The organism is Kiritimatiellales bacterium, assembly GCA_041656295.1.
Lineage (GTDB): Bacteria > Verrucomicrobiota > Kiritimatiellia > Kiritimatiellales > Tichowtungiaceae > Tichowtungia.
Genome location: JBBADV010000017.1, coordinates 1 through 54694, shown reverse-complemented (window position 1 = coordinate 54694; position 54694 = coordinate 1). Strand labels below are relative to the sequence as shown.

The 54694-nt window shown below is 50.1% G+C and carries 51 protein-coding genes, 1 tRNA gene and 1 riboswitch; of the genes, 36 read left to right on the top strand and 16 right to left on the bottom strand.

Features of this window, described 5'->3' with window-relative positions:
- Positions 1–122: 122 nt before the first annotated feature.
- Entirely contained in the window at positions 123–2246 is a 2124-nt protein-coding gene (locus WC959_10285) for a carboxy terminal-processing peptidase (protein MFA5689517.1), read from the bottom strand.
- Positions 2247–2440: 194 nt separating this feature from the next.
- On the opposite strand from WC959_10285, the gene WC959_10280 reads away from it, so the two are divergent.
- Positions 2441–3016 (top strand): ankyrin repeat domain-containing protein, encoded by a 576-nt coding sequence (locus WC959_10280; protein ID MFA5689516.1) that lies wholly within the window; start codon positions 2441–2443, stop codon positions 3014–3016.
- A 167-nt stretch (positions 3017–3183) separates the two neighbouring features.
- Positions 3184–3867, top strand: a complete 684-nt coding sequence (locus WC959_10275) for a hypothetical protein (protein MFA5689515.1) — start codon at positions 3184–3186, stop codon at positions 3865–3867.
- A gap of 84 nt (positions 3868–3951) precedes the next feature.
- Here the strand turns inward: WC959_10275 and WC959_10270 are convergent, their stop codons facing one another.
- The 3 genes from WC959_10270 to WC959_10260 form a co-directional block, all read right to left on the bottom strand.
- Positions 3952–4740 carry an HD domain-containing protein gene (locus WC959_10270; protein MFA5689514.1) on the bottom strand — a complete coding sequence of 263 codons (789 nt, stop codon included), beginning with the start codon at positions 4738–4740 and terminating at the stop codon, positions 3952–3954.
- A 47-nt stretch (positions 4741–4787) separates the two neighbouring features.
- Positions 4788–5333, bottom strand: a complete 546-nt coding sequence (locus WC959_10265) for a hypothetical protein (protein MFA5689513.1) — start codon at positions 5331–5333, stop codon at positions 4788–4790.
- 222 nt (positions 5334–5555) lie between these two features.
- On the bottom strand, positions 5556–7289 hold the full coding sequence (locus WC959_10260; protein MFA5689512.1) for a YgiQ family radical SAM protein: 1734 nt from the start codon (positions 7287–7289) through the stop codon (positions 5556–5558).
- Between the two features lie 128 nt (positions 7290–7417).
- Here WC959_10260 and WC959_10255 point away from each other — a divergent pair, with 128 nt between their 5' ends.
- Entirely contained in the window at positions 7418–10750 is a 3333-nt protein-coding gene (locus tag WC959_10255; protein MFA5689511.1) for a beta-ketoacyl-ACP synthase 3, read from the top strand.
- A gap of 91 nt (positions 10751–10841) precedes the next feature.
- Positions 10842–11474, top strand: a complete 633-nt coding sequence (locus WC959_10250; protein ID MFA5689510.1) for a hypothetical protein — start codon at positions 10842–10844, stop codon at positions 11472–11474.
- An 859-nt stretch (positions 11475–12333) separates the two neighbouring features.
- Here the strand turns inward: WC959_10250 and WC959_10245 are convergent.
- On the bottom strand, positions 12334–12483 hold the full coding sequence (locus tag WC959_10245) for a hypothetical protein (protein MFA5689509.1): 150 nt from the start codon (positions 12481–12483) through the stop codon (positions 12334–12336).
- 321 nt (positions 12484–12804) lie between these two features.
- Here WC959_10245 and WC959_10240 point away from each other — a divergent pair, with 321 nt between their 5' ends.
- The 11 genes from WC959_10240 (at position 12805) to trpA (ending at position 22558) form a co-directional block, all read left to right on the top strand.
- A complete protein-coding gene (locus WC959_10240) occupies positions 12805–13431 on the top strand; it encodes a cobalamin-dependent protein (GenBank protein MFA5689508.1) in 627 nt (208 codons plus the stop codon).
- Positions 13432–13480: 49 nt separating this feature from the next.
- A complete protein-coding gene (locus WC959_10235) occupies positions 13481–14863 on the top strand; it encodes a methyltransferase MtaB domain-containing protein (GenBank protein ID MFA5689507.1) in 1383 nt (460 codons plus the stop codon).
- Entirely contained in the window at positions 14856–15761 is a 906-nt protein-coding gene (locus WC959_10230; GenBank protein MFA5689506.1) for a GTP-binding protein, read from the top strand. The genes WC959_10235 and WC959_10230 overlap by 8 nt, the downstream gene beginning before the upstream one ends.
- Before the next feature lie 253 nt (positions 15762–16014).
- A complete protein-coding gene (locus WC959_10225) occupies positions 16015–16650 on the top strand; it encodes a corrinoid protein (GenBank protein ID MFA5689505.1) in 636 nt (211 codons plus the stop codon).
- A gap of 185 nt (positions 16651–16835) precedes the next feature.
- Positions 16836–17360 carry an Rrf2 family transcriptional regulator gene (locus WC959_10220; GenBank protein ID MFA5689504.1) on the top strand — a complete coding sequence of 175 codons (525 nt, stop codon included), beginning with the start codon at positions 16836–16838 and terminating at the stop codon, positions 17358–17360.
- 10 nt (positions 17361–17370) lie between these two features.
- Complete coding sequence (locus WC959_10215; GenBank protein ID MFA5689503.1) at positions 17371–18138, top strand: 4Fe-4S binding protein; 768 nt, start codon at positions 17371–17373, stop codon at positions 18136–18138.
- Positions 18139–18608: 470 nt separating this feature from the next.
- The gene (locus WC959_10210) at positions 18609–19319 is read left to right on the top strand and encodes an ABC transporter ATP-binding protein (GenBank protein ID MFA5689502.1); all 711 of its coding nucleotides are present in this window, start codon (positions 18609–18611) and stop codon (positions 19317–19319) included.
- Positions 19320–19321: 2 nt separating this feature from the next.
- Positions 19322–20191 carry a branched-chain-amino-acid transaminase gene (ilvE, locus tag WC959_10205; GenBank protein ID MFA5689501.1) on the top strand — a complete coding sequence of 290 codons (870 nt, stop codon included), beginning with the start codon at positions 19322–19324 and terminating at the stop codon, positions 20189–20191.
- Positions 20192–20199: 8 nt separating this feature from the next.
- The gene (locus WC959_10200; protein MFA5689500.1) at positions 20200–20703 is read left to right on the top strand and encodes a UvrB/UvrC motif-containing protein; all 504 of its coding nucleotides are present in this window, start codon (positions 20200–20202) and stop codon (positions 20701–20703) included.
- Entirely contained in the window at positions 20700–21755 is a 1056-nt protein-coding gene (locus WC959_10195; protein ID MFA5689499.1) for a protein arginine kinase, read from the top strand. The genes WC959_10200 and WC959_10195 overlap by 4 nt, the downstream gene beginning before the upstream one ends.
- Positions 21752–22558: a tryptophan synthase subunit alpha gene (gene trpA / locus WC959_10190; protein MFA5689498.1), complete on the top strand. Its 807-nt coding sequence runs from the start codon at positions 21752–21754 to the stop codon at positions 22556–22558. Before WC959_10195 ends, trpA begins: the two co-directional genes overlap by 4 nt.
- 15 nt (positions 22559–22573) lie before the next feature.
- Here trpA and WC959_10185 read toward each other — a convergent pair whose 3' ends face one another.
- Positions 22574–22984, bottom strand: a complete 411-nt coding sequence (locus WC959_10185; protein ID MFA5689497.1) for a hypothetical protein — start codon at positions 22982–22984, stop codon at positions 22574–22576.
- Positions 22981–24108 (bottom strand): sulfite exporter TauE/SafE family protein, encoded by a 1128-nt coding sequence (locus tag WC959_10180; protein MFA5689496.1) that lies wholly within the window; start codon positions 24106–24108, stop codon positions 22981–22983. The genes WC959_10185 and WC959_10180 overlap by 4 nt, the downstream gene beginning before the upstream one ends.
- A 167-nt stretch (positions 24109–24275) precedes the next feature.
- Here WC959_10180 and WC959_10175 point away from each other — a divergent pair, with 167 nt between their 5' ends.
- Positions 24276–25079 (top strand): phosphoribosylformylglycinamidine synthase subunit PurQ, encoded by an 804-nt coding sequence (locus tag WC959_10175; protein ID MFA5689495.1) that lies wholly within the window; start codon positions 24276–24278, stop codon positions 25077–25079.
- 243 nt (positions 25080–25322) lie between these two features.
- The gene (locus WC959_10170) at positions 25323–26477 is read left to right on the top strand and encodes a glycerate kinase (protein ID MFA5689494.1); all 1155 of its coding nucleotides are present in this window, start codon (positions 25323–25325) and stop codon (positions 26475–26477) included.
- Between the two features lie 115 nt (positions 26478–26592).
- Here the strand turns inward: WC959_10170 and WC959_10165 are convergent, their stop codons facing one another.
- Positions 26593–27123 carry an NUDIX hydrolase gene (locus tag WC959_10165; protein ID MFA5689493.1) on the bottom strand — a complete coding sequence of 177 codons (531 nt, stop codon included), beginning with the start codon at positions 27121–27123 and terminating at the stop codon, positions 26593–26595.
- Positions 27124–27222: 99 nt separating this feature from the next.
- Here WC959_10165 and WC959_10160 point away from each other — a divergent pair, with 99 nt between their 5' ends.
- The gene (locus WC959_10160) at positions 27223–28365 is read left to right on the top strand and encodes a deoxyguanosinetriphosphate triphosphohydrolase (GenBank protein ID MFA5689492.1); all 1143 of its coding nucleotides are present in this window, start codon (positions 27223–27225) and stop codon (positions 28363–28365) included.
- A gap of 57 nt (positions 28366–28422) precedes the next feature.
- On the opposite strand, the gene WC959_10155 is transcribed toward WC959_10160, so the two are convergent.
- The 5 genes from WC959_10155 to rnhC form a co-directional block, all read right to left on the bottom strand.
- Entirely contained in the window at positions 28423–28674 is a 252-nt protein-coding gene (locus WC959_10155) for a DUF4282 domain-containing protein (protein ID MFA5689491.1), read from the bottom strand.
- 317 nt (positions 28675–28991) lie between these two features.
- Positions 28992–30626 (bottom strand): chaperonin GroEL, encoded by a 1635-nt coding sequence (groL, locus tag WC959_10150; protein ID MFA5689490.1) that lies wholly within the window; start codon positions 30624–30626, stop codon positions 28992–28994.
- 27 nt (positions 30627–30653) lie between these two features.
- Positions 30654–30941 carry a co-chaperone GroES gene (gene groES, locus WC959_10145; protein ID MFA5689489.1) on the bottom strand — a complete coding sequence of 96 codons (288 nt, stop codon included), beginning with the start codon at positions 30939–30941 and terminating at the stop codon, positions 30654–30656.
- 128 nt (positions 30942–31069) lie between these two features.
- Complete coding sequence (dnaK, locus tag WC959_10140; protein MFA5689488.1) at positions 31070–32989, bottom strand: molecular chaperone DnaK; 1920 nt, start codon at positions 32987–32989, stop codon at positions 31070–31072.
- 194 nt (positions 32990–33183) lie between these two features.
- The gene (rnhC, locus tag WC959_10135) at positions 33184–34134 is read right to left on the bottom strand and encodes a ribonuclease HIII (protein MFA5689487.1); all 951 of its coding nucleotides are present in this window, start codon (positions 34132–34134) and stop codon (positions 33184–33186) included.
- Positions 34135–34240: 106 nt separating this feature from the next.
- Here rnhC and WC959_10130 point away from each other — a divergent pair, with 106 nt between their 5' ends.
- From WC959_10130 to WC959_10110, 5 genes are all read left to right on the top strand, one after another.
- On the top strand, positions 34241–34660 hold the full coding sequence (locus WC959_10130) for a hypothetical protein (protein MFA5689486.1): 420 nt from the start codon (positions 34241–34243) through the stop codon (positions 34658–34660).
- Between the two features lie 44 nt (positions 34661–34704).
- On the top strand, positions 34705–35205 hold the full coding sequence (locus tag WC959_10125) for a hypothetical protein (protein MFA5689485.1): 501 nt from the start codon (positions 34705–34707) through the stop codon (positions 35203–35205).
- A gap of 77 nt (positions 35206–35282) precedes the next feature.
- Complete coding sequence (locus tag WC959_10120; GenBank protein ID MFA5689484.1) at positions 35283–36440, top strand: outer membrane beta-barrel protein; 1158 nt, start codon at positions 35283–35285, stop codon at positions 36438–36440.
- A 79-nt stretch (positions 36441–36519) separates the two neighbouring features.
- Positions 36520–38613 (top strand): polysaccharide biosynthesis tyrosine autokinase, encoded by a 2094-nt coding sequence (locus tag WC959_10115; GenBank protein ID MFA5689483.1) that lies wholly within the window; start codon positions 36520–36522, stop codon positions 38611–38613.
- A 23-nt stretch (positions 38614–38636) separates the two neighbouring features.
- On the top strand, positions 38637–39224 hold the full coding sequence (locus WC959_10110; protein ID MFA5689482.1) for a polysaccharide biosynthesis/export family protein: 588 nt from the start codon (positions 38637–38639) through the stop codon (positions 39222–39224).
- Between the two features lie 49 nt (positions 39225–39273).
- Here the strand turns inward: WC959_10110 and WC959_10105 are convergent, their stop codons facing one another.
- Positions 39274–39672, bottom strand: coding sequence for a DUF721 domain-containing protein (locus WC959_10105; protein ID MFA5689481.1), 399 nt, complete (start codon positions 39670–39672; stop codon positions 39274–39276).
- Between the two features lie 68 nt (positions 39673–39740).
- Here WC959_10105 and WC959_10100 point away from each other — a divergent pair, with 68 nt between their 5' ends.
- From WC959_10100 to WC959_10070, 7 genes are all read left to right on the top strand, one after another.
- Positions 39741–41015 (top strand): hemolysin family protein, encoded by a 1275-nt coding sequence (locus WC959_10100; GenBank protein MFA5689480.1) that lies wholly within the window; start codon positions 39741–39743, stop codon positions 41013–41015.
- Complete coding sequence (locus WC959_10095) at positions 41012–42001, top strand: CNNM domain-containing protein (GenBank protein MFA5689479.1); 990 nt, start codon at positions 41012–41014, stop codon at positions 41999–42001. Before WC959_10100 ends, WC959_10095 begins: the two co-directional genes overlap by 4 nt.
- 134 nt (positions 42002–42135) lie before the next feature.
- A complete protein-coding gene (locus WC959_10090) occupies positions 42136–44985 on the top strand; it encodes a tetratricopeptide repeat protein (GenBank protein ID MFA5689478.1) in 2850 nt (949 codons plus the stop codon).
- The gene (locus tag WC959_10085; GenBank protein MFA5689477.1) at positions 44982–45794 is read left to right on the top strand and encodes a hypothetical protein; all 813 of its coding nucleotides are present in this window, start codon (positions 44982–44984) and stop codon (positions 45792–45794) included. Before WC959_10090 ends, WC959_10085 begins: the two co-directional genes overlap by 4 nt.
- Before the next feature lie 21 nt (positions 45795–45815).
- Positions 45816–46574, top strand: coding sequence for a MotA/TolQ/ExbB proton channel family protein (locus WC959_10080; protein ID MFA5689476.1), 759 nt, complete (start codon positions 45816–45818; stop codon positions 46572–46574).
- Positions 46575–46599: 25 nt separating this feature from the next.
- The gene (locus WC959_10075) at positions 46600–47007 is read left to right on the top strand and encodes a biopolymer transporter ExbD (protein MFA5689475.1); all 408 of its coding nucleotides are present in this window, start codon (positions 46600–46602) and stop codon (positions 47005–47007) included.
- Between the two features lie 2 nt (positions 47008–47009).
- A complete protein-coding gene (locus WC959_10070) occupies positions 47010–47444 on the top strand; it encodes a biopolymer transporter ExbD (protein MFA5689474.1) in 435 nt (144 codons plus the stop codon).
- 69 nt (positions 47445–47513) lie between these two features.
- Here the strand turns inward: WC959_10070 and WC959_10065 are convergent, their stop codons facing one another.
- A complete protein-coding gene (locus tag WC959_10065; protein ID MFA5689473.1) occupies positions 47514–48641 on the bottom strand; it encodes a homoserine O-acetyltransferase in 1128 nt (375 codons plus the stop codon).
- A 68-nt stretch (positions 48642–48709) separates the two neighbouring features.
- A complete protein-coding gene (locus tag WC959_10060; protein MFA5689472.1) occupies positions 48710–49993 on the bottom strand; it encodes an aminotransferase class I/II-fold pyridoxal phosphate-dependent enzyme in 1284 nt (427 codons plus the stop codon).
- A 43-nt stretch (positions 49994–50036) separates the two neighbouring features.
- A riboswitch (SAM-I-IV-variant riboswitch) is annotated at positions 50037–50145 on the bottom strand.
- Between the two features lie 150 nt (positions 50146–50295).
- Here WC959_10060 and proC point away from each other — a divergent pair.
- The 6 genes from proC to WC959_10030 form a co-directional block, all read left to right on the top strand.
- Positions 50296–51102, top strand: a complete 807-nt coding sequence (gene proC, locus WC959_10055; protein ID MFA5689471.1) for a pyrroline-5-carboxylate reductase — start codon at positions 50296–50298, stop codon at positions 51100–51102.
- Between the two features lie 46 nt (positions 51103–51148).
- Positions 51149–51224 (top strand) — tRNA-Thr (locus tag WC959_10050).
- A 470-nt stretch (positions 51225–51694) separates the two neighbouring features.
- A complete protein-coding gene (locus tag WC959_10045; GenBank protein ID MFA5689470.1) occupies positions 51695–52357 on the top strand; it encodes a hypothetical protein in 663 nt (220 codons plus the stop codon).
- A 25-nt stretch (positions 52358–52382) separates the two neighbouring features.
- Positions 52383–53195: an SHOCT domain-containing protein gene (locus WC959_10040; protein MFA5689469.1), complete on the top strand. Its 813-nt coding sequence runs from the start codon at positions 52383–52385 to the stop codon at positions 53193–53195.
- A 152-nt stretch (positions 53196–53347) separates the two neighbouring features.
- The gene (locus tag WC959_10035; protein MFA5689468.1) at positions 53348–53953 is read left to right on the top strand and encodes an outer membrane protein; all 606 of its coding nucleotides are present in this window, start codon (positions 53348–53350) and stop codon (positions 53951–53953) included.
- Between the two features lie 526 nt (positions 53954–54479).
- A partial coding sequence (locus WC959_10030; protein MFA5689467.1) for an IS1595 family transposase occupies positions 54480–54694 on the top strand: 215 nt, incomplete at its 3' end.

Sequence of the window (54694 nt, the reverse complement as noted above, 5' to 3'; positions counted from 1 at the left end):
ACGGCTTTAGCCGTGGATGAATGAGCCTCCTGAATGCCGCGAACGCAAAGTTTCGCGGCGTTCAGGTCAGCTCCGGGAGGAGCTGTGATGAAAAAAAGAACCCCGAGTTTACTCGGGGGTATCTATTGTGCCAGCAGCATGCCGGTGCCGGCAGAAATCTCGATAAAGTCGGTAAGGATGCGGATCGTTTCGTCAAGCACCGGATCGGGCAGTTTTTCGTTTTCATCCTCATCGGTGCGCACAAGCAGTTCTTCCATTTTATCCTGCACATCCTCGATCTCTTTTTCATTGACGATTTCGGCGATGCGATCAGTGAGCTTCAGTGAAACCTCCGGCGTGTTCATGCGTTTTTGAATGCGGTCGCGCCGCGAGATGATTTTTTTAAATTCTTCATCGTTTGCCGTACGCTCTCCGGAGCGTGTTTGCAGTTCCGGCAGGTACGGTTTTACAGAGGGCGACCACGGGCGGTAATACGCGTTGCGAACCTGAGTCCACGGCAGTGCGTTCGGCAGGAATTCTTCACCGATTTCAATCGCGTCATAAATGGACGGCAGAATCACATCGGGCTGTACGCCCTTGAGCTGCGTTGAGCCGCCGGCAATGCGATAGAAACTTGCGGTCGTGGCTTTCAATGAACCCAGTTCATCGCTGAGGCGTGACAGCGGGAAGACGCTTTGCACCGTTCCTTTGCCGTGCGTTTTAGCATCGCCGACGATCACAGCGCGGCCGTAGTCCTGCATCGCCGCCGCAACAATTTCAGAAGCGGATGCGCTGAGGCGGTTGACGAGTATTATGAGCGGGCCATCGTACAGTGTGCTGATATCATTATCCGGCAGAACAGAAACACCGCGCTGTTCACGGACCTGAACGATAGGACCGAGCGGAATAAAAAACCCGGCGATTTCAATAGCGTCGGCGAGCGAACCGCCGCCGTCGTTGCGCAGATCAAAAATTACGCCATCAACACTGTTTGTATTAAATTCAGTAAGAATGCGTTTTACATCGGCCGCAGCGCGGCGAGCGTCGGCTTTACCGGCACGGACTGCATCGAAATCGGCATAAAATTCGGGCAGGGTGAGAATACCGAAACGGAGTCGTTGATCCGCCGGCGTTAGTATTTCGCGCACTTCGCCCTTGGCCGCCTGTTCTTCGAGTTTAACTTCGTCGCGAATGAGATCAATCTCTTTGGTGCGCGTGCCGGTAATGTCGTCTGCCGGAATAACAGTGAGCACTACCTTGGTGCCTTTTTCGCCGCGGATCTGCCGGACAGCTTTACTGAGCGGCCAGTGCAGAATACTGACGGCTTCACCATCCCCCTGCGCTACGGCCATAATTTTATCTCCGGTTTCCAGCCGTCCGTCTTTATCCGCCGGTCCGCCTTTAATGATCTGTATGACTTTTGCCATGCCGTCTTCACTGCGCAGCGTGGCGCCGACGCCGACGAGCGAGAGACTCATGGCAATATCAAAATCTTCAACGCTGCGCGGCGAAAGATAATCGCTGTGCGGATCGTAGCTACGCGTGAATGAGCTGAGATAGCGCTGCAAAATGGTTTCGTGATCGTAGTTGGTATCGATAAGCAGTTTGAACTGTTTATAGCGTTCGCGCACAAATTCGTCCGGCGACAGATTTTTTTCAGCGCCGGTTTTTTTATCCTTAGCTTCTGCGGTTTCGTCTGCCGGATGTTCTTTTTTATTTTTTGCATCTGCTTCAATTGCAGCGCAGCGCGACACATATTCGTTTTTAATTTTCCGGCGCCACAGGTCATCCCATTCCGCTTCGGATTCCGCCCACGGCGCTTGATCACGCTTCCATTGCCACACTTCATCTTTGTCTGTATTGAAACCTTTATCGAGCAGGGCATAAGTGAATTCAACGCGGTCGGTCACACGCTCTTTGAAGCGTTCAAAAACGGTGTGTGCAAATGCGGTATCACCATCCAGTATTTTTTTATACAGCTCCGGACCGGACTGCCGGAATTCTTCAATGTCGGATGCCAGAAACCAGGTGTGGTCATAATCCAGTGTGTCAATATAAAGCGCCAGTGCATTGGTTGAAATGGCTGCATCCAGCAGCGCCCGGTTCAAGTGCACCCGCGGCAGGCGGTCGGCCAGGCGCGCGGCAATCCGGTCTGCCGGCAGCGGCTTTTCTTCCGCCGGCGGAATCGCGATCGCGTTCGCCGGCGGCCGGCCGCAGCCGGTCAGCAGTGCGGCAAAAATTGATAAAAAAAGAATACACTTTTGCATCGGGGAGTGTTTCTATCATAAACCGGTTTAAAAACAAAAGTTATCGTATGTTCTTTTAAACCTGCGGTTTTCCGGTTTTATGCACCGGAGCCGGTAAAACACTGATTATATCACGGTGTTTGACTGTGCGCCTCAAATGTCTGGCATTATCCGTTCGGTTTTCGTATGATTACCACGAGATACTAAGGAGTTTCATGAAAACCAAAACTGCCGCCGTGTTACTTTTGTCTGCTGCCGTTCTGTTTGCCGGCTGCAAAGAAAAACCCGTTATACCGGAAATCACCGCAGAAGCGGCCGCAGCATTTGCTGAAGCCGCATTCGACGGAAATACGGCCGCAGTTTCGTTGGCGCTCGGCAACGGAATGCCGGTCGATCAGGCCGATGAAGATAACAACACAGCATTGATGCTGGCTGCATTTAACGGACACACTGAAACCGTCCGTGTCCTGCTCGCCGCCGGCGCCGGAATTAATCGGCGTGACAATAACGGACGCACCGCGCTCATGTTTGCCGCCACCGGACCGAATCTGGCGACGATCACACTGCTGCTGGAAACCGGCGCCGAAGTGAATGCGGTGGATCACACTGAACGGTGGACGCCGCTTATGTTTGCTGCCGGCGAAGGGCTTTCGCCGGTGGCGGACCTGTTGATTGCCGCCGGTGCCGACCCTAAAATGAAAGATAAGGATAACGACACCGCTGCCGATTTTGCTTACAACCGCGGTTTCACTCAACTTGCCGCCAAATTACAGAAGCTGATGGAGGACTAAAACAGCACAACAGATATTCGAAACCGGTATTGAAATTCTGACACGCAGCATGATATTGCTGATCAAAAAATTAAAATATGCGGAGTTTACAGTAGGAATATAATAAGATTTTGTTCTACTGCGTTTTTCAATCCTGTAACAATCAATCAATCTAATAAGGAGGTATCATGAAAATTTGTTCAATGGTTCTGTCGCTGGTCGCCGCCGCCGGCATTGTTTGTCAGACCTGGGCTGCCTGGGAAACACAGAGTGGACCCGATGGCCGGCTGGTGAACTATGGTCCGGAATGCCGGATTCAGCGCAGTCCCGACGGCCGGCTCGTTTGTGTTCCGAACGGATGGCAGCATGCACACGGAACGGATGGACGCATTATTGCCATTCCGCCGAATGGACACGCGCAATCCGGCAGTGACGGCCGGCTGGTTGCAATTCCTGAAGGCTGGCGGTTTGCCGTTGGATTAGATGGACGCGGTGTTGCTGCTCCGCCGGATGCAAAACTGGTTTCCGGCGAAGATAAGCGACTGGTGGCTGTACCCAAAGACTGGCAGTATAAAATCGGTATCGACAACCGCGCAGTGGCTGCACCGCCGGACGGTGAATTTGTTACAGGCCCTGACGAGCGGTTAACTGCGGTACCGAAAGGCTGGACGTATAAAGTCGGCACCGATGGCCGCGCGGTGGCAATCCCGCCCAACGGGGAGTTTGAACAGGGACCGGACGGCCACATCATTGTGCTGCCGCCGGCGGATTATCTGCTGAGCATGGATGATTACGAAACGTATCACTTTATTCTGCTGCCGCAGAGTGTGACGGCGGATGAAGAAGAGGAAGAGAGCCCGGACAGGCATTAACATTACGGGATATTTTATATAAAAGAATTGTATCAACGTACCCCCGGATTACCGGGGGTGTTGTGTTGCCGAGTGCAGTTTCTTTTATGCGGTTAATGAGTCGTCCTGCAAAAGTTTTTTGGTTGTGCGGAAACAGTTCAGTAACCGGTCGGTTTTAACGGGCAGAATATCGATAAATTTATCGAGAATATCACGCTCGATGATCAATTTTTTGGTCGCCGGAAAACTTAAATCGATCATCCAGCTAAGCTGTAAAACAAACCGGTCAGCGAGACTGTTCAGGGTTCGGTAGTCGATGGGCTGGCTGTGCTCAAACTGGTCGAGTACGGCATCGGATGGAGCACCGTCAAAATCAATGCCCATAATAATTTCGGGGTGATCATGAATGCGGCCGGTTTTGATGACGTCCCAGCCGATAAAGAAAATATCGAGCCGGTCAGCGTCGCGGATCAGCCGCAAAAGTTTTTCCGCAGCAGCATTCATTTCCGGCGGTAGAGCTTTTTTATTATGATGTTTCACACCGAACAGAATGAGATCGCGCTCCGGCTCATTTATTCCGGCAAGCATGTTTTCAGTAAGGATCGTTTCAGCGCCGAGATCGCCGTGATCAATTGTTTTAGAATCATCAAAACTTCCGTATTTTTTGAACTGTGAAAAACGCCCGACGTCATGCATTAATCCAATTGCTTCAGCCAGATCGATTTCCGCTGTGGAAAATTCGCTTTGTTCAGCAATGAACCTGGCATCGCCGGCGACGCGCAGGGTGTGCTCAAGTTTCAACTGGTGCATCGGATGCAGCACACTGTTTTTGCGGTATGAATCAACATAGCGCACAAAGCGCTGTAAAAGCCGGGCAGAATTTTCTGATGTCATAGGTAGAAAACCAACAGTCTCTTCTAATTTCCGCTAAAAATCAGTGGCTAGGTATAAACAAATACGGCCAGTAAAATCAGTGCAATACCAGTGATTGCTTTTACGGCGCCGGCGGCTTTCAACCGTCCGGTGGTTTTGCACACGACCAGTGCAATGCGCCGGAACCACCATGGCGATAACAGGAAAAGCAGTCCGGTCAGTATCCAGATATATGAAATCGCCGCCATCACAACCCGCCATTCAGATTCGTGCCAGCGTGTAACGTAAAGTACGGGACCGGCGAGCAGCAGGAAAAATCCGCCGAGTGCGCGCGGGCTGAGCAGCTCATCAAGATATTTAATGCACAGGAAAACTGCGATCGGGGTCAGCCACCAGAGATGAACTTTCCATGCATCGAACATTCCGAGGTGCATTAACGAAAGCGCATACGCCGCCCAGATCAGATCAATCGCTGCCAGAATCCGTCCCGGCCAGATGCTGCGCGGGAAGCGTTCCATCCATGAGCGCATCATCTGCGGTTTTGCAATCATGGCAGCACCGGCCAGCAGTGCGACGATTCCAGCAGCCAGCGTTACAGCGGAGAGTCCGGACATTTTTTTCCTTTCAATAAATAAAACGTACAGTATGCGAAAAATACACCCGAAGTGAAACCGGTATTTTATAAAAACTGATTAAACACGATCACCGGTTTTTTGGAAGAAGGGAATAAACAGCCGGTCGCAAGTCGAAGGTCAGAAAGTCTGAAACAATTTTTGACGGGATTAATAGGATTGACAGGATTTTTTTCTCAATTCTTTATTCGCGTAAATTAGCGATCATTGGCGGTTTGCTTTCCGGCGGTTCATTTTCCCGGTGTGCGGACGCAGCTGCTTCATCTGTTTACGGCGTGCGGCGAGTCCGCGAATAACCGGCACGGGTTCGCCGGTTTCATAGTCAAGGCCGGTATAATAAACAGCGGCGGCCGGCGTCATCGGCAGCGGAATATAATCCTGTACCTGCTGCAGTTTCCATTGTTCGTTGAGTACAAATTTTTCCACCGCGTTCATTTCGGTTTCGGTCGAGCCCGGAAAGTTGGAAATAAAATACGGCACGAGGTATTGTTTTTTCCCGGCGCGCCGGCTCTCTGCAGCGAACGCCTCCTGAAAGCGGCAGAAAATTTCCGGCGCCGGTTTGCGCATTTTTTTCAGCACATCCGGATGCATGTGTTCCGGTGCAACTTTGAGATGTCCGGACACATGATGCTGTGCGAGTTCGCGGATGTATTCCGGATGACGCAATGCAACATCCATGCGGATGCCGGATTGAATAAAAACGTGGTTTACATTTTCAAGCGACCGCACGCGGCGCATTAGATGAATCGCGGCGCCGGCGTCGAGTTTCAGATGCGGACAGATCGCCGGAAACAGACAGCTCGCGCGCCGGCATGTTTTACAGGCTTCATCCACGCCGTTCCGGCAGCCGTAAAGGTTGGCGGTCGGTCCGCCGAGATCGCTGACCGTGCCGCGAAATTCCGGCGTGCGGGTGAGTGCGCGGATTTCACGCACTACGGATTCTTCGGAACGGCTGGTTAAAAAACGTCCTTGATGCAAACCGAGTCCGCAGAACGTGCAGCCGCCGCCGCAGCCGCGCACAACGGTGATGGAGTTTTGGATCATGGTGAACGCCGGTATTTCTTCTTTATAGGAAGGATGCGGTGCGCGTGCGAACGGCAGCGCGTAAACGGCATCGAGCTCTGCCGGCGTAAGCGGCGGCGCCGGCGGTTCCATTAGCAATGCGCGCGCGCCGTGAAACTGTACGAGCGGTCTGCCGCAAAACGGATTCTGTTCGCGCTCGGTCAGGCGCGTGGTTTCAAGCAGCGCTTTTTTATCAGCGGCGCACTCTTCATACGACGGCAGGATCACAGCATCGGAAAAATCGCGTGCCGCCGATTCTTTGCCGCCGAGCAGTCGCGCCGTGCCGCGAATTCCGGCGAGCGGTTCGCCGGCGTTCAGCCGGCGCGCAATTTCGCGCACGGAATGTTCGCCCATGCCGTACATGAGAAGTTCAGCTTTGGAATCCTGTAAAATTGACGGGCGCAGTCTGTCCTGCCAGTAGTCGTAATGCACGGTGCGGCGCATGCTGGCTTCGAGTCCGCCGAGCGCGACAATGATGCCGGGAAAAACTTTTTTGGCGAGCTGCGTGTAAACGACCGACGGCAGATTCGGGCGCAGTCCGGTTTGGCCGCCGGGCGAATAGACGTCCTCTTTCCGCTTCCGGCGCGCGGCGGTGTAATGCGACAGCATGGAATCAATATTTCCGGCCGTGACGCCGGCGAACAGGCGCGGGCGTCCCATCGCCGTCAGCGACTCCGGATTCGTCCAGTCGGGCTGGGAAATTATGCCAACGTGCCAGCCTTCCGCTTCCAGCACGCGCCCGATAACGGCCGCACCGAACGACGGATGATCAACATACGCATCGCCGGTAATCAGCAGCACATCCAGTTCCTCCCAGCCGCGCGCTGCCATTTCCGCGCGCGTCATCGGAAGAAACATTTTTCTATCATCAGCCATGATTTATTTAACCACTAATTTTGACTCATCGGCACGATTATTCTCACGATTTTAAGATTTGAATTTTTATTCGACCTCACACCGTTCGCTCCGTACTATACCGGTTTAATTTCAATCAAAGAGAATCAATGCAAAAGTTTGATACCGGACTCTTCACCGGACTTTACCGCCACATGCTGGCGGCGCGTAAAATTGACGCGGTTCAGGCGGACGCCGCGCAGCGCGGCGAAGCGTTTTTTTATATTCCTTCATCCGGGCACGAATCCATCGCCGCGCTCGCACCGCTCCTGACTGAAAACGACTGGCTGCACTGCCATTATCGTGACCGCGCTCTGCTTTTTGCGCGCGGCGTGACGACGACAGAAGTTCTGCTTGAGCTGCTCGGGAAAACCGGCAGTCCGTCCGAAGGCCGCCGCATGCCGGGCTTTGCGTGCAGCCGCGAACTGAAGCTGCTGAGCGCGCCGACCGGTGTGGCATCGAACGCGCTGCAGGCCGCCGGCGTAGCGCAGGCGGTGAAGAATGAAGCCGGCACACCGGTGGTCTATTGCGGCATCGGCGACGGCGGCACGCAGGAGGGCGAATATCTGGAGGCCATCGCCGAAGCGGTGCGCTCGCAACTGCCGGTGCTGTTTGTGGTGCAGGATAATCATTATGCGCTGTCAACGCCGTCGCAAGGCCGGACGTTTTTTTCGCTGCCGGACGGCGATGCGAAAGAGTTTTACGGCATTCCGATCCGTTATACAGACGGCACCGATGCCGTAAAAACATACAACGCATTTGCCGGTGCGGTGAAGGAAATGCGCAAAACGCGTGCGCCGCAAATTGTGGTAATGCGCGTTGAGCGGTTGACGAGTCACACGAACGCCGACGATCACTCCATCTACCGTTCGGTGGAGGATATTGAGCGGATTCAACAGACCGCAGATCCGGTTCTGATTCTCGCCGGAAAGCTGCTTGCCGCCGGCGTGCCGGAACAAGAGCTCAAACAAATCGAGCACGAAATTAATGTGGAGGTTGATCAGGCGTTCGACACCGCGCGCCGCGCTGCCACCGCAACTACAGAATATTCAGCAAAAAAACCGCTGCCGGCAGCCATGACGGCGCCGGAATCGGAACGCCGCGACGACGGTACGGCACGGACGATGATTGAAGCGATGCGCGACGTCTTCCGCATCCGGTTGAAAAATGATCCGGCGGTGTATCTTTACGGTGAGGACATTGAAGATCCGAAAGGCGATGTGTTCGGTTTAACGCGCGGACTGAGCAGTGAGTTTCCGGCGCAGGTTGTCAATTCGCCGCTGAGCGAAGCGACGATTGTCGGCACGGCGATCGGCCAGGCGCTCGCCGGTAAAAAACCGGTGGCATGCATTCAGTTCGCCGATTTTATGCTGCCGGCGTTTAATCAGATTGCCGCCGAACTCGGCGCGATGTGGTGGCGCACTAACGGACAGTGGGAATGTCCGGTGATTTTAATGGCGATTTGCGGCGCCTACCGCCCGGGACTCGGTCCGTATCACGCGCAAACCTTCGACGCCGCCTTCGCGCATATTCCGGGACTCGATGTGATGATGCCGTCCACCGCCGCCGATGCCGCCGGCCTGTTAAATGCGGCGTTTGATTCGGGCCGCCCGACGGTGTTCCTGTTTCCGAAAAATTTAATTAACGACCGCACTGTGACTGCCGGAGAAAACATTTCCGAGCAGTTTATTCCGATCGGCTGTGCGCGGGTGACACGTCCCGGTAAAGATTTAACGCTGGTGAGCTGGGGCAGCACGATGCCGCTCTGCGAAAAAGCGGCGGACGCGCTGCAGGACGCCGGCGCCGGCGTGGAAGTGATCGACCTGCGCTCGCTGTCGCCGTGGGATGAGAAAACGGTGATTGCCTCGGCGCAGAAAACCGGACGGCTGCTCGTTGTCCATGAAGATAATCATACCTGCGGTCTCGGCGGCGAAGTGCTGGCAACCGTTGCCGAAAAATCCGGTGTGCCGGTGCAAATGGCGCGCGTGACGCGTCAGGATACCTATATTCCCTATCTGTTTGAAACGCAGCTGGATGTTGTGCCGACGTTTAAAAGCATTCTCGAAAAAGCGGCGGAGCTGCTCAACTATTCACTGACGTGGCAGATGCCGGCGGAAGAAGTAGAGGGTTCAGTCACTGTGAATGCGATCGGGTCAAGTCCGTCGGATAAAACGGTGACGATTACCGAACTTTATGTGAAATCCGGCGACGCTGTGGAAGCGGGCACACTGCTCGCGGCGGTGGAAGCCGATAAAGCGACGATGGAAATTTCAACGCCGGTCGCCGGACTGGTTGAAGAGCTGTTTCTGGCCGAAGGCGATTCGGTGGATGTCGGCACACCGCTCGCACGTATTAAAACCGACGAAACTGATCTCATTAAAAAACCGGTGACGAGTGAAGATTCCGGTGTGCCGGTGTTGGAAAAACGGTTGAACGCTGTGCCGGAGAAACCGGCAGTGGAAAAAAGCACTGCGATAAAACCGGTGATTCTTTCCTCTGTTACCACGGCGTTCGGGTCGCGCATTGTGCCGAACCACGAGCTCGTGCGCCCCGGCGATGAATGGGATTCCGAAGCCATCCGTAAGCGCACCGGCATTGAAAACCGGCGCTGGATTACCGGCAATGAAAATGTCACATCGCTCGCTGTAAAAGCTGTGCGTGAACTGCTGGAAAAAGAAAAGCTCCGGCTTGCCGATATCGACGCGATGATCTGCGCCACCGGTACGCCGCTTTCCATGACGCCGTCGCTCGCCTGCCGTGTTCTCTACGGACTCAGTCCGGCAAAAGGTGAAATTCTGATGCAGGCGCACGACGTGAATGCCGCGTGTTCCGGCTATATGTATGCCATGCAGAATGCGTGGGATATTCTGCGCGACGATCCGTCGAAAAAAGTCATCGTGATTACTGCCGAAACGCTGTCGCCGATGATTAATTTTGACGATCCGAAAACCTGCGTACTGTTCGGCGATGCCGCCACTGCCTCGCTGTTTTCCTGCGAAGAACGCGCTGGAAATATCAACGCGCTGATCAACCGCTCGGTGCTGTCCGCCACCGGCGTAGAAGATAAAGTGTTGTATGTGCCCAACATGGGCGGCGACGAAAAAATCGAAATGGAAGGCCTCACGGTTTTTAAACTTGCGGTGAAAAAGATGGCGGATATGCTCGCCGAAGCGTGCGTGAAACGCGGCATTGCGGTGGATCAGCTCGACATGATCGTGCCGCATCAGGCAAATGAACGGATTATTGAGGCGGTGCGCAAGTCTGTCCGCTGTTCGCCGGAAAAAATGTTTGTGAACATTAAAAACTACGCCAATACCTCGTCGAACACTATTCCGATCGCACTGTCTGAAATGATGCCCGGCATGAAACAAGGTGCACTGATCGGACTTACCGCTTTTGGCGGTGGATTCACCTTCGGTGCCGCCGTGATTGAAAAAATGTAACACCGCAGCAAAGATGCATCACAGTCATAAGGTTTTATGCGCTTTCTTTTTCGTGCTTTTTTGTAATTTTTGTGATTGAATTCTATTTCGTATGAAATCGGCGTTGATTAAAGAGTTCCGGCATCACGGTCCGTACACGTTTCTCGGTGCGGCGGTGAGCGTCATTCTGATGATGACGATCCGCCACTGGTGGCCGGCGGTGCTCGACACGGAACGCACTCTGCAACTGTTCGAATTTTCACATCCGCTGCATGTTGTACTCAGTGCCATGGTCACCGCAACGGTGTTCAAAAAATACCGGCAGAACAAATCGTGGAAAGGGATCGCTGCCGTCATTCTCGTCGGCTATTTCGGCGCCATCGGCATCGCCACGCTGAGTGACTGCATTGTGCCGTTCTGGGCGGAAACCATTCTCCGCATGGACGCGCATCTGCATCTCGGTATCGTAGAAATACCGTTCATTATTAACTTTGCGGCACTGCTTGGAATCAGTATGGCATTTTTTTCGCCGAAAACCTACATTCCGCACGCCGGACACATTCTGCTGAGTACGATGGCATCGCTCTTTCACATTATGACCGCGCATGCCGGCAAATTTTCATTCGGGCAGGGGGCATTGATTATTGTATTCCTTTTTATCGCCGTCTGGGTGCCCTGCTGTTTCAGCGACATCGCCTTTCCGGTACTTTTTACCGGCAAATGTGATCATTGTCACGAAGATTAAAATAACCGGCGGCGCGCCCCGCCGCGTTCCACAACAGCAGAAATTTTTAGACGGGATAACCGGATTTAAACCGGAAAAATATTCATAGGCCACTTACTGTTTAAGCATCCTGTTATCCGGTCAAAAAATTTGAAGTGAATCATGAAAATTTTAAACGCCGGCCGCAACGATCTTCCGGCAATGCTCGACCTGCAGAAAAAAATTTCAAATTGAGGTGATCTCTACAATGAACCGGATTTGTCGCCGATGCTCGAAAGATTGAAGAGCTCGCACCGGTTTTTGCCGCCGCAGTTTTTATAAAGCAGAGATCACCGGAAACCTCGTCGACACGACAGTAATCACATTCTATTTTTTCTGAGCATGATAAAATCGAACGCTTTTTCCGGGTTTCGCCGAGCAGTATGGTATCCCGCTTCAGTTCGCAGCAGGTGAGGGCAAAAAATCAGGCGGCTTTTAGAGCGGTTGATTGCGGGTTGTCCAGACCGGCAGCGATCTAGAGCGTATTAAGAAAAATTATAGCCACAAAAAACACACAAACACACAAAAGTGTAATGTATCGCAGGCATCTTTGCCTGCCTTGGGAAATCCGCAGATAACGCAGATGAACGCAGATATTTAAACCACGGGAGACACAACACACACGGAAGTTTTGCAGAAAGCATCAGGCATTCAGGGATTAGCAGAGAGGCAGAGTCGTAGACGCGGCGCCCTCGCCGCGTTCCGTGTTCAGGGTTTTCTGTGTACAGTTGAGAGTTGAAAAGTTCTCAGTGCGCTCTGCGGTTTATCAATCATTCGGCCCATAATTATTTTGCGATTTTTGCGCGTTTTTGCGGCTATACATTAATTTAAAATGCTCTAATCAACTGTTCAGTGATTTTACGCGAATGGCAAGATGATCGATGCTTTCGAAGCGTTCGTATGGGTCATTGCCGGCCGTTACTGTGCCGCTGAACAGACTGTCGAGTTTAACAACCGGTATAATCCGGCTGATGATGTTCGGAGTAAGCAAGATATACAGTTCTCTCCCCAGCGCACGGCCTCGGTAAGGCGCATTGATAAGCGCCGGCAGAGCGGTAACGGGATTATCTCGTTTGGAAGGCCTTCCTGTATGAGTTCTTTGACATCCGGCGCGTACGAACCCCGGTGGTTCCAGCGGATACACCTCAATACAGTGTTAGACAAGATTGACATATTAATTTGTAAATAAACGGAAGTTTTAATAAAAAATAAAAGAATATCGGCAAGATCATTATATTCTTTTATTTAAATGCCCTATTCCATTTAAGTGTATTATCTATACTCGGCACATTCACAGAACCCGAGGGCCTGTATGGCAAAGAATAAAAAATTGTTTAATGTAATGCTGACGGGCAGGCGCAAGGACGTTGCCGCGCTGGTACAGGCAGAGATTGCCGCCGATGCGGATGTGACATCGGTTCTAATGGAGTCCATGCTTCCGGTGACGCACGCAATCGGCACACAGTTTCCCCGCAATGAAATATCTGTTTTGGCAATGCAGATCGCTGCCTGCGCCATGCAGGCCGATCGGGGCGTTATTGATTCACTGCTGTCTAAAAGCGGACATGAACCGTTCGCCGAAGCAGTGGCTGGTATCCCGAAAGGCAATCAGCATGACACCGTCAAAAATCAGGTAGCCATGATGATGAAAGGCACCGGGTATAAAGTAATGAATTGCGGCACAGATTGCGATGTCGCCGGATACGACAACGCCATGGCCGGCAACGCGCCGGTTTTAATGCTCAGCGCGCTGCCGCCGGCAACCATGCCCTATATAAAGGAGGTGGTTGATCACTTTAAAACGACGGATTCAAACGTGAAAATTCTGATCGGCGGTGCTCCGATAGCTAAGGAATATGTTAATCAGACCGGAACCGGTGGTTACACCGGTGACACTAGTCAGGCTGTCGCTGCTGTTGAAAAAATTTTTGATAGATAGAATAAAACAGGGTACTCCGGTTTGCGGAGTGCTTTTTATGGAGAAAAACATGAGTAAGACAATAGCTATAGATTCCTTAGACCGGTTTGTTTACGGCCGCAGCCCCAGACCGGTGATCACTAAACGGGGGCTTGCACTTGGCACCGGGATGGTTTTCCCCGAAGTTAACTTCACGCTGCCTGCAATGAATATTACGACAGAAACCTGGCCGCAGGTGATCGCGCATTATACAGAGATGGCCGACAGTGTAATCAGACGTGCAATTGAACTGGAGACGCCCCAGTTACAGATTGAATTCGAAACTCTTCCGGAGATGACCCTGAATCCGGCCTGGGGACTCGAAATCAACCGCCTGCTGGCTGATAAACTGATTGAGGCGCAGGAAAAACACGGAGTCAAAACTGCTCTGAGGTTCACACCGAATGATATTCGAGAATTCTCCCGTCCGCCGGTCATGCGCAGCGGAGTATATTGGGATAATATGCTGGCAGTATTCGCCAAAGCCGGCGAGGCCGGCGCCGATTTTCTTTCCATTGAATCCACCGGTGGAAAAGAATTAAATGATGAAGCGCTGATTAACGCTGATCTGCCGGGCGTTGTTTTTGCACTGGGTGTTCTAGGCTGCCGCGATATGGAATTTCTATGGAAACACATGGTTGCCGCCTGCCGGGAAAACGGTGTAATTCCGGCCGGAGACAGCGCCTGCGGTTTTGGAAACACCGCAATGGTGCTGGCCGAGAAAAAAATGATTCCGAAAATTTTTGCAGCGGTGGTGCGTGTCGCCACCGTGCCGCGTACGCTGGTGGCATTGGAGCAGGGTGCAACCGGACCTTGTAAGGACTGTGCCTATGAAGGGGTTTATATCAAAGCAATTACCGGAACGCCGGTTGCACTCGAAGGAAAAACAGCCGCCTGCGCTCATCTGAGTCCAATCGGCAATATTGCCGCTGCGGTTTGCGACTGCTGGTCTAATGAATCGGTGCAGAATGTTCAGCTGCTCAGCGGCAAGGCACCGGAAGTTTCTGCAGAACAGCTCATTTATGACTGCCGGTTGATGAATACTGCAGCCCGCCGTTCCTGTGAGGATGCGTTGAGGTTGCGTGACTGGCTGGTTGAGTCCGATGCTCCACTGGATCCCCAGGCGTATGTGTTGCATCCGGAAATTGTCCTGCGCATTTCTAAAAAAATTGTGCAGGGCGGAACAGCCTATGAACGCACCCGCATTGCCGTACAGGCCGCACTCGAAGAACTGCGCAAGGGAGCGGATGAAAAAGCCTATTATCTTGATCCGCGCGAAGAACGCTGGCTCGAGAGGATGGAGATGTCTGTTGAAGACGATATTCCGGAGACCGAGGCTGAGATGATCGCACAGTATGCACCGCTGGTTGACCGGTCAAAATGTTCACTGAAAGAATACGGAGTCGATGCATAAGGCCATTCCATGCCATCTGATTGCCGGGGCGCTGGGAATCGGAAAAACCACTGCGATTCGGCGGTTTGTTGCGCGGTCCGCTGCTTTTACGGGAGTGATCGTCAATGATTTCGGCAAAACCGGATATGACGCTGCGCTGATCGCGGCAGGCGGCGGAACGGACCGGCTGCGGGTTGAACATATACCGGGCGGCTGTCTCTGCTGCACTTCTGCCGCACAGATGCTGCCCGCGCTGGAGATACTTTGCGCCCGGCCTGAAGTTGAGCAAATCATCATTGAGCCTGGCGGGATCGTACTCATCGATCCGTTGCTGGAGATGCTGTATGCCGCTGCACCGCGGTGCCGGATTGAGGTAATGCCGGTGATTGTATTGTTCGATCCGGCGAAAAACCGGCCGGAGCGGCTCGCAATGATTCCGTACTGGAACCGGCTGGCGGAATGTGCCGATATTGCGGTTGCCAACCGGTGTGATCTGGCAGCTCCGGAACAGGTTGAGACTTTTATGCACTGCCTGAAAAACTGGACACCGCCGAAACTGAGCGTGATCTGCACATCGCACGATGAGCTGCCACCGGAAATTTTCAAGTTGCGTAAAGATACAGGCTGCCCTGTACGTACTGGACATCACTATCATGCGGAATTACCGCCGTCTGGCATTTTTTCTTCGGGCGATACGTTTTATTTGCCGGCACTGATCAAACTGCTTGAAACACTCGCTCCGCAGCTTGATCGGTTTAAAGGTAGTGTAAAAACGGAACAGGGGTGGCAGCGAGTAGAAATTGCGTTTGGCGGTGTCTTTTATTATCCGGCGCCGGTAGCGGAATGCACGGCGGTTGAATGGATCGGCGATGTCAGCGGCGTCGCACAGCAAATCAATGCTTGCCGGTTAACCCGTTAAAGGTAGAAAAGGATGTTTGCGGTGTAATTAGATTGCTGTATCCTGCGGTCTCAAAAAAATCGGCAGGCAATATTGGTATATCTGAATCTTGAACTAAAATTAAGAAATTTTATATAATGACATGCAATACTATAAGAAAATATAATAATTCAGCAATATTATTATATTTTATGCTAGTATATGCCTATTTTTTGCTTGGGATTAAGGTAAACTGTTCAAAATAAAGTTAAACGTTAATTGGGAGAAAGAGTTTATGGCAAGAAATCAGGAACTGTTTGATGCTATTACTAAAGGCAGACGCAAAGATGTCGCCGCAATCGTTCAGGATCTGATCGATTCAAAAGCAAATGTAGAAGAAATTTTAATGGAATCGATGATTCCGGCGATGCGCGAAATCGGTGACCGTTTTTCCCGTAATGAAGTGTATGTACCGGAAATGTTGATCGCCGCCCGCGCGATGCAGGCCGGTCTTGACCTCATCAGCCCGCTGCTTGCTGAAACCGGACATGAGCCGCTGGGGAAAGTGTGCATCGGAACTGTAAAAGGCGATTTGCACGATATTGGCAAAAATCTTGTCGCTATGATGGTCAAAGGTGCCGGTTATGAAGTGATGGATCTCGGGGTTGATTGCGATGTTTCCAAGTTTGACGAAGCAGTGAGTAACGGTGCACAAATCGTCATGCTGAGTGCATTGTTAACGACGACGATGCCATACATGAAAGAAGTAGTCGATCACCTCAAAGCCAAAGGCGCGAATATTAAAGTGCTGATTGGCGGCGCGCCGGTAACTCAGGAATATGCCGATGAAATCGGTGCCGACGGGTACTCCAGTGACGCAAACGAGGCTGTTACCTCAGTTGAAAAAGCCTTCGCCGCGCTGCATGCTTAAAACGTTGTTTGATTTTTACTCTGCAAACATCCCCGGTTGCAAAGGCCGGTGATGTTTTTATATCGAGGGAAAACAAACGGCGGAAGCATGAATCAAATGTATTCACGATCCGGTCTGACAGTCAGGCAGATCGTGACTGATACAGTTTACTGTTGGGTTTACGGTGTCGATGGAATGCCTTCTGCTTGAAGATCAATCTCTCTTTGTCGAAGCAAGAAACCTTGCTTGACCAAATCCCGTCGATTGTGGCATTGTGGTATCACTTTCACACAAACAGGCACGCGATGTTCCAATTATTTAACTTCAGTAAACCGGCGGCGATTGCTATTCACGCTTGTGCCTGGTTGGCCCGCCAGCCGCAATACACCGGGCGGGCCGCCGAACTTTGCGCCGCTCTCGGCTATTCGCAACCGCACTATGTCAAGGTGATGCAGACTCTGGCACGCCGCGCTATCGTCGTCTCGCAGTGCGGCCCCGCCGGCGGTACCACTCTGCTGATTGAACCAGCTGAACTGACTGTCTGGCAGGTGCTTGAAGCCGTTGCCGGTACCATCGCTTCTAGCCATACCTGCCCGCTGGAACCGGCTCCCTGCACCCAACGATGCCCGCTGGGTCAGGCCCTCCGGACTGCTATTCTTTCTCTAACACAAGAGCTGCAAACAATCACCATCGCCGACGTCTCACAGGGATTGCCGGCCCAACCGAATTAGGAATTATACCATGACCAAACGTAATATTATTAAAATTGATGAAGAAAAATGTGTCGGCTGCGGTCTCTGTGTCAATGCCTGTAACGAGGGAGCCATTCAACTGGTCAACGGTAAAGCGCGCCTGGTCAGTGAAAGTTACTGCGACGGGCTGGGCAATTGCCTGCCTAAATGCCCCACTGGCGCTATTACCATTGTCGAACGCGATGCTGCACCTTTCGATCCTGCGGCCGTCGCCCGGCACAAAGCGTCCTTGACCGCGCCGGCGCAAAAAAGCCCAGCACCGGCTGGCGGCTGCTCCGGTTGTCTGAGCCAGTCGATCAGCCGTCTTTTCGACACTAACGGTGCCGCCGATCCCGCGACTCCGCCTCCTGCCCGTACGCCCCCTGTCATGCCGGCTCATACCACCGGTGCCTCACAACTGGCCCAATGGCCCTGTCAAATCAAACTGGCCCCGGTCAACGCCCCCTGGTTTGCTCATTGTAAATTACTGATCGCTGCCGACTGTACCGCCTTTGCCTACGCGAATCTCCATCAGGATTTCATGCGCGGACGCGTCACCCTGATCGGCTGCCCTAAACTCGACAGTGTCAACTATGCTGAAAAACTGACTGAAATCCTGCAGCAAAATGAGATTAAAGACCTGACTCTGCTCCGCATGGAAGTTCCCTGTTGCGGCGGCTTGACCCATGCCGTCAAAGAGGCCCTGGCCGCCAGCGGTAAAATCATCCCCTGGCAAATCATCACTATCTCCATCGATGGCCACCAGATCGAAACCTGACACTCTCCCGCTCCTGATGTATGCAGAAACAGCGGAGAATGGTCAGTGGGGACTAAAAGAATAGACAAGATCACCACGTCTTGATTTCAAGGCGAACAAACCCTGGGTGTAAGGGAAGGGATGTACGCAAGGCAGCATCCGGGCAGACGCTTTGTACTGCCACTTTACAACCGTCACCAATGTCAACTTTGATACATCCACCCTCAAAGCCATGCTGCGCACAAAGATCCTTACCTGGCCGCATTTTTTAGCTGCCGGTGCCGGGAATAAACGCCAACGCACCCGGTTTGAAGTTTATGGTGCGGCCTGAAAATAACCGCCGGAATGGCGGTAAAGGATGGCACGCTTGAAGCGTGCGCGAAAACATCAGATTATTTGGATTCCGATGCATTTGAAACGGTGATAGAGTAATTTGAATTTTTAGACCTGAATATGAAAACTGATCTAAAAAATTCATGTAAAAATAACAGATGAAAATTGAAGAATATAAATTAAATCCTGAGCGTTTCCCCGGTCCGATTTTACGAACTGAAGAGATTCACAAAACCTATTATATCGGCAAACGCCCGGTGGAAGTGCTGCATGGCGTTTCACTGGAAATCCGGCGCGGAGAGGCGGTATCGATTATGGGTGCGAGCGGCGCCGGCAAAAGCACGCTGCTGCATATTCTCGGCGGACTCGATCAGCCGGATTCCGGTGATGTATTTTTCGAAAACAGGAGTCTGTGTAAAATGAGTCCGGCGCGCCGTGCGGCGTTCCGCGCCGCGCGCTGCGGATTCGTTTTTCAGAGCTATCATCTGCTGCCGGAACTGGATGTGCTGCAGAATGTGATGCTGCCGGCAATGGCGGTGAAGCGAAAATCCGGCGTTCAGGAGCGCGCGCAGTATCTGCTGGAGCAGGTCGGGCTGTCGGCGCGCACGGATCATCGCCCGGCAGAACTTTCCGGCGGCGAACAGCAGCGTGTAGCCATTGCGCGCGCGCTGATTAATACGCCGGATCTGCTGCTGGCGGATGAGCCGACGGGGAATCTGGATTCGCATACCGGCGAAAATATATTGAATATTCTGTTTACCTTAGCGCAGACTGACGGACTCACGCTGATTGTGGTAACCCATAACGAAGAGGTCGCCCGGCGCTGTCGACATGAGCTGATTTTAAAAGACGGCAAACTGGAGAAATAAAAATGAAAGTTTTTTTGAATGGAAAAATCGTTGACGAGAAAGATGCGGTCGTTTCGGTGTTTGATCACGGACTGCTTTATGGCGACGGAATTTTTGAAGGCACCCGCGTCTATAACGGCCGCATCGCGTTTCTAGACGAACATATTGACCGCCTGTTTGATTCGGCGAAAACCATTCTGCTTGATATTGGCATGACGAAGGATGAGATCAAACAGGCGACAGTTGATATTTGCAAAGCAAACAGCCTAAAAGAGGGTTATATGCGCCACGTTGTAACGCGCGGCGTTGGGAACCTCGGTTTGAATCCGTATTCCTGCAAAAAGGCGCAGGTCATCATTATCGCCGCCGGAATTAAACTGTATTCCGAAGAGATGTATCAGAATGGGTTAAAAATTATTACCGCCGGTACAATACGCAACATGGCGGAAGCGGTGAACCCGCGCGTGAAGAGTTTGAATTATCTGAACAATATTATGGCGAAAATTGAAGCGATCAATTCCGGCGTTGAAGAGTGCCTGCTGCTCAACGCACAGGGCTATGTCGCCGAAGCATCCGGCGACAATGTGTTCGCGATTAAAGACAACAAACTGTTAACACCGGCAACCTGGTGCGGCGCGCTCGACGGCGTAACGCGCAATGTTGTTATGAAACTTGCCGCTGAAATGGGCATGGACGTGGTTGAAACGGTGCTTACCCGTTACGAACTCTGGACGGCAGACGAAATGTTTCTTACCGGAACCGCGGCTGAAGTGATCGCAGTGGTTGAGCTGGATAAACGCCCGATCGGCGACGGGAAACCCGGTCCGAAAACGCAGCAGCTTATTAAAGCCTATCGCAATCTGGTTAACAGTACCGGCACGCCGGTTGAATAAGGATTTTTATGAAGTGTGATCTCTGTGACAAAGAAGCCGTAGTGCATTTGACGCAGATGGTGAACAATGAAATGAAAGAAGTTCACCTTTGTGATGAACACGCCAAAGTGCAGGGCGTTGACCTGCAAACTCCCATTTCTATCACCGATATCTTAATGGGACTCAGTCAGCAGATCAAAACGCCGGCGCCGGCGGAACTGACGCTGGCGTGTCCGCGCTGCGGGATGTCGCGCGATGAATTCCGTAAAAACGGCCGGCTCGGCTGTCCGGACTGCTATAAAACATTTATGGCCGAATTGACTGCCGCCGTAAAAGCGATGCACCATAGCGCGCAGCATATTGGAAAAATTCCGGCTCGCGAAGGTGTGCAGACGCGCATGAAATCAAAACTCGCACGGTTGCAGAAAGAACTGGATGAAGCCATTGCCCGTGAAGAGTATGAGCGCGCCGCACAATTGCGCGACGAAATGAAAATCAGTCGTTCCGCCGCGGATGAAGGGGGCGCCGCGTGAGGCTGGACAATATTTTTAACCGTCACGGCGGCTGGCTTGAGGCGGGCCCTAACGAAGGGCCGGTTATTAGCAGCCGGATTCGTCTGGCACGCAATCTGCGCGACACGACCTTCCCCGGCTGGGCTTCTAAAGAGGGTCGCAATCGCGTCTGGAATGAGGTTGCTCTCGCATTTGACTCTGTGCCGGACAATGAAAAATTTATGCGCTGGCGGATGGACGAATTGAATTCGCTCGATCGTGATCTGCTGTTCGAGCGCCACTTGGTCAGCCGTGATCTCGCGGAACGTCATATTGGCGCCGGTGTTTTTGTTAATAAAAACGAATGTCTCGCGATCATGGTGAACGAAGAAGATCACCTCAGGTTGCAGTCTTTGCAGCCGGGATTGAAGCTGCAGCATGCCTGGGACGTTGCCAATCAACTGGACGACGAGCTTGAAAAAAATCTTTCCTACGCATTTTCAAGCAAGCTCGGCTATTTAACGGCGTGCCCGTCGAATGTCGGTACCGGCCTGCGCGCCAGCGTCATGCTGCATTTGCCGGGACTCGTGCTCACCGGTGAAATTAAACCGGTAATTAACGCTGTCTCAAAAATCGGACTCACTGTGCGCGGACTGTGGGGCGAGGGCTCCGAAGCGTCCGGACATATGTTTCAGATTTCAAACCAGATTACACTCGGCAAGCCGGAAACAGAAATCATCGCGCACCTTGAGCAGATTGTACTCGAAGTAATCGAGCACGAGCGCAATGCGCGCGCGCGGCTGATGCAGTCACAGCCGCGGCGCGTGCTCGACCACGTCGGCCGCGCGTACGGCGTGCTGGCGCATGCCGTGTTAATGACCACCGGCGAAGCGCTCGATCTGCTGTCGGCGCTGCGACTGGGAACCGATCTTTCGCTGCTGCCGGAAATTGACCGTCGCGAGCTCGCGCGACTGTTTATTCGCATTCATCCGGCACATCTGCAAAAAGAGGCCGGCGCAGTGCTGACGCCGGAAGAACGCGATGTAAAGCGCGCTGATCTAATCCGAAACTTTTTAACGAATAAGGACCAATGAAACCGACCCGCATTGATCGCAAATTTGCTGAACTGAAACGGCAAGGCAGAAAAGGATTTATTGCGTACATCGGCGCCGGCGATCCGACGCTGGACGACACGGTGGATATTGTGTTGCGGCTCGAAGATGCCGGCGTGGATATCGTCGAACTCGGCCTGCCGTTTTCTGACCCGCTGGCGGACGGGCGGGTCAATCAGGATGCCGCCGGGCGCGCACTGGCTGCCGGCGCAACCTTTGACGGCGTGATGAACTGTATTAGAAAGATCAGGGAACGCTCTGCAATTCCGATGATGTTTTATGCATACATTAATCCGCTTTATAAACGCGGATTTGAAACCGCCATGCACACTGCCGCCGGTGCCGGAATTGACGGATTTCTGCTGCTCGATCTGCCGTTTGAAGAGGCGGGTTCGTATCAGAAAGTTATTTCCGGTGTGAATCTGAATAACATTATGCTTATCACACCGACCACGCCGGAAACACGGATTAAAAAGATCATGCAATACGCGGACGGTTTCGTTTATTGCGTTTCGACGGCCGGCATTACCGGCGTACGCAGTTCCGTTGCCGCCGGAGCACCGGCGCTTGTGGCGCTGACAAGAAAGCATACCAGACTTCCTGTTGCGCTCGGTTTTGGAATCGGCACACCGGCGCAGGCTGCCGAAGTTGCTGAGTTCGCCGATGCAGTCGTTGTCGGCAGTGCCATCGTAAACCGGTTTCACAATAATCCGCATACTGCTGCCGGTCGTGCCGCCGCCGCAAGCTATGTTTCCGAAATGGTGCGGGCGGTAAAAGGGGATTAATTTCCCGCCGCAGTTTTAAATCAAACCGCTCATGGAAAAAGCGATGAGCAGAAAGACGAAAGCGCAAATGCCGGTATATAAATAATCTTTTTTTCTAATGAGAATGAAAAACACCGGCAGCAATGCCCACAAAGTTACGCTGCATCCGAGTGTAATACTGAATTGTGCAAGACCGTCACCGGTAGAAAAATTACGCAGATAAAAATGTCCGCCCGGGAAACCGCCGTCGGCATTCGCCCAGACTTCCTCCGGTGCCGCTCCGGAAAAAATGGAATTAAAAATCCGGTTCGGGTGAAGTACATTATTTTCCGGTTTTGCGAGAATAAATACCAGTGCGAACGTTGAAATAACACAAACAATGACCGTAACCCAGTGTACAACATTTCCGTATATGATCTGATAAGACAAAGTATTTGGTTTATTCATGACTCTTTTCCTGATCTTTTTTTTTGCGCGCGCCAGATGGCAAAGATAACAAAAAGACTGATCGCGAGAAAAACAATCAGATTAATTGCCGGCGGCAGCTTCCGGGTAACGATTCCCAGTTTGAACAGCGCGTCGGAAAACAGTCCGAAACTGGTAAAGAACATGATTCCGATGAGAATGATGCGCACAAAATGCACTCTCAGCCGTGAGAGCAGCAACGCTCCGATATAACCGCCGGAGACATTTCCAATGAGCCACGGCAGCACAAACAGCGGAATGATGCTGCCGCTGAGAATATATGGCCACACTGCAACACAGTCGACCATGCCAAGAATAATTCCGCTGTTGGCGGCGGCGGCTTTGAGCGGAACTCCGAGTCCGAGATTTTGTACCGGCGTGATCGCCCAGCCGGCACCCATGCCGAAGAATCCGCCGATCAATCCAACGATAAAGGTGAGCAGAAATCCAAGTCCGAGCCGCGTGACGCGATACCGAACAATGCGGTGCTCGCTGCGTTCGTAATATTCACTGTCGAGATCAAAAAATTTTGTAAAGCGGTCCACTTTTTCAACAGGTGGATATTCCATTTTTTTGCCGCCGGAAATAAAATAAAAACCGAGGAATGCCAGAATGATTCCAAGCGAAAGGCGCAGTGGACCTTCGCCGGCAGCGCCGAATGCGCTTGAAATGTACACTGCCCCCTGTGCGCCGACAAATGCACCGACGCCCTGACTGATCGTCAGTGTGATCGACATACGGAAATTGCCGAGTCCGTTTTTCATAAAAACACCGGTGGAGATCAATCCGCCGAACATCGCTACAATCAGGCCGGTAGCGCGAATGATCAGACTGTTCACCGGTGTAAACGCGAGCATGATCGGTGTAAACAGAACACCGCCGCCAATTCCGGAAATCCGTGCTACCACCGTAATGACAAAGCTGATTAGAAAAAATGCCAATACCAGCAATACAATCTGTGTCGTAGGCATTTCGCCCTCCACCGGTACGGCACTGGTATTTGAGATGATTGTCAGCGCCACGGCGGCAATCGCAATTGCCGCAATCATAATATTCGCTTCAAGCCACGGCGGTTTAAGCCAAGTATTCCTTTTTTTATCACCCACGTGAAGTCTCCCTGAGAAAATAATTTAAAATGTCACCATCTGCCTGAGAACCCGTTTTTTGTCAAACGAATACTTCCCGTAAAAGGTCGAGCGTATAACCTTGAATATTGCGCTGGATTTTAAAAGGATGTCTCAAATATTAAGAACATCCGGAGCAGACAAATTATATGAAACCGAAAATTTTAGTCATTACAGGTTACGGTGTAAACTGCGAAGCGGAATCGTCGTATGCGTGGAAACTGGCGGGCGCTGAAGCGGTGCAGGTTCATTTGAACGACCTGCTCGAAACGCCGGTGCAGATGCGTGAATTTCAGGGTATGATGTTTATTGGAGGATTTTCATACGGTGATCACATGACGAGCGGCCACGTGTTTGCGCTGCGCGTGAAACATCATCTGCGCGACGAACTGCAGAAGTTTATCGATGCCGGCAAAATTATTATCGGCGTTTGCAACGGGTTTCAAACAATGACGAAAATTGGACTGCTGCCGGGATTTGACGGTGAATATTTTGAGCCGAAAATTTCTCTGATGCAAAACGATGTCGGGCACTTTCAGAATTTCTGGGTGAATCTGAAATTTGAATCCGCGTCGCCGTGTATTTTTACGAAAGGGCTGGATACGCTTCCGATGCCGATCCGCCATGGCGAAGGCAAAGTTTTTACAACCGATAAAAAAGTGATTGAGCGTATCGAAACGCTGAATCTCGCCGCCGTCCGTTACGCCGATGCCGCCGGAAATCCGGCACAGGATTTTCCGGAAAATCCAAACGGCTCGCTTCATGCGATCGCCGGACTTTGCGACCCGACCGGCCGTGTGTTCGGAATGATGCCGCATCCGGAAGCATATCTGTTCCCCGAAAATCATCCGAACTGGGACGCACAGAAAATCGCCGGTGAACTTCCGGTGCACGGGCTCGGTCTCAAGCTGTTCGAAAACGGTGTAAAATTTTTGACAGAAGAAAATATCTAATGATTCATTCGCCACAAAAGAACGCAGAGAATGCAAAAGAAGATCAGAATAATTTTTTACACAGAGGGAACTAAGAAAAGAAAGAATTCCAACCACTAATCTTCACTAATTTTGCCGCTTCGCTGCCCGCCTTGTCCGGCAAGCCTTTCTTCGAATCACTAATGATTAGTGCCGATTAGTGTTAAAATTAGTGGTTCAAAAATCATTCTGTTAATTATTCTGATTTAAATTCGGTGGGGTAATATGAAAGTTGTCGTCGCGATCGATTCATTCAAAGGCTGTTTGAGTTCGATGGACGCGGCGGACGCCGCCGAAAAAGGAATCCGGCGCGTTTATCCGCGCGCAAAAATCATTAAACTCGCGATCGCCGATGGCGGCGAAGGAACGGTGGAAGCGCTCGCCTCGCAGCGCGGTGCAAAACTTGTTTATGCCGGTGTAAAAAATCCGCTGGGCAGAAAAATCCGTGCGGCGTATGCGCTGCTCAATGCGAAAAGTGCGGTGCTTGAAGTGGCGAAAGCGTCCGGTCTGCCGCTGTTGAAAAAGTCAGAATTGAATCCGCTGAAAACATCGACGTTGGGCACCGGCGAATTGATTAAAAATGCACTGCGGCGCGGTGTAAAAATTTTTACAATTGGCATCGGCGGCAGTGCGACGAACGACGGCGGCATGGGAATGCTGGCGGCGCTTGGTGTAAAATTTTTTGATGTGAACGCCAATAAAATTAAAAATTTCGGCGGTGCAAATTTAATTCGCGTCGCGCGCATTGACTGCGCCGGAATGCTGCCGGAATTGAAGCACGCAAAGTTTACGGTGCTGTGCGATGTGGATAATCCGTTCTGCGGGAAAACCGGTGCCGCGCATATTTACGCGCCGCAAAAAGGAGCTTCGCCGGAAATGGTGAAACAGCTCGACGTCGGACTGTATTCGTTCGCCGCTGTTATGGAAAATACAACGGGACGTGATATCAGAAAAATTCCCGGCGCCGGTGCCGCCGGCGGACTCGGCGGTGCATTTCTGGCTTTTATGAATGCAAAACTGGAGCGCGGAATTGACGGCGTGCTGGATGCTGTAAAATTTGAGCAGAAACTTTCCGGCACCGACTTTGTGATTACCGGTGAGGGCAGGCTTGATGCGCAGAGCGCGATGGGCAAAGCGCCGTCCGGTATTGCGGAGCGCGCGGCGAAAATGAATATTCCGGTAATTGCAATTGCCGGTGGAATTAAGACTGGTGCTGAAAAATTATATGAAACAAATATTGCAGCAATGTTTTCGGTGTGCCGCGCGCCGGTGTCACTCGAAGAGGCGATGAATCCGAAAAATGCCGCCGGAAATCTTGAGCGGCTGTGCGAAAATATTTTCCGGTTGATTCAAATGATAAAAAAACATGCTGGAAACTGATGCCGTACGAATCGCTCATCGGCGCCGCGCTCGCCGGAACATCGACGCTGGTTTGTTATTTGTTTGGTGGAGCGTGATCTCCGGGCACGTTTAAACGCGCCGGAGGTCGCGTTCCTCAATTATTCCAATTTTTAAATAACGCCCAGGCGGCGAGGGTTTTGGCGTCCTGAACGTTTCCGGTGCGGATGCGTAAATCCATTTCGGATTCAGTGAGCAAAACAGTTTCAATATTTTCGTCCGGATCGAAACCGGTTGCGCCGGCGGTGTCGCCGGTTTCGGCGTAAAAGATATCGATGCATTCGGTGCAGTAACCGACGGATGGATAGATAGGACCGAGAAATTGAATTTTTTCGACAATGTAGCCTGTCTCTTCTTTGAGTTCGCGAACTGCAGCGGCTTCTGCTATTTCTCCGGCGTCGCAGTTTCCGGCAACGACTTCAAAGACAATCCGTTCCATCGCTTTGCGAAACTGCCGGATAAAAATAAACTTTCCATCACACCGGCGCACAACCACGGCAACCGCCGGTCCGTGCCGTACAATTTCGCGGGTTGCGGTGCGCCCGTCCGGCAGTAGAACGTCGAGGACGTCCACGCTCATAATTTTTCCGGTGAATACTGTTTTTGTTCCGATTGTTTTTTCACTCATTTGTAAATAATTGCCACTAAAATCACGAAAAGACACAAAAATTTTAAATTAATGAAGATTAGTGTGAATGAGTGGTGAAATTTCGGTATTAATAAATACATGTCAAATATTCGTCAGGAATGGGAAAATCTGGAATCGGCGGATCTGGCGCCGTACGCCGCACTCAGTGCGCAGAGCCGCGGCCGGCGTTTCCCGGAAAACGAACATCCGCTGCGTTCCTGTTTTCAGCGCGACCGCGACCGCGTGCTGCACAGCCGCTGTTTCCGGCGGCTTGAATATAAAACGCAAGTGTTCGTGAACGGCACGGCGGATCATTACCGCACGCGGCTGACGCATACCATTGAAATGGCGGCGGTCGGACGTACCCTTGCACGTGCATTCTGTGTGAACGAAGATTTAACGGAAACAGTTTGTCTCGCGCACGACGTCGGACACAGTCCGTTCGGCCATCGCGGCGAAGCGGTGCTCGACGATTTGATGAAAGAGCACGGTGGATTCGACCACAATCTGCAAAGCCTGCGCGCAGTGGAAAAACTTGAATATCAATATCCGCATTTTAACGGCCTGAATCTGACGTGGGAGGTGCGCGCCGGTTTATTGAAACACGAAGCTGCAACTCCCGGTGCGCAACTTGACGGTTTTCCAATCGGTCCGTTTCAAATGCTCGAAGCGCAGATTGCCGATGTTGCCGACGACATAGCCTATCACGCGCATGACACTGACGACGGACTTTCCGCCGGATTAATTACGCTCGATCAGTTGTGTGAACTTGATTTCTGGAACGCCGCCGTTGTGCGGACGAACGAACAGTATCCCGGAATTGATGGTGCGCCGCACCGGCGCGTCACTATTCGCAATCTGCTTGATCTGCAGGTTGAGGATGTTTTACGGGAAGGGCGTTGTCGGTTAAATAAATTTGCACCGCAATCCGTTGCCGATGTCATGAATGCACCGGAGCGCATTATCTGCTTCAGCGCCGGAATGAGTGCGATGCTCACAGAATTTTCTGATTTCCTTTACCGGCAGCTTTACGACCATCCGGATGTTGTCAACGCCAACGTTGAAGCCGCTGAACTCATGCGCGGACTTTTTTTGAATTATCTTGAACATCCTGAAACGATGGGACACAAAGCCCGCAAACGGATTCCGGCGGAAGGACTCGCCCGTACTGTCTGCGATTACGTCGCCGGCTGCACCGACCGCTACGCACTGGAAGAGTGTGAGAAATATAAAATCTTTTAGATGGACAACAGGATTGCCAGAAAATGAATCATGTTATCCTGTCTGAAAATATTTTTCTTATTCTTTTTTCAACTGATTTTTAATTTCGGTGAGTGTGTCGTTGATTGAGAAGACAACAATGAGAAGTTCGCAATAAACGCGGACAAAGATGGGTCCGAGAATAATACACATAAGTCCCTGCAGAATTGCACCGGAAAACAGCATAATTAATCCGGACAAAACTGCAATCGCGATGCCGATCCAGAAGAGAATTTTGATGATGACCGGCGTGATCATTTTTTTGAAGTTGAAGAAGTCTTCTTTATTCATGATACAGGTTCCTTTCTGGGGTTAACCTTTTCTCTGAACGGAAGTATAGTCCGGATTTTCCCGGCGGCAACTGATTCCAGCAGGATTTTTTGATGAATATCCGTTTATCCCGGCGGAATCTGCGGTTAAATTCCGGCGATGAATTTTGTGAAACCTTCTCAAATGAAACATCTGGATGCGGTGATGGACATTTGGGTGAAAGCGAATATTGCGGCGCATGATTTTATTCCGGCGGAATCCCGGAAAGAGTGAATGAAAAAATAAAAACCCCGCCGGAAATCCGGCAGGGTTTTTGTTCAGGTGTCGAACGGTATGAATTACATCATGCCGCCCATGCCACCCATTCCGCCGCCCATATCGGGCATGGCCGGTTTTTCTTTTTCCGGCAGGTCGGTGATCATGCACTCGGTGGTGAGCAGCAGTCCGGCGATACTGGCCGCATTCTGCAGTGCCGAGCGGGTGACTTTCGTTGGATCAATGATTCCGGTGGAAATCAGATCAACATATTTGCCGGCGACAACATCGTAGCCATTGTTGCCTTTCAGCTTTTTAACTTCCTGCACAACGATGGCACCTTCGACACCGGCGTTGTCAACGAGCTGACGCAGCGGAGCCTCGCAGGCGCGCCGGACAATTTCGGCGCCAACGGCCTCGTCACCTTCAAGCTCGAGTTTATCGAGGGCTTTCTGTACGCGGATGAGCGCCACACCGCCGCCCGGTACGATACCTTCTTCGGCGGCTGCGCGGGTTGCGTGCAGAGCATCTTCAACGCGGGCTTTCTTCTCTTTCATTTCCGATTCGGTGGCCGCACCGACATTCAATACAGCTACACCGCCGGAAAGTTTCGCCTGGCGTTCCTGCAGTTTTTCGCGATCATAATCAGACGTGGTTTCTTCGATCTGCCGGCGAATCTGATCAATGCGTGCATTGATGTCAGCCTTTTTACCGGCGCCGTCAACGATGACCGTTTCTTCTTTACTGACGGAGACGCGTTTGGCCCGGCCGAGGTCTTCCAGCGTAACGCTTTCAAGTTTGATGCCGAGATCTTCAGTGATGAATTTGCCGTTCGTGAGAATGGCAATATCTTCCATCATCGCTTTACGCCGGTCGCCGAAGCCCGGAGCTTTTACAGCACAGACGTTCAGTGTGCCGCGCAGCTTATTAACCACCAGTGTTGCGAGCGCTTCACCTTCAACATCTTCAGCGATAATAAGCAGCGGCTTGCCGCTTTTTGCCACATTCTGAAGCAGCGGAAGCAGATCCTGCAAGTTGGAAATTTTCTTTTCAAACAGAAGAATATAAGGATCTTCCAGTTCGGCTTCCATCGACTCAGCGCTGGTAACGAAGTACGGGGAGAGGTAGCCTTTATCAAACAGCATACCTTCCTTGATTTCGAGGCTGGTTTCCATAGATTTGGATTCTTCCAGCGTAATCGGTCCGTCTTCGCCGACTTTCGCCATCGCGTCAGCAATCATATTTCCAATTTCAGTGTCGCCGTTCGCGGAAATAGTTCCGACCTGAGCGAGTTCTTCGGTGGATTTCGTTTTTTTGCTGAGTTTTGCGAGCGCATCAACAAGCGTATCAGTTGCTTTGTCGATACCGCGTTTCAGGCACATCGGATTTGCGCCGGAGGTAACATTTTTTAAGCCTTCGCGATAGATCGCTTCAGCGAGTACGGTTGCCGTGGTTGTTCCGTCACCGGCGATATCACTGGTTTTGCTGGCGACTTCGCGCAGCATTTGTGCACCCATGTTTTCAAACGGATCATCCAGCTCGATCTCTTTTGCGACGGAAACGCCGTCTTTTGTGACATTCGGCGAACCGAATTTTTTGTCGAGAATCACGTTACGGCCTTTCGGGCCAAGCGTAACTTTTACTGCACGGCTCAGTTTTTCCACGCCCCTGAGCATGGCTGTGCGTGCATCAACATCGAATTTCATTTGCTTTGCCATAATTCAATATCTCCTTTGCAATTAATGTTAACCGATCACTGCAAGAATATCTTCTTCACGCATGATCTGATATTCCCTGTCGTTCATTTTCACTTCTGTACCGCCGTATTTCGGCATCAGAACCGTATCGCCGACTTTTACATTGAACGGAATTTTCTTCCCGTCGTCATCCAGTTTACCGGTTCCGAGTGCAACCACTTTTCCTTCCTGCGGACGTTCCTTCGCCGTGTCAGGAATAATAATGCCGCCTTTTTTTACCTCGGCTTCTTTGAGGGGCTCGACCAGTACGCGGTCGCCTAATGGCTTGATCTTCATCTACACTTCCTCCTTCTGTTGTTAACACTTCCGGCAGAACCTTTCTGCCGTTCTACTTTTAAATTTTGAGCAGGATAACGGGGCTCTCAGAATGCCTTGAACTCTGTTATCCGGCCTAACTCCACTGTTTATTTCTCGTCATCCATCTTGTAATCGGCGTCGATCACTTCACCATCCGCCTGTTTCTCGCCGCCGCCGGAATTTGTTTCCGGCTGAGCTTCGGCGTCCGGCTGCTGCTGTGCATTGGCGTACATTTCAGATGCCGCCGCCTGCATCGCCGCATTCAATTTTTCCATTTCGGATTTGATGGCGGCATCGTCGCCGTTTTTCAGTGCTTCTTTCAGCGGTTCGATCGCTTTCTCAACCTCCGCCTTTTTCGCGGCGTCGAGTTTATCACCGTTTTCTTTCAGGAATTTTTCCGTCTGGAACACAGTGCTGTCAGCCTGATTCCGCAGGTCGACGCGTTCTTTCGCCTTTTCATCTTCAGCGGCATGCACTTCAGCATCTTTTACCATCCGGTTGATTTCATCTTCTGAAAGACCGCTCGAAGCGGTGATAGTGATGTGCTGTTCTTTGCCGGTGCCAAGATCTTTTGCAGACACATTCAGGATTCCGTTCGCATCAATATCGAATGTCACTTCAATCTGCGGCACACCGCGCGGCGCCGGCGCAATTCCGTCGAGCTGAAAATGCCCGATGGTCTTATTGTCCTTTGCCATTTTGCGTTCGCCCTGCAGAACGTGAATGTCCACCGCCGGCTGGTTATCCGCCGCCGTTGAGAAAATTTCACTTTTCTTCGTCGGAATCGTCGTGTTGCGTTCGATGAGAGGGGTGCGGATACCGCCGAGCGTTTCAATTCCAAGCGTTAACGGAGTCACATCGAGCAGAAGCACGTCTTTCACTTCGCCCTTCATAATGCCGCCTTGAATGGATGCGCCGACTGCCACCACTTCGTCCGGGTTTACACCTTTATGAAGCTCTTTGCCGTCGAACATATCTTTCACGGAAGTCTGCACGCGCGGCATGCGGGTCGACCCGCCGACAAGAATCACCTCGTCGATTTGCGCCGGCTGCAGTTTGGCGTCATCCAGACACTGCTTCACCGGAATTTCAGATTTCTCGATCAGATCATCAACCAGCTGTTCCAGCTTCGCGCGGGTGAGGGTGACGTTCAAATGTTTCGGTCCGGCAGAATCCGCCGTGATGAACGGAAGGTTGATATCAGTGCTCTGCGAGCTTGAAAGTTCGCATTTAGCCTTCTCCGCCGCTTCTTTCAAGCGCTGCAATGCCATCGCGTCTTTCGACAGGTCGATGCCTTGATCTTTTTTAAATTCTTCGATGAGCCAATTGATAACCTTTTGGTCGAAATCGTCACCGCCGAGGTGCCCATCGCCGTTTGTCGCGGCCACTTCAAAGACACCGTCGCCGATGTCGAGAATTGAAATATCGAACGTTCCGCCGCCGAGGTCGTAAATTGCAATTTTTTCATCGTGTTTTTTGTCAAGACCGTAAGAGAGGGCAGCCGCTGTCGGTTCATTCACAATACGCAGCACTTCAAGGCCGGCAATTTTTCCGGCATCTTTCGTGGCCTGCCGCTGACGATCATTAAAATACGCCGGGACGGTAATCACAGCCTGCGTGATCGTTTCGCCGAGATACGCTTCCGCGTCTGTTTTCATTTTCTGCAGAATCATCGCCGAAATTTCCGGCGGCGCGTATGTTTTTTCGCCGATTTTAATATGAGCATCGCCGTTCGGCGCTTTCACAACCTCATACGGTACAAGCTCACTTTCGCGCGCGATTTCTTCATAGTTACGGCCCATGAAACGCTTCACCGAAAAAACCGTATTTTTCGGATTTGTCACCGCCTGACGCTTTGCCGCCTGGCCGACGAGACGTTCGCTATCTTTCGTAAACGCAACCACGGATGGTGTTGTGCGTCCGCCCTCAGCGTTTGGAATAACAGTCGGTTCACCGCCCTCCATCACCGCCATACAGGAATTTGTCGTTCCCAGGTCGATTCCTAAAACTTTTGATGCAGTTGCCATAGGTTAAATTTCCTTTCTTTTCAAAAATTTAATATTATTCATAGTAAGCAATATTTATACCAATTATAATTTTTATGATGTTATTAATTGATAATTAAATAGATAAATGATTTTAATTTAAGAGATAATTTATAAATAGAGGCAAAATGACTCACTTGATAAGGGTGAAATGACAAATCGACACGCCAGAATATTTATGCCGCCGGCGGCAGGTCTTTCCTTGAAAAACCGTTCATCGCCAGAACTTCGTCAGTTGTCCTGAAATGACATTTGCAGGTTTTTAATAAAATTTCGGGGCCTTTATAGGCAATCAATTGCGCCGCAATTTTTTTAACTTTTTCCGAACAGCCTTTGGGAATGGATTCGATACCGAGATCTTTTTCCATTTTTCTCAGCGCCATTAAAAACCCGGCGCGCGCGAGAATTGATGCTGCCGCTACCGCCGGGTCGGATTCCGCTTTGGTGCGCTGATCAAGTTTAATTTTCCGGCCTTTGCTCATCAATGCGCGCTCAATTTGAATGGTCGGACCGAATTTATCAGCGAGGGCGCGCGGGCAGTCCGGGACTTTTTCGAGCAGATTTTCAATTGTACGTGCGTGTCCCCAGGCGAGCAGCTTATTTACATTACCGATTTTTGCATACATACGATTGTACGCTTCCGGGCCGATAGAAACGATTGTGTACTGTCCCTCCAGTTTTTTGCGAATATCGGATGCCAGTTGCAGCGCAACACGGTCGCTGGTGATTTTTTTACTATCGCGCGCGCCAAGTTCTTTCAGGATTTCAACTGTTTTTTTATTTACAAACACCGATGCGATAACGAGCGGGCCGAAAAAATCGCCCTTGCCGCTCTCGTCAATTCCCATATGCGGTTGAACGCTTTCCGGATCGTGTACAGCATCGTATCCAAGCTTGGCTTCGCCGGTAATCTTGGGTTCGAGCTCAAACGTAACCCAGTCTTCGGCGCCTTTTCCTTGTACGAGACACTTTCCAGAGTTGTAGAGATTAATCCGGCTGCTGCCTGTATCCACTGCGATCTGTGTATGGGGCACCTCAACAATACGGTAACCGGAGGTTTCAAGCAGGTTAACCAGTTTTTTCTGTTGTGTTTCCGTTAATTTTATTGTGAAAGAATTTGATTTCATTTTTTATAAAATATAATAATCCTTGATAGGAAATGAAATGAAAATAAAAGACGAGAAAATTCCTGCCAAAATTGACTTGTGTTAAAAATTGTTTTTTAATTCACAAATGAGATTTCTTTTTTATATACAGCTTATTGCAGTGCTGATTGCCGGCGGAACTCAGGTAGCGGGAGCTGCGGGGAAAGAATCCGAATTTAAAACATTGGCGGTTTTGCTGGCGAAAGGATGGTTTCCTGATCATGTTGCGCGGAACGCATCAGTTGCAGAGTGTGTGGATTTTCTGAACAAACACGGAATTTGTTTTTCAATATTTGATTTAATGAATCCGGCGGCAAAAGTAACCTATGAAGATCTTGCCCGGGTTGCCGGTCAGGCAGCAATTCTTTTTGAAGGAGAAGCCGTGATTGAGCGGGGGTGTATAAAAAAGCCGAAAGAAATGAAAACATGGGTTGACTATTGCCTGCTGAATGATATAGAAATTAATGAAATTTGGAAAAAATTTCAATTGAATGTGGATGTGGAGTGAAAAAAATTAAATGGTTTTGCAGTTTAAATAAAACGGAGAACGAAATGAAACGGAAATCAATTGTGTTGGGTATTCTGCTTGCATCAGGAGGAATTGCATCGCTGCTTTTTGCACAGCAGCTCGGATTGCAAACAATTTTAAATGATCAGGGGGTTGCAGCCGTGGGACAAGCGGTACAGGCTGCGGCAGAACAAGCGTTCGCTTCCGGCGCCGAACCGGCGGATATTCAGGCACAGCTGATTGCTATTCTGGATGAAGCTGCCGCCACCGGCGATGAAAATGCGGTTAATTATGCAATTGTCGGGGTGATGTATGCTGGCGGTCCGCAGAATCTTGAGTTTACAACTGCCGTGGTTGAACAGAGTCGTGCTGCTGCGCAATATCCTGAAATAACCCGAAATGCGATTGCCGGTATGGTTCTTTATTTTTCCAAGGATGCTGATGTTTATGTGTCAGGAGGAAGAGATCCTTCTCAGGAAATTGGCCTGTTCAGCCGTGATAATAAAATGGGTGATGATGGGGATGTTCCTGCAACACCTCATTAAACATTTTGACAGGATCATATATATCTTAATGTAAAAGCAAATCAGGATTATTTATATAAATTGAACAGGAGGTCGTGGTGAGTAAAAAGTCATTGTTAAGTATGTTATTTGCCGGAGCACTGTGCGGACAGGTTTTTGCAATAGACGATACCCCGTTTAAAATATCGAATACCCTCCGGTTCGGATACGATGATAATCCGTACAGTGTACATAACAGGGATGATTCCTTTTTTGTAGAAGATATCATTGATCTGGCTTTCCGTGCATCACTTTCAGACCGCACAGATTTAATGCTTAAAGCACAATTGCGCGCTGAAGTGGATGAAGAGGATGAAAGCCTGTATCCAAACTTTTTTGGAACGTTGAATCACGCGTTTTCATCACGATTGTTTGTGTCACTTTCTGAAACGTTCAAAACCGCAGACCGCAATGGCTCTGCGAATATAAAAAAACCAAATAAAAAAGAACGCATCGATTACTGGCAGAATATTATCGGCTTAAATGCTGACTATGTATTGAACCAGAAACATCAGATCGGTGTGAACGGAACTCATGTCATTGAACGGAATGACAGTAAGGCTGATGTATATGATTTTACGCGTTATGTTGCCGGGGCGTCCTGGTCGTATGCGCTGAAGCCGCAGCAAACCCGTTTTACCGTGATGGCGCAGCATGTTAAAGTCGATTATGATGAAGTCCATAGTAAGTATAATCAGGAAGTTTTATATGGTGAGTTGGCGCACACATTCAACCCGAACTGGAAAGGGACGGTTAAAGGCGGTTTGACATATACAGATCGTGATTTTGCAGAAAGCGACAGCACCACAGATCCTCTGTTTGGTGCCGGACTTATTTTTTCTCCGTCGCCGAAAACGTCGATTGACGCCAGTGTGGATTATCAATATGAGCAGACCGAAAACAGTTCTTATGGCGGACGCACCGCAACAACAGTCCGGCTGGGAATCGATCATGAATTAACGGCCAAGATGCGGGTCAAATCCAATGTTCGTTTTGTTGACAGCGACTATGAAAAGAAAGATCTGGACAAAAATGGTCTCGCCGACGGGAGTGGTGGTGAAGAGCATTGGTATTTCAATGCCCGCTTGTCATATAAGTTGAACCGTACGCACTCGATTGAAACAGGTTATAGTTATTCACAAAAAGATCGGGATGGGGTGCAAAACGCGGATTGGAGACGTCATCGGGTTGATGTCGGGTGGCGCGTAGACCTGTAATCAAGCCGATCCGTTCAATGATTTTATTGTGGTGGTGAGGTCTTATGGCCTCACCATCGTAGTTTAGAAGGACAAAATTATGACAGAGACGGAGAAAAAGGAAAAAACTCTTCACTTTCTTGATTACTGGCGTGTCATCCGGTCACGAAAAGAGATTATTTTTGCAGTTCTGCTGCTGGTTGTGATTACGGGGACAACGTTTTCTTTGATCAGTCCGAAAATTTACAATGCACAGGCACGCATTGCGGTGAATCGCGATAATGTCGATTTAGATCCTTTTAATTCGTTTGCAAATATGCCGCAGAATTATGATCCATACTTTCTTCGCACGCAGTTTGAAGTGATTCAATCAAAACCGGTGCTGTATGAGGTGATGGATCGTCTGAATCTTCAGGAAATCTGGGCTAAAAAAGATGAACCGCTGACAAAAGAGATCACGTATAAGATGTTGCGTTCCAGTTTGAGCGTCAGTCCTTATCGCGACACGACGCTTATTTCCATCATAGCAGAAAGCGAAGATCCGCTGGAAGCTGCCCGGATCGCCAATGAAGTGGCGGCGGTATATCGCGACATGCGTCTGGATTTAAAAATCAAAGAGATCACGCGAGCGATCGATGCACTGAACCGGGAGCTTGAAAAACAGCAGGATAAAGTCAATCAGGCTGAAGCAAAGGTTGAAGAAATACGCCAGGAACATGGGATTTCTGTTTTATCTGACGGAGTTGATGCCAGCAGTGTTGAAAAACTTCAATTACAACAGATGCTCGGTGATCGCATCACCGCCCGGGTTGAAATGCTGGTGGCGCAAACCCGCTATGAACAGATGGACTCTTTGACCGGCGATGAACTTTTAAGCGCCGCATCGTATGTGACCAGTGATCCGTATCTGGAAACAATGCGCACACAGATCAAAGATTATGATGTTACTTTGACATCGCTGCTCGAAAATTACGGACCGAATTATCCGGAAGTAAAGCAGGTGCAGGCAGCCCGCGACGAACTGTTTGGAAAACTTACCAGTGCGCTTGAAGGAGTAAAAAAAGGGTTGCGCGTTCAATACATTGTTTCAAAATCAAAATTTGAAGCACTCGATGAAGAACTGCAAGGTATTCAGAAGACAGACCGTGAATCGCAGTCGATAAAATTTCTGCCGTTTCGCAAAGCACAGGAGGAGCTTGATATCCAGCGTTCAATTATGAATGCGCTGCAGGCACGAATTGCTCAGGAAGGAATCGTTACAGAAATTCCGAGAACACCGGTAGAAATTATCGATGCGGCGGAACCCTCAACCCGCCCCGTGCGTCCCAACCTGTTTTTGACTATCATATTGAGTATTCTTTGCGGTCTTGGCTCCGGTGTCGGCCTTGCGTACTTTATTGAATATCTGGATACCTCAATCAAGACAGCTGATGATGTTGAACGCTGGATCGGCCTGCCTGTTCTCGGGTTGATTCCGCAGAAAGTTCGCCCGTTGATTGAAGAAGGACCCGACAGCGAACATGCGGAAGGATATCGTGTTCTTCGCACAAATATATCGTTTTCTGATTCAGGCCCCAGTCGCGGTGCTTTTGCTGTCTTGAGCGGCGGCGCCGGTGAAGGGAAATCAACGACTGCATTTAATCTTGCGTATATCTGCGCACAGCAGGGCGAAAAAGTTCTTCTGGTCGATGCGGACTTGCGTCGTCCGGTTCAGCATACCATTCTCGGCGTTTCCAACCGGTTCGGGTTAACCAACGTACTTTTACGCGACGTTCCAGTGGAAGAAACAATAAAGACGACCGGTGTTCCGAATCTCCACTTTCTGCCGTCCGGTCGTCTGCCGAGAACATCGCTGGGTGTATTGGATCCGAAGAGAATTCGCGAGCTGGTTCAAAGTTTGAAAGAAAAATACGATATTGTGATTTTTGATACACCGCCGCTGGTTGGTATCAGTGATGCTGCTGTAATCGCAAAAGAAATGGACAGCGTTATTCTGGTTATTCAATATCGTAAATATCCGCGCGAAATGATTGTTCGAGCGAAACAAACGCTTGATTCACTCAAGATTTCGCAATCCGGTGTAGTCCTGAATAATGTGAATATTATGAGAGATGATTATTATTACTATTATCACTCGTACTATTCAAATTACCATCATTATCGTTTGCCGGATTCATCACACACCGGAGCATAATTTTGTATTTGAAAGGATCATTAATGAAGCAGACTGTCATTAGAGGAGTTCTTCTCTTGTTTGTATCATGCATTGTATCGGGGTGTTTCTTTTCCGGTCGGCAGCCGGTCCCGCCATCCAACAATACGGTAGGGCTTTACCGGTTGCGGCCGCAGGATCCGCTGCAAATCTCACTGCTTGGAATTCCTGAAGAAAAGATGCAGGAAGTGATCATTGATGAATACGGGATGATAACAATGCCGTATGCAGATGAGCCCATCAAAGCTTCCGGACTGACAACAACTGAACTGGAACGGAAAATTCAGAAAATGTATGTCGATGGACAAATTTACCGCAATATTACGGTGAATGTGCAGACTTTGGCCAAAAGCTATTTCATTGATGGCGAAGTAAAACGTCCGCAGGAATATCTGTTAAACCGGCATATCACGTTAATGCAGGCGATCGCCGCTGCCAGCGGTTATACGGAGTATGCGAATAAAAGAAGCATTGAAATCACCCGCGCAGGAAAAGTAATAAAAGTTGACGGGCGGAAAATTGAAAAAAATCCGCAACTGGATATTCCGCTTGAAGCCGGCGACAGAATCCGTGTAAACCGGACGTTCTATTAGTCGGGAAAATTTTGAGATAAAAATACCAGCAGCCTGTGGGGCGGTATTCTTATTTCCGGTTGCAGAGTAAGGGATCAAGCTGAAAACGGATTTCTTTGATTTTTGGCAGACCGGAGACAGTTGAAATTTTTTTCAATAGAAAATTTTTCGGAATACGGCGTGCTTCTGCCAGCCAGCCGGCATGATCTGCATACACGGTGAGTACCGAGTTTTTTAAAAAAACAGGATTCGTGTGTCGGGCGATCTGCTCACCGGTAATTGCCGGCCAGCGGTCGATTAAAACATCGGAAGCCTCGTAATGTTCAATTTGTTCGCCGGCGGTGATTTCAGTAAGAATTTCTTTGATGAATTTTTCTTTTCGTGCCGGCGGCGGCGGCTTTTCATCTTCAATACAAAAGCGCTCGCGTGTAAGCTGCCACTTTTGATAATCCTGACGGGCTGGTTTCATTTAAAATCACAGTTTGCAAAATTTTTTGAATCCAGCAGACTGTAGCATATTAACCGGACCCGGCACGCGTGAATTTCAGTTTTGAACAGTTTTTGTTAGTTTTGTTGATGATATTCCTGCTTGTTTTATCGGCCGTATTTTCCGGAACAGAAACAGCACTGTTTTCCATTTCCGTCGATGTGCGCCGCCGGTTGCAGCAGCATCGCGGAACTGCCGGACTGTTACGTGTTCTCAGTCAAGAGCCGTCGGAACTGTTAACTGCACTGCTTTTTGGAAACCTCATTGTAAACATTCTGTTTTTTTGTATCGGCGCTGCACTGGCAGGGCGCGCCGGCAGCCAGACTGGCGGATGGATTGAATGGCTGTTTGGAATGATAATTCTGCTCGCCGTAATCCTCTGTGGTGAAATTGCGCCGAAAGCCGGCGGAATTCATTTCCCCGGCACGATTCTTCGCGCCACTGCATTGCCTGTCCATATATGGTTTCGCATTGTCAAGCCTTTCCGGTGGATTGTCCGGAAAACGCTTCATCTCTTACATCCCGGCGGAAACGCGACGGCGGAAAGCACACTAAATGCCGGCGAGCTGCGCGAACTGTTACGGGCGGTTCAACACGAACCGGGATTTGGAAGTCAGGAAAAGGAGATTCTCGAAGACATCGTAGACCTGTCTGACATTCGTGTGCGCGAGATTATGACTCCGCGTGTTCATGTTCTGCGTAAACCGCTAGAGGCTGATATGCAGGAGATAATTAAGACCGCAGCCGGAAAACATTTCAGCCGGATTTTAATTTACCGGAACGGCTGCGAAGACGATCTCATCGGATATATTCGCATCCGCGATATTTTTTTACACAGTAACCCCGCCGGAGTTTCACCGGAACATTTTTTGCATCCTTTAAAATTTATTCCTGAAACACGCCGCGCGGAATCTTTGTTGAAAGAAATGCTGACGGATGAAGAGGGTATTGCGGCAGTGGTTGATGAATACGGCGGACTGTCCGGAATCGTCACCACTGAAGATCTGTTCGCGGAAATCGGCGGTGAAACAGCCGGCGATCATGAAAATGAAATTCAAAAGCTGGACGAAACCACCTATCGTATTTCCGGCGGACTGGCCGTTCGCGAATGGAGAGATCTTTTCACCGGATTTCTTTCCGGTATGGAAGTCCGGAGTTTATCATTCGATACTGTCGGCGGTTTAATCATTTCCATGCTCGGGCGAATGCCGCAGGAAGGCGATTCTGTTTCTTTGCATAATCTTTATTTAACGGTTGAATCCGTAAAACACCGGCGCGTAGAAACGGTTCTGCTGCAGCTTAGTTCCGCCGGAGGTGCTGAATGACACTCTGGTGGACTGTTTTTTTTATTGCCGTACTGTTCGCCGGCTCAGCTTATTTTTCCGGCATAGAAACCGGCGGTTACACCGTAAACCGCATTCGCTTGCGCTTTCGCGCAGAAAATCAGGACAAGGCTGCCAAATGGCTGCAGGCCGGGCTGTCCGATTCCTACCGTTTCATTTTTACCGTTCTGATCGGCAATAACATCGTAAATTATCTCCTTTCCCGTAAAGTCACGCAACTGTATCTCGGCGCCGGCGTCGGACAGGACGGACGTTTACTATTCGGATTTCTGCCGTGGTCAGCGGAATTCGCCGCAACACTGACATTAATGCTGCCGGTATTTTTTCTGGGTGAACTGATCCCGAAAGAAATTTTCCGGCGGCGTGCCGATTCTCTCATGTACCGTGTTTCCGGTCTGTTACTGTTCATAGAAACCCTTTTTTCCCCATTAACTGAATTGTTGAAACGTCTCTTTGTCATTTTGACCGGAGAAGGCGATGCACAGGGACTCACGTTGTCACTGCAAAGTTTTCGCGAATATTTTTTAGATAAAAAACACTCCTCTGTATTAAGTCGTCATCAGCACGGGATGATTGATAATGTCATCGCGATGCAGCGCATAGCCGTACGCGATATAATGAAGCCGGTTTCTGCCATGCCGGCGCTTAACGAAAATGCAACCGTCGCAGAGACAATTGATGTATTCAAGAAAATCAAAGGGGAACAAATCGTTGTATTCCGTGAAACAAAAAATAATCTGACCGGTTTTATAGACCTGCTGGATATCATTGCTGCCGGTGAAAAATCTGAAGTGCCGGTAAAACCGTTCATTCGAAAAATTGACCGCATTGCGCCGGATAACTCACTCGCCCGTGCATTGCGCCGGTTGCGTGCCAAAAAAGAATCCGTCGCTATTGTTACCGACCGGCATTCAAAGACCGTGGGAATTCTTCACCTGAACGATGTCGTACATTATATTGTTGGATAAGCCGCTCTGCAAAACAGGGGATATCCTGATTTTTACACATAGACCGTTTCATAATTGACGTAAAGGGCGTCTTTGATTTACGATCAGCTCTTATTATCGGTGAGGGTATTTTGCGAAAAGCATATTTAATAAGTTTGAGTTTATTTCTGGGTACGCTGACGGTGCTGCCTCAAAGCGCGACACAACTGGGGTTTTCAGAACTGGTTGCGGCGGCTGATTTTGCCCTGCAGAATAAAGATCCCGGCACGGCGGTACCTTTATTGAAGGAAATTATCACTCGCGTGGGAAGTTTGAACGACCGTTCTGCGAAAGACAGTATTCAACAGGCGCGAATTCAGCTTAGTCAGGCACTGTGTGATATCGGGCAGTGGGATGAAGCTGAGAAATATATCACTGAATATCTTGCGAATGAACCGGTAAAAGACCGGATTTCGGCGCAGCAGATTCTCTGCCGGATTGCTCGGGCCATGGAAAACTGGGAAGTGCTGCAGACGACCGCACAAACGATGGCGGATGACCGGACGATCAGTCTGCGTAATAAAGAAACAGCTGAACAGTTTCTGTTGCAGGCGTATTTTCAGCTTGGAAAATATGAAGAAGCGCTGGCGATGATCCCGGATGCGCTTAAACGCACCAAAGACCAGGGTAATATTCGCGCCTACCGGTTGATGCACATACGCTGCCTGTTTGAAGTCGGCAGGAGTGCTGAAGTGATTAAAGCGCTGCCGGTGCTGTTTCGCGGTGAATCGCGCGACGATGTTACGCTCAATTTGACCCTGTTGAATATCGGTGACCGCCTGTTCGATCAGCAAAAATATCGCGCAGCGCTGGCAATTTACCGTTTGGTTCTGCCGAAAGGCGATCTGCTCAACCGTCAGCAGGAACGTCTGGCGGAAATTGAAGCGAATACGCGCGACAAAGATCGCGAATGGAAGATTACACAGTTACGCGCCGCGCTGGAAACATTGCAGAAAATTCCGGATTATGATGTGCATATCGCGTATCGTGCCGCGCAGATTTATGCGGAGCAGAAACGTTATTGGGAAGCGGCCGTGCTATTCGATCATATTTATCAAAAATATCCGGCGCGCGAGGAAGGGCTTTCTGCTTTCTTTCAAAAAACTCTGCTGCTTTATGAATTAAAACAGTACACTGAAGCGATTGCAATCAGTGAAGATTATCTCGAAAAAAATAGATCCGGACTTTATCCGCGCCTGATCTGTACGCGCCTGATGCAGCACTACCTGAACGATCAAGAATTTGATTCTGCGCTGGCATTACTTAAATATATTGATAGCTGGACGCCGCCGAAAGATGAAGATGAACGCGGACAGGAATTGACCGTCCGTTACCTGGTCAGTTTCGCATATTTCCGGATGATGGAATACGACTTAGCGATTGATGCGTTTGAAAAAGTAACGCGGGTTGTGCCGAATACTGCCGAAGGAATGGATGCACGCTATTGGCAGGGAATGTGCCGTCTGCTGCAGCAGAAGTTTGAACAGGCATACGATATTTTCATGAAGTACCGGCAAGACCAGCCGCGTGCAGCGTTTGCACCGGATTCTCTGTTCCGCGCCGGCGTCTGCCGCTTCGGACTGGAAGATTATGATCATGCTCGCACGCTGTTTAAAGAGTTCATCGACACCTATCCGCAGGATGAACTGATTCCGGATGCGCTGGCGATGTATGCTGATCTGCTTGGTGCCGATGGGCTGCTGGACGAGGCGGTGGGTTTATATAAGCAGGCGGTCGATTTTTCTAAAGAGCGTTATCCGGACGCAGCAGACAATTTAAAGAAACAGTTTTCGATGTCTGCCACATACGCCGTGTTCCAGATGGCAACGACGCTGGAAGTGGACGCTGAGGCCTATAAAGAAAGCAAAGAGTTTGATAAAGCGGCAAAAAAATATGAGCAGTTGATTTCACAGATGGAAGATTATTCGAAGTTTTTCGGTGCGGATGCTGATTGGGCTCAAGCGGTTTTCTGGATTGGCAAAGCACAGCTTGCACAAGGTGATGCTGATAAAACGGTGAATGCCTATCTTGACGCGGTAATCCGTTACGGCGACGATCCGGCGCAAACCGGCATCGCATCAATTCTGTTTGATCTGGCGAATATTATAAAAACAAAATTAAATGATGATCAGCGCTTCGCCGCCGAAAAAACGATTTATGACGCACTGCATGATGCTGCCGGCAGGCCGACATTAAAAATCTGTCTGGAAGTTTTAACTGCGGAACTGAACGGTTCTCAGGATGAGCTCAGCCGTACGCTGCTGGCACGCGAAAAAGATCTGAAAGTGGTTCCGCCGGCAGGACTTTCGCTGATGTGTGCCGCACTGCTGGAAACAAATGATTATTCCCGTGCCGAAGAATTTTTTAATGTATTTGCGGAGAATTACGAAAATTCTCCGTTCATGAAAAATGCCTGTAAACTGCGCGCCGAAGATTTATACCGGCAGCAGAAATATGATGAGGCGCTGGATGTGGCGATGAACGCGCTCGGACTTTACGGCGCAGACCCGGCGATCGGCTGGGCGCAGTTGATGAAAGGCAATATTGAAGTGATGCGCGGCGAATATGAAGCTGCCGAAAAAACGTATCAGTTGATTTTTAATGTGCGTGCCTGGCGCGGTCCGATTGCCGCGGAAGCGATGTACCGCACCGGCGAAAGCTGGTTTTTACGCGGCAACTACGAAAAAGCGTTCGCCTTCTATCAGCGCACGTATTTGCTTTATAAAGCATACGACAATGGTCGCTGGGCGGCAGATGCGTATTTAAGGAGTGCTGAGTGTCTGGAAAAACTTGGACGTCCGGCCGCTGCACGCAATACATACCGTGCGATGCTGCTGGATGACTATGTACGTGAACTGCCGCAATCGCAGACAGCGCGCGATGTTCTCGGTCCGAAAGAAACTGATGAACTGCTCGCCGGTAACGCAAATACCATGGAATCTGTTGGAGCGGAGGTCGCAGAATGAACCGCTGGTTTAAAGTTTTAATTTTTTACGGAGCAACGTGCAGTTTAATCTCACAGGCCGCACCGGTGCGTGTCCGGCTGCAAACGACCGCCGGAAACCTGTCCGGTGCTCTGGAAAGCCGTGCCGGCAGCATGATCGTTTTTACTCCATCCGTCGGAGCGGAATCCATGCAGCTTCCGGCGGCACAGATTACAGCCATTCAGTTTCCTGTTGGAAAAACGGATGAAGAGGATATTGCGCTGCTGTTGAATGACGGAAATTATTATAACGCTGAGGAAATTCTGAGTAAACGCATGGCAGACTGGCGCCCGTATTTTGATTTGCCGTCGAATGCCGGGCAGCAGATCGCACAGTGGCTGGCGGTGTCGTACTGGATCGGCGAGTACGACCGCGCGCTTGAATTTGCCGCCGCACTGTTGAAACAATCCGGTGATCTGAAAAATGCGGCGCAGTTTTATTCGCTGCTGATTACGCTGGAAAAAGGCGGTTACGAGTCAATTGACGTATTTTTGAAAACTCCGGAGGGGAATGCGTTATTTCCCGAAGAATCCGCTGCACGGCTTTACATGGACGCCCGTATTCAACAGTACCATAAAGAATACACATCGGCGATTCGCACCGCAGCGCTGCTGATGGCCATTCACAGTGCCGATGCCGACTGGGTGCCGAAAACCGAACTGCTTTGTGCCGAACTATATTTCCAATTAAACATGCCGGAGTCGGCACAGGCTGTGCTGGCCGATATCAAGGAGTTTTATTCAGACCCGCACATACAAAAAAGAGCCGCGGAAATCGCGAAAAAAAAGTGAATGGAAGGTGGAGAGTAGAAAATGAAGAAAAAAACAGCGTGGATTGTTATGATTGTTTTGTCGGTTGCCTCATGGATATTTGCGCAGGAGGCTGTTGAAACTGCCGGCCCGGAAAAAATTACATTTCTGGATCTGATTTATCAGGGCGGCTGGACGATGATTCCGCTTGGACTGTGTTCTTTCGGGCTGATCGTTTTTGTCGTACAGAACTTTATTTCACTGCGGGAAAAAACGCTGTTGCATAAAGAAATGATGCCGGAACTTCTGCAGATGATGGTGAAGGGCGATGTGCGTAAAGCGCTGGAATACTGCCGCTCCAAACCGGCGATGTTTACACTCGTGTTCGGCGCCGGCCTGGAACGCTGTATGAAAGATGAAGTGGATTATGATAAAGTAAAAGAATCAATCGAAGAGGCTTCTATTGAACAGACAACGCAGTTAATGAAACCGATTGATTATCTTTCCATTATCGGCGCGATTTCGCCGATGCTCGGACTGCTTGGAACGGTATCCGGGATGATTAAAGCCTTCCATACAATGGGATCGCAGGGTATGGGTAAGCCGGAACTGCTCGCTGCCAATATCGGGGAGGCGCTCATCACAACAGCCACCGGCCTGATTATTGCAATTCCGGCGATGCTGTTCTTTTTCTTTTTCAAAAAAGGCTTTAATAAAACCCTTGCCACACTCGGCCGTAATGTCGGCTTCCTGTTCGATGCTCTTGAAACCGGCGAAATGCCGCTGGCGTTCCAGGATTTAACTGAACAGAAACATGATTAATGCGGATCGTTAAGCAGAGAGACGCATGAAACTGAAACTTATAGATGATGAAAATGTTGATATCGACATGTCGCCGATGATCGACATGGTTTTTCTGCTGCTCATCTTTTTTATTGTTGCAGCAGCGGCGGTAGATTTGGATAAACCGAAAAATATTGAAATTCCGCCGGCCAGCCAGGCGAAAGTTGCTGAGGATGTTACCGGACGACTCACCATTTCCGTGGCTGAAAACGGACAGCTTTATATCGGCGCGATTCCGGTGACGATGGACGAATTAAAAGAACGGGTGACGGAGGAACTGGGCACAGACCCGGAACTGCGGCTCTTCATTCGTGCGGATGAAAACGTACCGTACCGCGTCAATAAAGAATTAATGGTTGCCTGTGCTGAAATCGGCGCGGTCAATCTGATTTATGCGGCGTTTGAGGAATAACCATGAACCTGCAGAAAAACATCGGGGAAGATAAAATTGATATGCAAATCACACCGTTAATCGACGTTGTGTTTCTGCTGCTCATTTATTTCATGGTGACATCGGCGCTGGTCAAAAAAGAAGCGGATATCTCATTTATGCTGCCGGCACGCGTCGATCAGCCCGAATCTATTGAAATGCCGATCGAAGTGCTGATTGAAATTGCACCGGAAGGTGATGTTTATGTTGAAGGCATGAAGTTTTCGCGCGACGATCGCGCTCTGAATACACTGGCAACGCGTCTCGTTGAGCTCAAGCAGGCCGCTGAAACGTCCGGCAGTGAGCTCATCGTTAATATTCTGCCTGCCGATCAGGTTTTGCATAAACGTATCATTGACGTCATGAACGCCTGCGCCGCTGCTCAGGTGAAAAACACGTCGTTTACTATGAGCATGTAAAAATCGGTTAACTCTTCGTTTACAACAAGCATTCGTAAAATTTGCAGGATGCACTGCGTGTTTCGGCACTCAACTGTTCAGCAGTTCACGGATATATTTTTCATAAAGGTGAGGCTCAAGCAGGAAAGAGTCATGTCCTTTGTCGGAATGCACCGTGACATGCGTTACCGGTACGCCGCTTTCTTCCAGACGTCGCCGGTAGAATTCCTGTTCTTCAGGATAGAAACAGTAATCGCTGTCGATCGTGAAAAGCAGATGCTGCTGATGCCGGCACGGCGCAAACAGCGTCCTGTAATCCGGCGCGCCGGTATCGCGCAGCAGATGATAATCCGACCACGCGGCAATGAACTGCAGATAGCTGTTGGCATCGAAGCGCCGGACGAGTTTACGCCCCTGGTGCAGAATATATGATTCAAGCGGCGTGTGGACTTTATACCACGAAAATTCGTCGTATTCCTGTTCCCACCGGTTTTGTGCGCGCTCTTCAATGAAATCGAGCGAGACAAATGTTTTGTGCGAAATCATACGGGCGAGGGCGAGTCCACGCGCCGGCGGTTCGGCATCATAATAGTTGCCGTCGCGGAAATTCGGATCATTTTCAATCGCAAGAATCTGTTCGAGATTGTAGGCACGGATGAGTGTAGTCGGCTCAATGCTGCATGCAATTTCAACTGCGCGGCAGGTGATTTCAGGATAGCGTGCGAGCAGATTGGCCGCCAGCATTCCGCCGAGCGACGCGCCGACAACGGCGTACAGCGTTTTGATGCCGAAATGGTTTAGCAGCGGCAGTTGAGAGTCGACAACATCACTGAGATGAATGCGCGGGAATTTCCCGCCGTACGGCTTGCCGGTTTCCGGATTGACGGACGCCGGTCCGGTGGATCCATAGCAGCCGCCGAGATAATTTGCGCAGATAACAAAAAACTTACCGGTATCAATCATTTTTCCGGGACCGACAAAGCCGTCCCACCAGCCGGTCCGGCATTCGGTATTCCAGCGCGTGCCGGTGTCCGGCACCGCCGGATTAAATCCGGCGGCATGCTGCGATCCGGTGAGTGCATGAAACAGCAGAATCGCATTGTCGCGCGCTTTGTTCAGTTCGCCGTATGTCTCATACGCCAGCGTAACCGGACCAAATTCCGCACCGCTTTTCAGCTTCAGTGAATCGTAAGTAAAAAATCTGGTTTCAACATTCATAATCCGTCAAAAGTCTGCCGCCGGGCGTCTAAAAGTCCGCTCCGGCGCCTGACTTTAACTGCCTGTTTTTATTTCAGGGCCTGCTTTAAATCGTCAATGATATCGTCAATATTTTCGATTCCAATGGAAAGGCGGACGAGTCCCGGTGTAATGCCGCAGGCACGCTGCTGCTCCGGTGTGAGCTGCGCATGCGTAGTGGTTGCTGGATGAATTGCCAGGCTTTTTGCATCACCTACATTTGCGAGGTGTAAAAACAGCTTCAGCTTTTCTATGAATTTCCGGCCGTCGTTTTCGCCGCCTTTCAGTTCGACCACCACCACACCGCCGAATCCGTTGTTCAACAGCCGTTTGGCAACAGCGTGCGACGGATGGCTTTTGAGTCCCGGATAGTGGACCCACGCAACCTCCGGCTGCTGTTCCAGAAATTCAGCGACCGCCAGCGAATTCCTGCTGTGCCGCTCCATCCGCAAACTCAGCGTTTCAATGCCCTGCAGAAACTGCCACGAACTGTCCGGCGCAATGCACGCTCCGAGATTACGCAGCGGTGTCAGCCTCATCCGCAGGATGTACGCCAGCGGTGCGAGTTCCGGCGGCAGATCGGTGGCAAAACGGATGCCGTGATAACTTCCGTCCGGCTCTGAGAACAGGGGATGTCTGCCGGAGTTCCAGTTAAATTTGCCGGCATCAATCACAACACCGCCGATTCCATTGCCGTGTCCGCCGAGCCATTTTGTCAATGAGTGCACCACAATGTCGGCGCCGTGTTCGATCGGTTTGAGCAGTGCCGGCGTGGTGAAGGTGCTGTCGACAATCAGCGGCAGACTATGTTCATGCGCAATTTTTGCAATCGCCGGAATATCTGAAACGTCGAGCGACGGATTGCCGATTGTCTCCGTGTAAATCGCTTTCGTTTTATCCGTAATCGCCGCCGCAAAGTTTTCCGGCACGGAAGGATCAACGAATTCCACCTTGATGCCGAGTTGCGGCAGAATGTCGTTAAACTGCGCATACGTTCCGCCGTAAAGATTGTTCGACGAAACGATCTCGTCGCCGGCTTTGGCGAGATTGATAATGCTGTAGAAAATTGCCGTTGTACCGGATGCCACCGCCAGCGCGCCGGCGCCGCCTTCGAGTGCCGCAATGCGTTTTTCAAGTACATCCGTCGTCGGATTTGTCAGCCGCGTGTAAATATTACCCAGTTCCGCCAACGCAAACAGATTGGCGGCATGTTCCGTGTTTTTAAAAACATACGCACTCGTGCGGTATATCGGTACAGCGCAGCTTGCGGTAGTCGGTTCAGCAGAATAACCGGCGTGCAGCGCCAGTGTTTCATTTTTACGTTTTTCACTCATTGTCGATTCTCCATTTCATCAGGCATTGGCAATCGACAAACAGGACACTCCACAACTTTCCCCGTACGGGGCGCATCGCCTAGTGCAAGGCCGGAGCACCTTTGTTGTCAGGTTGCCGGGCGTCGTTAACCACGCCTCTCGTAATGCAGTGCGGCAACATACACGTTCCAGTTGCGGAGTCAACAGAACATTTGTATTAAAAAATTTGGCCTTGATCCCGGCGCTGCCGGTTTATAGAAAAATAAAGTCGTGTTTATTTGTGTAATTTCTGCGAACTTTCAGTTAAAGAGATGTGCATGATCATGAATTCGAAAATTGTTTTTATCGGCGCCGGAAACATGGCAGAGGCCATTGTTAGCGGAATAATTGCCGGACAATGTTGTGCACCGGAAAACATTGTGATGACGGATGTGATTCCGGAACGGCTCGCGGCGCTGGCGGAAAAATACGGCGTTGAAGTTTCTATCACAAATCAGGCGGCAGAAAATGCCGGAACTGTTCTGCTCGCCGTAAAGCCGCAGGTTTTACCGGAAATTCTGCATGAACTGAAACCGGTACTAAAAAAAGAGACGCTGGTCATCAGCATCACTGCCGGAATTACGACCCGGAAAATTGAAACATTACTCGGGGAAAACCGGCGCGTAGTGCGCGTTATGCCCAATACACCGGCGCTCATTAAGCGGGGTGCATCCGCTATTGCCGGCGGTGTAAACGCCGGTGAATCCGATTTGGAAATGGTTGAAAAAATATTCAGCAGCGTTGGATTTACAGTGCGCGTCGACGAAAAAGAGCTGGACGCTGTGACTGCATTGAGCGGTTCCGGTCCGGCGTATGTTTTTTATCTTCTCGAAGCGATGCTTGCCGCCGCCGGCAGAATGGGACTCGATAAAGAAGTCGCGCGCGCGCTTGCCCTGCAAACTGTAACCGGTTCTGCCGAGCTCATGCAAACCTCCGGTGAAGATGCCGACACCCTGCGTGCCAACGTTACATCCAAAGGCGGAACCACTGCCGCTGCAATCAATGTGCTTGAAACGCAGGGCGTAAAAGAAGCCATTATCGAAGCACTGCTCGCCGCACAAAAACGATCTGCGGAGCTTTCTGCATCCTGACCTTGACTCAATCGGCGCGCTTTGGCTAAATACGCGCCTTCCTTTGGCCAATGTAGCTCAGTTGGTAGAGCAGCTCATTCGTAATGAGCAGGTCGTCGGTTCGAATCCGTCCATTGGCTCCAATATAATTCCGTCGTGATCAGTGAATTATAAAGATTTTTCAATTCGGCTGATCACGGATCGCCGAAGATGATTCGCCTTCATATGCATTCGAATGCTCAGTACCTGTCGAGCCGTTGAAACACTGTTTAACATCGAGACCCTGGTTAAGATTTAAAATCAGGGCTGACTGACAATGTGACTAAAAGAAAGTTGAATTTCAGTTTTAAAGACAGTATTTTTCCTTGAAGTAAAAGGAGTCATATAGGTTTAGAAGAATAATTTAGCATCAGAAGTTTTAGTCGTTCTCTGGAAACCGCCAGTTTCTTACACACGAATGACTTCATACGAGGATGCGCCAATCGGCGCGCCTCTTATGTTGTGTTCGTGTGTGGGCTCTGGCGGGCCTCTGGAGAGCATGACTGGGAGGTGGCGCCTCTCTTTTTAGAGAACTCCTCTCCCGGTTTGTAAAACCGCAACACAGGAGAGGAACATGCAGAAAAAGAGGAATCGGGGGCATATCCCTATATCCATTGCCGTTTCAGTCGCTACGGCATTCTTAAGCGGCTGCACATCACCAAACGTCAGTAAAATTCACGCCGCCCGCTTAAAAACATTCGGAGAAAATAACCGGATTACGATATCGGGGTGTAAATATTCGCACGCAACCATATCGAGCGCAACGATTCTTGGCGGAGTGATAGGTCATGTTATTGTTACTGAAGCCACGAGGAAAAGAGATTTAGAACAGCAACTGAACAATGAGTGTGTGGAGATTATTGAATCCGTTTTCACAAACTCAACAGCTTTTACTTACGTTCCCCGTTCAGAAATCGGACTGCCGGAAAATATTACCAAACCGGATCACGACCAATACCCGGCGTTTCATGACAAATTCGGTGTCGGTGCGTTTCTTGAGCCGAAATTTTATTTCATGACCGCAAGCGGGTTCGATAAGACCTTGCGTCTGTACACCGTCTGGAAAGTGATCTCTCCGGACGGCTCTCTGATCTGCCAGATCAAAACCCGGGCGGATGGATATAAACTATCAGGAATCACATATTCCACTGCCGACCCAGAACACAAAGACGAAATCCTACGACTTGCACGAAAAAGCGCAGCGCAGTTCCTGCAGCTTTGGCCGAAACAGAAATGATCAAAATTATTAACCGGAGAATATTATGAACAAAAAAACGATTCAAAACATCATCAGTACAGCTGGCGTAGTGTTTATTTTAACCGCTTGCACTCATCCGCTAGCTATAAAAAATTTGAATATGTATCGTGCCGGCGCCATGGAAACACCGTTGGAACAGCCGTTGCGTCTGGGAATTCGTGAAAAACATTATCAGCAAGATACCAGACAGCTGGCACGGAATTTTATCATTGATCTCAGTCGATACAATATTCAGGCCACCACTGCAATTAATGTAGATAACAGCAATGTCGACGTCATAGCGACATTTAATATGCATCCTCAATATAGAGGTTCCGGCTTGAATTTCCTGATCAGCTGGCCGGGATTCTTGATCTTCACGCCGGCATGGAATGGATATATTTACACTGTCGAATATGATGTTCAGGTGGACTTAACCGATGCGCAAACCGGACAGCACATAAAATCCGTGCATATTCCGATTGAACTGGATGTCCGGCACGCCGATATGAAACGGACCTGGCTGGCAGAATCCGGCTGGTGGATGCCTGGGTGGTCAGTTTCAGCACTTATTGGAGGCATTATTCATATAGGGTATGACTCTGATGTTACGCCGCTGGTTCAGGAAAAATCTATGCCGGTATTGAGCGATTTCATTGCACAGGAAGTTGCCGAGGGGCTGCATGGCTATACGAAATCAAAGTCTGTGTCTGTTCCCAAAACCACCGGAGAACCGGTAGATGCAAAGCTGCAAAAACTCACCGAGTTAAAAAACCAGGGATTATTGACCGAAGATGAGTACAACGCCAAACGGCAGGAAATCATCAACGCGCTGTAATCGACATGTCAACCCCGCCCGCGCGTTATGCGGCCCTTAACTCCGGCTGATGCCGAACAGAAAGGAGGATGTCATGCACTATGGATAACTGACCGCCTCGATTTCTGATTATCGATATTATGTTTAGTAAATATTTAACAAAAGGAAAATTCATGAAAAAAGTATTATTCATTTTATTAGCCGGTATTACCGGATTCAGTTTTGCGGATGGAGTCCGCCCGTATGTCCGTGTCGGTGCTGGCGGTGCATTTTTACAGGATTCCGACATCAGCGGGCTCGATATCGGGTATGGAAAATTGGATGATGCAGAATTCGATGCCGGTTATGTTATAGGCATGGCGGCCGGTATCGCATCTGATGAACTGCCGGTTCGCGTAGAACTGTCATTCTTCTATCAGAAGAATGACATCGATCAGATCGAAGACGACTACTATTACTACAAAGACGTTGGCGATATTTCAATGCTGGCGTTTATGTTAAATGGGTACTATGACTTCAGAAATAGTTCTATCATTACGCCGTATCTGATGGGCGGTATTGGTGCAGTCAGGGTAAAAGTGAAAATTGACGAATTAGGTAGTGGATCTGACACCGTCGCCGCATTTCAGCTTGGTGCAGGCGTAGACGTTAAAGTCACAGATAACATTAGCCTAGATGCCGGATATCGGTTTTTAAAAACATCCGATCCGGATCTTGACGGAGTGGATATGGAAATCACTGGACACCGAGTTGAATTGGGACTCCGGTATACATTCTAGCTCCAAGCTGTTAACCCAGCGAACACGCCACTTTCCGTGGCGTGTTTTTTATGCGGTCGAAGATAGAACACCACGGCTTTAGCCGTGGATGAATGAGCCTCCTGATTGCCGCGAACGCAAAGTTTCGCGGCGTTCAGGTCAGCTCCGAGAGGAGCTGTGATGAAAAAAGAACCCCGAGTTTACTCGGGGGTATCTATGCATGATACGAAAAGGATAGCGCCTCCAGGGAATGGAAGATCGCAGGGTATCCGGAAAGAAGGCCTCCACCTCCGTGCTGTTGCAATGTTCTTCGAAGATCATCGGAGACTTATCAGGCGTCTGTTACGGGATGCGGAAATGATATTGGTTCGTCCGCGCCGTTCACCCTCAACATCCGTACATAGGCCACGCTCCGTTCCCGTAAATCCATTGTATATGCTTTCATCAGCGTACCGTGTCGCAAACCACACAACTGAGCCGTGTTATTTTTAAAATGGTTCAAGACAAGTTAATGGGATTGACATAACCCTTAAGATGTTGTCTTGAAATGAGTAATAAATATATTTTCCATTCACGGATTTCGGAGCACGATTTCCGGCGTATTATCCGCTGCTTCCCGGTGGATATTGAAGCATCAAAGATCGCTGTTCTTACCGGGCTGAGCCGCAACACCATCAACCGGATTTTTTATGCAGTTCGTCAGCGGATTGCGGAGTGTTGCGAACTGGACAGTCCGTTTAAATGCGGCGAAGTTGAACTGGA

Bases quoted from the DNA above. Each gene is read 5' to 3' on its own strand.
- WC959_10285 (MFA5689517.1), bottom strand. From the start codon at position 2,246: ATGCAAAAGTGTATTCTTTTTTTATCAATTTTTGCCGCACTGCTGACC.
- WC959_10280 (MFA5689516.1), top strand. From the start codon at position 2,441: ATGAAAACCAAAACTGCCGCCGTGTTACTTTTGTCTGCTGCCGTTCTG.
- WC959_10275 (MFA5689515.1), top strand. From the start codon at position 3,184: ATGAAAATTTGTTCAATGGTTCTGTCGCTGGTCGCCGCCGCCGGCATT.
- WC959_10270 (MFA5689514.1), bottom strand. From the start codon at position 4,740: ATGACATCAGAAAATTCTGCCCGGCTTTTACAGCGCTTTGTGCGCTAT.
- WC959_10265 (MFA5689513.1), bottom strand. From the start codon at position 5,333: ATGTCCGGACTCTCCGCTGTAACGCTGGCTGCTGGAATCGTCGCACTG.
- WC959_10260 (MFA5689512.1), bottom strand. From the start codon at position 7,289: ATGGCTGATGATAGAAAAATGTTTCTTCCGATGACGCGCGCGGAAATG.
- WC959_10255 (MFA5689511.1), top strand. From the start codon at position 7,418: ATGCAAAAGTTTGATACCGGACTCTTCACCGGACTTTACCGCCACATG.
- WC959_10250 (MFA5689510.1), top strand. From the start codon at position 10,842: ATGAAATCGGCGTTGATTAAAGAGTTCCGGCATCACGGTCCGTACACG.
- WC959_10240 (MFA5689508.1), top strand. From the start codon at position 12,805: ATGGCAAAGAATAAAAAATTGTTTAATGTAATGCTGACGGGCAGGCGC.
- WC959_10235 (MFA5689507.1), top strand. From the start codon at position 13,481: ATGAGTAAGACAATAGCTATAGATTCCTTAGACCGGTTTGTTTACGGC.
- WC959_10230 (MFA5689506.1), top strand. From the start codon at position 14,856: ATGCATAAGGCCATTCCATGCCATCTGATTGCCGGGGCGCTGGGAATC.
- WC959_10225 (MFA5689505.1), top strand. From the start codon at position 16,015: ATGGCAAGAAATCAGGAACTGTTTGATGCTATTACTAAAGGCAGACGC.
- WC959_10215 (MFA5689503.1), top strand. From the start codon at position 17,371: ATGACCAAACGTAATATTATTAAAATTGATGAAGAAAAATGTGTCGGC.
- WC959_10210 (MFA5689502.1), top strand. From the start codon at position 18,609: ATGAAAATTGAAGAATATAAATTAAATCCTGAGCGTTTCCCCGGTCCG.
- ilvE (MFA5689501.1), top strand. From the start codon at position 19,322: ATGAAAGTTTTTTTGAATGGAAAAATCGTTGACGAGAAAGATGCGGTC.
- WC959_10200 (MFA5689500.1), top strand. From the start codon at position 20,200: ATGAAGTGTGATCTCTGTGACAAAGAAGCCGTAGTGCATTTGACGCAG.
- trpA (MFA5689498.1), top strand. From the start codon at position 21,752: ATGAAACCGACCCGCATTGATCGCAAATTTGCTGAACTGAAACGGCAA.
- WC959_10185 (MFA5689497.1), bottom strand. From the start codon at position 22,984: ATGAATAAACCAAATACTTTGTCTTATCAGATCATATACGGAAATGTT.
- WC959_10175 (MFA5689495.1), top strand. From the start codon at position 24,276: ATGAAACCGAAAATTTTAGTCATTACAGGTTACGGTGTAAACTGCGAA.
- WC959_10170 (MFA5689494.1), top strand. From the start codon at position 25,323: ATGAAAGTTGTCGTCGCGATCGATTCATTCAAAGGCTGTTTGAGTTCG.
- WC959_10165 (MFA5689493.1), bottom strand. From the start codon at position 27,123: ATGAGTGAAAAAACAATCGGAACAAAAACAGTATTCACCGGAAAAATT.
- WC959_10160 (MFA5689492.1), top strand. From the start codon at position 27,223: ATGTCAAATATTCGTCAGGAATGGGAAAATCTGGAATCGGCGGATCTG.
- WC959_10155 (MFA5689491.1), bottom strand. From the start codon at position 28,674: ATGAATAAAGAAGACTTCTTCAACTTCAAAAAAATGATCACGCCGGTC.
- groL (MFA5689490.1), bottom strand. From the start codon at position 30,626: ATGGCAAAGCAAATGAAATTCGATGTTGATGCACGCACAGCCATGCTC.
- groES (MFA5689489.1), bottom strand. From the start codon at position 30,941: ATGAAGATCAAGCCATTAGGCGACCGCGTACTGGTCGAGCCCCTCAAA.
- dnaK (MFA5689488.1), bottom strand. From the start codon at position 32,989: ATGGCAACTGCATCAAAAGTTTTAGGAATCGACCTGGGAACGACAAAT.
- rnhC (MFA5689487.1), bottom strand. From the start codon at position 34,134: ATGAAATCAAATTCTTTCACAATAAAATTAACGGAAACACAACAGAAA.
- WC959_10130 (MFA5689486.1), top strand. From the start codon at position 34,241: ATGAGATTTCTTTTTTATATACAGCTTATTGCAGTGCTGATTGCCGGC.
- WC959_10125 (MFA5689485.1), top strand. From the start codon at position 34,705: ATGAAACGGAAATCAATTGTGTTGGGTATTCTGCTTGCATCAGGAGGA.
- WC959_10115 (MFA5689483.1), top strand. From the start codon at position 36,520: ATGACAGAGACGGAGAAAAAGGAAAAAACTCTTCACTTTCTTGATTAC.
- WC959_10110 (MFA5689482.1), top strand. From the start codon at position 38,637: ATGAAGCAGACTGTCATTAGAGGAGTTCTTCTCTTGTTTGTATCATGC.
- WC959_10105 (MFA5689481.1), bottom strand. From the start codon at position 39,672: ATGAAACCAGCCCGTCAGGATTATCAAAAGTGGCAGCTTACACGCGAG.
- WC959_10095 (MFA5689479.1), top strand. From the start codon at position 41,012: ATGACACTCTGGTGGACTGTTTTTTTTATTGCCGTACTGTTCGCCGGC.
- WC959_10085 (MFA5689477.1), top strand. From the start codon at position 44,982: ATGAACCGCTGGTTTAAAGTTTTAATTTTTTACGGAGCAACGTGCAGT.
- WC959_10080 (MFA5689476.1), top strand. From the start codon at position 45,816: ATGAAGAAAAAAACAGCGTGGATTGTTATGATTGTTTTGTCGGTTGCC.
- WC959_10075 (MFA5689475.1), top strand. From the start codon at position 46,600: ATGAAACTGAAACTTATAGATGATGAAAATGTTGATATCGACATGTCG.
- WC959_10070 (MFA5689474.1), top strand. From the start codon at position 47,010: ATGAACCTGCAGAAAAACATCGGGGAAGATAAAATTGATATGCAAATC.
- WC959_10065 (MFA5689473.1), bottom strand. From the start codon at position 48,641: ATGAATGTTGAAACCAGATTTTTTACTTACGATTCACTGAAGCTGAAA.
- WC959_10060 (MFA5689472.1), bottom strand. From the start codon at position 49,993: ATGAGTGAAAAACGTAAAAATGAAACACTGGCGCTGCACGCCGGTTAT.
- proC (MFA5689471.1), top strand. From the start codon at position 50,296: ATGAATTCGAAAATTGTTTTTATCGGCGCCGGAAACATGGCAGAGGCC.
- WC959_10045 (MFA5689470.1), top strand. From the start codon at position 51,695: ATGCAGAAAAAGAGGAATCGGGGGCATATCCCTATATCCATTGCCGTT.
- WC959_10040 (MFA5689469.1), top strand. From the start codon at position 52,383: ATGAACAAAAAAACGATTCAAAACATCATCAGTACAGCTGGCGTAGTG.
- WC959_10035 (MFA5689468.1), top strand. From the start codon at position 53,348: ATGAAAAAAGTATTATTCATTTTATTAGCCGGTATTACCGGATTCAGT.